Origin of the sequence: Oceanobacter antarcticus (assembly GCF_044962685.1) — a bacterium.
Classification (GTDB): Bacteria; Pseudomonadota; Gammaproteobacteria; order Pseudomonadales; family Oceanobacteraceae; genus Oceanobacter; species Oceanobacter antarcticus.
The window spans coordinates 1-57,671 of sequence record NZ_JBBKTX010000024.1 but is presented as its reverse complement, the minus strand read 5'-3'; the positions used below and the strand labels follow the sequence as shown (position 1 = coordinate 57,671).

Annotated in this window: 41 protein-coding genes and 1 pseudogene (1 of these 42 running past the window's edge); 25 read left to right on the top strand and 17 right to left on the bottom strand. The window is 53.4% G+C overall.

The window, feature by feature from the left end; all coding sequences use genetic code 11:
- On the top strand, positions 1 to 2,089 hold the 3' portion of the coding sequence (gene flgK / locus WG929_RS17075; protein WP_416207065.1) for a flagellar hook-associated protein FlgK. The gene continues 890 nt to the left of window position 1, outside the view; the window shows 2,089 of its 2,979 coding nt (coding positions 891–2,979); its start codon lies off the left edge, out of view; the stop codon is at positions 2,087 to 2,089.
- Positions 2,090 to 2,135: 46 nt separating this feature from the next.
- On the top strand, positions 2,136 to 3,374 hold the full coding sequence (flgL, locus tag WG929_RS17070; RefSeq protein WP_416207064.1) for a flagellar hook-associated protein FlgL: 1,239 nt from the start codon (positions 2,136 to 2,138) through the stop codon (positions 3,372 to 3,374).
- A 196-nt stretch (positions 3,375 to 3,570) separates the two neighbouring features.
- Here the strand turns inward: flgL and WG929_RS17065 are convergent, their stop codons facing one another.
- Complete coding sequence (locus WG929_RS17065; RefSeq protein WP_369854690.1) at positions 3,571 to 3,717, bottom strand: hypothetical protein; 147 nt, start codon at positions 3,715 to 3,717, stop codon at positions 3,571 to 3,573.
- Positions 3,718 to 3,927: 210 nt separating this feature from the next.
- Here WG929_RS17065 and WG929_RS17060 point away from each other — a divergent pair, with 210 nt between their 5' ends.
- Together WG929_RS17060 and WG929_RS17055 are read left to right on the top strand one after the other, a co-directional pair.
- On the top strand, positions 3,928 to 5,052 hold the full coding sequence (locus WG929_RS17060; RefSeq protein ID WP_416207063.1) for a mechanosensitive ion channel family protein: 1,125 nt from the start codon (positions 3,928 to 3,930) through the stop codon (positions 5,050 to 5,052).
- A gap of 120 nt (positions 5,053 to 5,172) precedes the next feature.
- The gene (locus tag WG929_RS17055; RefSeq protein ID WP_416207062.1) at positions 5,173 to 5,553 is read left to right on the top strand and encodes a DUF805 domain-containing protein; all 381 of its coding nucleotides are present in this window, start codon (positions 5,173 to 5,175) and stop codon (positions 5,551 to 5,553) included.
- A gap of 65 nt (positions 5,554 to 5,618) precedes the next feature.
- On the opposite strand, the gene WG929_RS17050 is transcribed toward WG929_RS17055, so the two are convergent.
- Both WG929_RS17050 and WG929_RS17045 read right to left on the bottom strand, forming a co-directional pair.
- Positions 5,619 to 5,840: a hypothetical protein gene (locus tag WG929_RS17050; protein ID WP_416207061.1), complete on the bottom strand. Its 222-nt coding sequence runs from the start codon at positions 5,838 to 5,840 to the stop codon at positions 5,619 to 5,621.
- A 13-nt stretch (positions 5,841 to 5,853) separates the two neighbouring features.
- Entirely contained in the window at positions 5,854 to 7,035 is a 1,182-nt protein-coding gene (locus tag WG929_RS17045; protein ID WP_416207060.1) for a Na/Pi symporter, read from the bottom strand.
- A gap of 383 nt (positions 7,036 to 7,418) precedes the next feature.
- Here WG929_RS17045 and WG929_RS17040 point away from each other — a divergent pair, with 383 nt between their 5' ends.
- Positions 7,419 to 8,291, top strand: a complete 873-nt coding sequence (locus WG929_RS17040; RefSeq protein ID WP_416207059.1) for an AAA family ATPase — start codon at positions 7,419 to 7,421, stop codon at positions 8,289 to 8,291.
- 2 nt (positions 8,292 to 8,293) lie between these two features.
- A complete protein-coding gene (locus tag WG929_RS17035) occupies positions 8,294 to 9,472 on the top strand; it encodes a vWA domain-containing protein (RefSeq protein ID WP_416207058.1) in 1,179 nt (392 codons plus the stop codon).
- A 66-nt stretch (positions 9,473 to 9,538) separates the two neighbouring features.
- Here the strand turns inward: WG929_RS17035 and trhO are convergent, their stop codons facing one another.
- Positions 9,539 to 10,555: an oxygen-dependent tRNA uridine(34) hydroxylase TrhO gene (trhO, locus tag WG929_RS17030; protein WP_416207057.1), complete on the bottom strand. Its 1,017-nt coding sequence runs from the start codon at positions 10,553 to 10,555 to the stop codon at positions 9,539 to 9,541.
- A gap of 235 nt (positions 10,556 to 10,790) precedes the next feature.
- Here trhO and WG929_RS17025 point away from each other — a divergent pair, with 235 nt between their 5' ends.
- Positions 10,791 to 11,312 carry a YehS family protein gene (locus tag WG929_RS17025; protein ID WP_416207056.1) on the top strand — a complete coding sequence of 174 codons (522 nt, stop codon included), beginning with the start codon at positions 10,791 to 10,793 and terminating at the stop codon, positions 11,310 to 11,312.
- A gap of 138 nt (positions 11,313 to 11,450) precedes the next feature.
- On the opposite strand, the gene WG929_RS17020 is transcribed toward WG929_RS17025, so the two are convergent.
- The gene (locus tag WG929_RS17020) at positions 11,451 to 11,876 is read right to left on the bottom strand and encodes an acyl-CoA thioesterase (protein WP_369857710.1); all 426 of its coding nucleotides are present in this window, start codon (positions 11,874 to 11,876) and stop codon (positions 11,451 to 11,453) included.
- A gap of 336 nt (positions 11,877 to 12,212) precedes the next feature.
- Positions 12,213 to 12,899 carry a hypothetical protein gene (locus tag WG929_RS17015; RefSeq protein ID WP_416207055.1) on the bottom strand — a complete coding sequence of 229 codons (687 nt, stop codon included), beginning with the start codon at positions 12,897 to 12,899 and terminating at the stop codon, positions 12,213 to 12,215.
- A gap of 186 nt (positions 12,900 to 13,085) precedes the next feature.
- On the opposite strand from WG929_RS17015, the gene recC reads away from it, so the two are divergent.
- The 6 genes from recC to WG929_RS16985 all read left to right on the top strand — a co-directional run bounded on the left by recC (position 13,086) and on the right by WG929_RS16985 (position 27,192).
- Positions 13,086 to 16,814: an exodeoxyribonuclease V subunit gamma gene (gene recC / locus WG929_RS17010; protein WP_416207054.1), complete on the top strand. Its 3,729-nt coding sequence runs from the start codon at positions 13,086 to 13,088 to the stop codon at positions 16,812 to 16,814.
- On the top strand, positions 16,811 to 20,761 hold the full coding sequence (recB, locus tag WG929_RS17005; protein ID WP_416207053.1) for an exodeoxyribonuclease V subunit beta: 3,951 nt from the start codon (positions 16,811 to 16,813) through the stop codon (positions 20,759 to 20,761). The genes recC and recB overlap by 4 nt, the downstream gene beginning before the upstream one ends.
- A complete protein-coding gene (gene recD / locus WG929_RS17000) occupies positions 20,758 to 22,731 on the top strand; it encodes an exodeoxyribonuclease V subunit alpha (protein ID WP_416207052.1) in 1,974 nt (657 codons plus the stop codon). The genes recB and recD overlap by 4 nt, the downstream gene beginning before the upstream one ends.
- Before the next feature lie 106 nt (positions 22,732 to 22,837).
- Positions 22,838 to 25,834, top strand: a complete 2,997-nt coding sequence (locus WG929_RS16995; protein WP_416207051.1) for a DUF748 domain-containing protein — start codon at positions 22,838 to 22,840, stop codon at positions 25,832 to 25,834.
- Between the two features lie 248 nt (positions 25,835 to 26,082).
- Complete coding sequence (locus WG929_RS16990; RefSeq protein ID WP_416207050.1) at positions 26,083 to 26,511, top strand: roadblock/LC7 domain-containing protein; 429 nt, start codon at positions 26,083 to 26,085, stop codon at positions 26,509 to 26,511.
- Between the two features lie 24 nt (positions 26,512 to 26,535).
- Positions 26,536 to 27,192, top strand: a complete 657-nt coding sequence (locus WG929_RS16985) for a hypothetical protein (RefSeq protein ID WP_416207049.1) — start codon at positions 26,536 to 26,538, stop codon at positions 27,190 to 27,192.
- A 197-nt stretch (positions 27,193 to 27,389) separates the two neighbouring features.
- Here WG929_RS16985 and WG929_RS16980 read toward each other — a convergent pair whose 3' ends face one another.
- The 6 genes from WG929_RS16980 to WG929_RS16955 all read right to left on the bottom strand — a co-directional run bounded on the left by WG929_RS16980 (position 27,390) and on the right by WG929_RS16955 (position 38,445).
- Complete coding sequence (locus WG929_RS16980; RefSeq protein ID WP_416207048.1) at positions 27,390 to 32,279, bottom strand: ATP-binding protein; 4,890 nt, start codon at positions 32,277 to 32,279, stop codon at positions 27,390 to 27,392.
- 167 nt (positions 32,280 to 32,446) lie between these two features.
- Complete coding sequence (gene fabB, locus WG929_RS16975) at positions 32,447 to 33,658, bottom strand: beta-ketoacyl-ACP synthase I (RefSeq protein ID WP_416207047.1); 1,212 nt, start codon at positions 33,656 to 33,658, stop codon at positions 32,447 to 32,449.
- A 246-nt stretch (positions 33,659 to 33,904) separates the two neighbouring features.
- Complete coding sequence (locus WG929_RS16970; RefSeq protein ID WP_416207046.1) at positions 33,905 to 34,708, bottom strand: phosphatase PAP2 family protein; 804 nt, start codon at positions 34,706 to 34,708, stop codon at positions 33,905 to 33,907.
- A complete protein-coding gene (locus WG929_RS16965; protein ID WP_416207045.1) occupies positions 34,701 to 36,317 on the bottom strand; it encodes an ArnT family glycosyltransferase in 1,617 nt (538 codons plus the stop codon). The genes WG929_RS16970 and WG929_RS16965 overlap by 8 nt, the downstream gene beginning before the upstream one ends.
- A 7-nt stretch (positions 36,318 to 36,324) precedes the next feature.
- Complete coding sequence (locus WG929_RS16960; protein ID WP_416207044.1) at positions 36,325 to 37,401, bottom strand: glycosyltransferase family 2 protein; 1,077 nt, start codon at positions 37,399 to 37,401, stop codon at positions 36,325 to 36,327.
- Positions 37,402 to 37,488: 87 nt separating this feature from the next.
- A complete protein-coding gene (locus WG929_RS16955) occupies positions 37,489 to 38,445 on the bottom strand; it encodes a lysylphosphatidylglycerol synthase transmembrane domain-containing protein (protein ID WP_416207043.1) in 957 nt (318 codons plus the stop codon).
- A 163-nt stretch (positions 38,446 to 38,608) separates the two neighbouring features.
- Between WG929_RS16955 and waaC the strand changes: the two genes are divergently transcribed.
- Entirely contained in the window at positions 38,609 to 39,628 is a 1,020-nt protein-coding gene (gene waaC, locus WG929_RS16950; protein ID WP_416207042.1) for a lipopolysaccharide heptosyltransferase I, read from the top strand.
- A 4-nt stretch (positions 39,629 to 39,632) separates the two neighbouring features.
- Here waaC and WG929_RS16945 read toward each other — a convergent pair whose 3' ends face one another.
- A complete protein-coding gene (locus tag WG929_RS16945) occupies positions 39,633 to 40,862 on the bottom strand; it encodes an EAL and HDOD domain-containing protein (RefSeq protein WP_416207041.1) in 1,230 nt (409 codons plus the stop codon).
- A gap of 127 nt (positions 40,863 to 40,989) precedes the next feature.
- Here WG929_RS16945 and WG929_RS16940 point away from each other — a divergent pair, with 127 nt between their 5' ends.
- Both WG929_RS16940 and WG929_RS16935 read left to right on the top strand, forming a co-directional pair.
- On the top strand, positions 40,990 to 41,934 hold the full coding sequence (locus WG929_RS16940; RefSeq protein WP_416207040.1) for a chemotaxis protein CheV: 945 nt from the start codon (positions 40,990 to 40,992) through the stop codon (positions 41,932 to 41,934).
- A 70-nt stretch (positions 41,935 to 42,004) separates the two neighbouring features.
- Positions 42,005 to 42,823 (top strand): MOSC domain-containing protein, encoded by an 819-nt coding sequence (locus WG929_RS16935; protein WP_416207039.1) that lies wholly within the window; start codon positions 42,005 to 42,007, stop codon positions 42,821 to 42,823.
- Positions 42,824 to 42,844: 21 nt separating this feature from the next.
- On the opposite strand, the gene WG929_RS16930 is transcribed toward WG929_RS16935, so the two are convergent.
- The 3 genes from WG929_RS16930 to gltA form a co-directional block, all read right to left on the bottom strand.
- Entirely contained in the window at positions 42,845 to 43,450 is a 606-nt protein-coding gene (locus WG929_RS16930; protein ID WP_416207038.1) for a hypothetical protein, read from the bottom strand.
- 149 nt (positions 43,451 to 43,599) lie between these two features.
- Positions 43,600 to 44,481: an NAD(P)-dependent oxidoreductase gene (locus tag WG929_RS16925; RefSeq protein ID WP_416207037.1), complete on the bottom strand. Its 882-nt coding sequence runs from the start codon at positions 44,479 to 44,481 to the stop codon at positions 43,600 to 43,602.
- A 147-nt stretch (positions 44,482 to 44,628) separates the two neighbouring features.
- On the bottom strand, positions 44,629 to 45,906 hold the full coding sequence (gene gltA / locus WG929_RS16920) for a citrate synthase (RefSeq protein WP_416207036.1): 1,278 nt from the start codon (positions 45,904 to 45,906) through the stop codon (positions 44,629 to 44,631).
- A gap of 360 nt (positions 45,907 to 46,266) precedes the next feature.
- Between gltA and sdhC the strand changes: the two genes are divergently transcribed.
- The 9 genes from sdhC (at position 46,267) to sucD (ending at position 57,478) form a co-directional block, all read left to right on the top strand.
- Positions 46,267 to 46,641, top strand: a complete 375-nt coding sequence (gene sdhC / locus WG929_RS16915) for a succinate dehydrogenase, cytochrome b556 subunit (protein WP_416207035.1) — start codon at positions 46,267 to 46,269, stop codon at positions 46,639 to 46,641.
- Positions 46,635 to 46,982, top strand: coding sequence for a succinate dehydrogenase, hydrophobic membrane anchor protein (sdhD, locus tag WG929_RS16910; RefSeq protein ID WP_369857732.1), 348 nt, complete (start codon positions 46,635 to 46,637; stop codon positions 46,980 to 46,982). Before sdhC ends, sdhD begins: the two co-directional genes overlap by 7 nt.
- 3 nt (positions 46,983 to 46,985) lie before the next feature.
- Positions 46,986 to 48,758 (top strand): succinate dehydrogenase flavoprotein subunit, encoded by a 1,773-nt coding sequence (sdhA, locus tag WG929_RS16905; RefSeq protein WP_416207034.1) that lies wholly within the window; start codon positions 46,986 to 46,988, stop codon positions 48,756 to 48,758.
- Positions 48,759 to 48,771: 13 nt separating this feature from the next.
- A complete protein-coding gene (locus WG929_RS16900; RefSeq protein WP_369857734.1) occupies positions 48,772 to 49,482 on the top strand; it encodes a succinate dehydrogenase iron-sulfur subunit in 711 nt (236 codons plus the stop codon).
- 280 nt (positions 49,483 to 49,762) lie between these two features.
- The gene (locus WG929_RS16895; RefSeq protein WP_416207033.1) at positions 49,763 to 52,600 is read left to right on the top strand and encodes a 2-oxoglutarate dehydrogenase E1 component; all 2,838 of its coding nucleotides are present in this window, start codon (positions 49,763 to 49,765) and stop codon (positions 52,598 to 52,600) included.
- 26 nt (positions 52,601 to 52,626) lie between these two features.
- Positions 52,627 to 53,823, top strand: coding sequence for a 2-oxoglutarate dehydrogenase complex dihydrolipoyllysine-residue succinyltransferase (odhB, locus tag WG929_RS16890; protein ID WP_416207032.1), 1,197 nt, complete (start codon positions 52,627 to 52,629; stop codon positions 53,821 to 53,823).
- 21 nt (positions 53,824 to 53,844) lie between these two features.
- Positions 53,845 to 55,284 (top strand): dihydrolipoyl dehydrogenase, encoded by a 1,440-nt coding sequence (gene lpdA, locus WG929_RS16885; RefSeq protein ID WP_416207031.1) that lies wholly within the window; start codon positions 53,845 to 53,847, stop codon positions 55,282 to 55,284.
- A gap of 145 nt (positions 55,285 to 55,429) precedes the next feature.
- On the top strand, positions 55,430 to 56,596 hold the full coding sequence (gene sucC / locus WG929_RS16880; protein ID WP_416207030.1) for an ADP-forming succinate--CoA ligase subunit beta: 1,167 nt from the start codon (positions 55,430 to 55,432) through the stop codon (positions 56,594 to 56,596).
- Positions 56,597 to 56,605: 9 nt separating this feature from the next.
- Positions 56,606 to 57,478 carry a succinate--CoA ligase subunit alpha gene (sucD, locus tag WG929_RS16875; RefSeq protein WP_369857739.1) on the top strand — a complete coding sequence of 291 codons (873 nt, stop codon included), beginning with the start codon at positions 56,606 to 56,608 and terminating at the stop codon, positions 57,476 to 57,478.
- A gap of 47 nt (positions 57,479 to 57,525) precedes the next feature.
- Here the strand turns inward: sucD and WG929_RS16870 are convergent.
- A pseudogene (locus tag WG929_RS16870) lies at positions 57,526 to 57,671 on the bottom strand (IS4 family transposase); the annotation flags it as partial.

Sequence of the window (57,671 nt, the reverse complement as noted above, 5' to 3'; positions counted from 1 at the left end):
CAAGGTGGCGTTGGTGATTGCTGAAACCATAAATGCGCAGCACAAGTTGGGGCTGGATTACGAAGGTTTGGTCGGTGAAGACTTCTTCCAGGATATCAATGAACCGGCGCTGACTTATCGCCGTGCACTGGGAGATGATGGCAATGCCAACCCGGATGATCGGTTGGTATCCGTGCATATCACCGATGCGGGCAGTGTCAGTAGCAGTGATTATCAGTTGGAATTTATCGGCCCGGACAATTTTAACTACCGTATCCGCCAGATCGACAGTAACGAGATTGTGCAGAAGGGGGCGATCTCCGGTGCATTTCCAGACGTGCTGGCAGTGGATGGTTTTGAGATTCACCTTGAAAGTGGCAGTTTTCAGGCCGGGGATGAGTTTCGCATCATGCCTACCCGTAACGAAGCCAGCAATATGGAACTGGTGATTACCCGCGCAGAACAAATCGCTCTGGCCTCACCAATTATGACGGATGCCGCGATTGGCAATCAGGGCAGCGCAGCCATTAGTGCTGGCAGTGTGACCAGCCTGGATACTGCCGCCTTTGATGAACTCGGCCAAATGACACCGCCGTTGCTGGTGAGGTTTACCTCGGCTTACCGCTACGACGTGCTGGACAACAGTGATCCGGGCGAACCCGTGCCGCTGTTTCCGCCGATCAGTAATCAGACCTATATTCCCGGTATTACCAACAGCATTAATCTGGGCGAGCAGGGCCAGCTGGCGATGACCAGTTTCAGTGGTCAGTTGCCGGTGCGTGCCACTTATCAGCCACCAGAGCCAGCGGCAACGGTCAGTGCTGGTAACGGCCTGGCGGCTCAACGGTTTTCAATTTCTTATAACGATCCGACCAGTGGCCAGGCTGAATCCTTGCCGGGGCTGAATACGGCTGCCAATAGTTCGGCTCGAGCCATTGCCGAGCAGCTGAGCGAATACGATGGCATCGAGGCATCTGCCCGTACTACGGTGCAGTTGAGTCATTTTAGCGAAGACGACAACGGTTTTCTGGATCTGGGTGTCACGCTGAATGGTGTGGTGCTGACAGAAGCGCTGGGGCCAAGCCAACGCAAGTACGACGATAGCTGGCCGCCGACGGTACCGGATCCGGTTACCCCGGATTTTCTCGCCGGGCGCATTAATGCCAACTACGCTTTTCAGGAATTGGGTATTGTTGCCAGCAGCGATGGCGAGACATTGACCATCACGGCACTCAACGGCGATGACCTCAGTCTCGATATCAGCGGTGATCATGGCGATGGCTTCGACGTCAGCAATGGCCAGGCGATTGGCCTGACCCAGGTGGGAGAATCCCCCTACGATATTCTTAATGAATACGAAGGTTACGACTTCAGCCAGGGCGGGCCATATCGCTATGCTTTCGAGATTGAAAACCAGGGCAGCTTTGAGATTGAACTGAGCGCCAATTACGGCTCTGGCGAAGCATTGTTGAGCGGTGTTCGTCAGGCATTGGAAACCGCCGGATTTGCCTTTAACGGCGATCTGGATGTGGCGATTGATGAACGTGGCAATCTCTCGTTTCAGCCCCGCATGGCCCTGAATGGCACTGGCGTTTATGGCTCCAGCAAGCTGACCATGGGCGGACAGCTTAAGGTGGTGCTGGATGAAGGCATGACGCTGGCCACCAATACGCCGGGGAATAACCTGTTTGCCGCCGAGCCGGTGTTTGAATCCACCTATCGGGGGATAGACGTCAGCATTGCTGGGGCTGTGGTGGCGGGCGATGAATTTACCGTCGGCTTCAATGAAAACGGTATTTCCGACAGCCGTAATGGCGTGGCTCTGGCGGGTTTGCAAAACAGCGATACCGTTAATGGTTCCAGTACCTATTCCGAAGCCTATGCCATCGTGGTCGAGCGGGTTGGGGCAACCACCAGCCGAGCACAGACCAGCCGCGATTCCAGTGACGTACTGCTGACCACGTCGCAAGCAGCCTACAGCAGCGCTTCTGGCGTCAACCTTGATGAAGAGGCCGCTGCGTTGATGAAATACGAACTGGCTTACAACGCCAATGCCCAGGTGATTCAGGTGGCACGCGATATGTTTGACACTCTGATTTCAACCTTTTGATAACACACAGTGAGTCCCCGGCGGGGCCAATGGCGAGGTATCTGGTATGAGAATAACCACACTGCAAATGCATAAAACCGGCCTGGCCAATATGCTGGATAACCAGCAACAGTTGAATAAAACCCAGCAGCAGGTGGCCAGTGGCCGCCGGGTATTGACGCCATCGGATGACCCGGTTGCGGCTACCAGAATTCTGCAACTGGAGCAGGATCTGGCGCTGCGTGAGCAGTTTGAAACCAATATGACGGCCGCAGGCAATCGCCTGCAATTGGAAGAAGTAACGCTGGGCAGTATCAGCGACAGCTACGCGCGGCTGAAAGAGCTGACGGTAGAAGCCGGTGGCGGTACGCTGACCAAAAGCGATCGGCAGGCCATTGCCGCTGAAGTTGAGCAAATACAGCAAAGTCTGGTCGGGTTGTTTAATAGCCGCGATGCCAATGGTGAATACATGTTTGCCGGTTTTCAGGGGGGGGAAGCGCCGTTTCAACAGGTGCCGAACGGTCGTTATGAATATCAGGGCGATGGAGGCCAGCGGTTCCTTGCGATTGGCACCACCACCACCGTTGCAACAGGGGATTCTGGTAAAGACCTGTTTGTTGATGTAACGGCGGTCAAGAACAGCTTTACCACGGCAGTGAACCCGCTGAATCAGGGCACTACCCAGATCAATCCCGGTTTTGTGATCGACGAGGAGGCCTATGGTGATTTTTATCCCGACGACCTGGTGATTACTTTTAATCCAGAGTCGGCGCTGTTGCCGGAACAGGCAAACTTTACCGTGCGTCGAGCTTCCGACGGAAGGCCAGTGGAGGGATTGATCAACCAGCCTTATGCTCAAGGCCGGGAGCTGGAGGTGGCGGGCATGGCGTTGACGCTGAGCGGGTCGCCGGAATCCGGTGATCAGGTGATGGTACGTTCGACCCCGAAACAAAGTGTCACAGATACACTTTACCGGCTCGCCTATGGCCTCAATAACCTCGAAGACACACCCGACGACGCCAACACCTTGACCACGTTGATTGCCGATAGCCTGACCAATCTCGACTACGCACTGGCCACTGTTTCCCGAACCCAAAGCCAGATTGGTGCGCGCCTGAATGTGGTGGATAACACCCGCTCGCTGTCGGCGGATATTACGCTGGTGAATCAGCAAGTATTGTCGGAATTACAGGATGTAGACTTGGCCGAAGCGGTCAGTCGTATGTCGATGCAAACCACCTTGCTGGAAGCCGCACAAAAAAGTTACACCACCATCAGCCAGTTGAGCCTGTTTAACAGCATGTGAATACGGGATATGGGCACAGAGGTATGGGCACAGAACAGGCACAGCAGTGTATCGGTGGGGCCGGTTTGCTGCTTGTGGGGTGGCGGCCGATTTTCTTGTCCTGACTGCTTTTTCTTTTTGTTGATGTTTTCCATGAATACTTTCGGGGACATCTATTTAATCCGGTGCTCACTCTGGGCCACCGGATGGTTTCGAATCACGAAGCCGACTTGCAGGCCTGACGGGTCAAGTCAAAAGTCGGCGACACCGAGTCGAGATCATCCGGCAGCCCCCGAAGGGCGCGGGTTGCCGCCGTCCAGTGCGGTGTTGACGAATTTGAAAAGGACTCGTCATTTCGCTGCATTCGTCGCCTTGCCCTGAACAACGGCAACACTCGCGCAGAGCCGTGCAGGATTAAATAGATGTCCCCTTTCCGTTAATGTTTTCCGTCACTTCTGCTTGTCTCTGCTTTTAATCATCGTGAACATTGCGGTAGTGTCAGTTTTCTGCCGCTATTGGTAGATTGGTCGCCTGACGGTTATCAATGATTGACTGCTGAATGATTGGAGAAAACATGAACCACCTGGATCAGCTGGCCAACTACCTGGCTGAATTTAATTTGCCAGCCTGGAGTATCGCCCTGGGTATCACGCTGGCATCTCTGTTGTTGATGCTGGCGCTGAAGGGAATTGTTATTTCGCGGTTGCGGCGGGTAACGCAGCGTACCCCCTGGTTTTTCGATACCTTGCTGCTCAAGGCACTCAGTGCACCGATCACGATTGTGTTGGTGGGGTTTCATCTGCTGATTCTAGAACGGCTGTTCGAACACTTCGATATTAGTAGTCCGACTTTTACCACGGTGACCGGTGACTCGGCCCGTGTGTTTCTGATTGTGGCGTTGATTGTGTTTTTTGATCGTATCTCACGCGGCACCCTGGAGCATTACGCGAGCAGCTCGTCGTTGTTGTACAACAGTCAGGGTATCGCCCGTGGACTGCTGCGCGGGCTGGTCTTTGGCTTGGGGTTGCTGGTGTTGCTGGGCACTCTGGGGGTGTCGGTTACGCCGATTATTGCTTCACTGGGGATTACCTCTCTGGCGGTGGCGCTGGCCTTGCAGCCGACATTGGAGAACTTTTTTTCCGGTGTGCAGTTGCTGGTCGACAAGCCGTTTCAGGTGGGTGACTTTATTGAACTGGATTCTGGTGAGCAGGGCTACGTTCAGAAAATCGGCTGGCGCTCAACCTGGATCAAGATGCTGCAAAACAATACGGTGATCTTGCCTAACAGCCAGATTTCCCAGTCTCGTATCGTCAATTACGATTACCCGGTCAAGGAATTGTCGGTGCTGGTCGAAGTCGGGGTGCACTACAGTTCCGACTTGGAACAGGTTGAAGTGATCACCAAGGAGGTCGCCAAAGAAGTCTTGCAGCGGGTAGAAGGAGCCGAACCCTCTTTCACTCCTCGGGTGATGTTTCATTCCTTTGCCGATTCCAGCATTAACTTTACCGTGGTACTAAGAGCGCGGGAGTATGTCGATAATTTTGCCGTAAAATCCGCTTTTATCAAGGCACTGCACAAACGCTATGGTGAAGAAGGCATTACGATTCCGTATCCGATTCGGGCGATTAATACCGAGCAAGAGGGGGCCGTCTTTACATTGACGCAGCCGCCGGAGACAGCGTCAGCAGCAAAAGTTTGACCTTGGTCTCATCCTGCTACGCTAGTCAGGGTATGTCGTACCCAACGCAGTAGAATAAAGATCGTTCAGGTGTATCCCCGGCGCCTGGCCGACATGGAAACGGGGCAAAGGAGCGCAACTATGGAAAGTGTTATCACTGCATTCAAGCGGTCACTGGATTTTCAGGGACGTTCAGGCCGGAAGGAATACTGGCTGTTCTATCTGTTTACCCTGGTTATTTACGTCGTCTTGGCCGTACTGGCTGCGGCGACAGAAGCCATGCTGGTCGGCGTGTTGTTGGGTTTTTACGGCGTGGCAATTATTGTTCCCTCGCTGGCTGTCAGTATTCGCCGTATGCACGACTGTAATCGCAGTGGCTGGTGGATACTGATTAACCTGGTACCGCTGGTGGGTGTTTTTATCTATCTCTACTTTGCGGTCAGCAAAGGTACAGAAGGAGAAAACCGTTTTGGTGCCGATCCATTACAACCCGGTCAGGATCAGGATGTTGTAATGGCGTAATAAAGCGGGTTTGCCGACCAATAAAAAAGAGCGCCTGGCGCTCTTTTTTATTGGTTTTATCGTGCTCAGTGGCGATCAAACAGACTGCGTAATTCTTTTACCACAACCGGCCAGAAAGCACGCAGATCATCGTACTCATGATCCACTTCCTGTAGATACTGATCGAGATGATCAATGGCTTCATGTTGCTCGTCGGACTCAATACTGGCAAGACGGGTCTTCAGCTCCGCCAGACGAGCTTCCAGGCTTTCGATCTTGCGCTGTAATTCTTGCTTGTTTTCGCTCATGTCACAATCTCCCTTAAATACCCAGTAATTGGCTTCCACCAATCAGTACCAATGGGGCGACAAAAAATACACCCAGAATATACGCGCCCGCATACAATTTATTGGTCACTGCTGCATTGGCGAGTTTCTCTGCTGCCCACAGCGGAATGTTACGCAAGACCGGGATGCTGTAGATCAGTATCACGCCCATCATGTTGTAAATCAGGTGAATCAGTGCAATCTGCAAGGCAAATACTGCATTGGGGCCGGTAATGGCCGTTGCTGCCAGCAGCGCGGTCACGCAGGTGCCGATATTGGCACCGAGTGTAAACGGATATATCTGGCGCAAGCTGAAGACACCGCTACCGGCCAGCGGTACGATCAGGCTAGTGGTGGTTGAGCTGGACTGAACCAGCACGGTAATCAGGGTGCCGGAAGCAATACCGGATACCGGGCCACGGCCAACAGCGGCGTGGAGAATGTTTTTGGCCTTGCCGACCAGCAAGGACTTCAACAGTTTGCCGATCAGGGTGATGACGGCAAAAATGGTTGCGATACCCAGAATCACCATAATGATGCCAGCGGCCGTGTCTGGTGCCAGGCTTTCCAACTGATGCTGGATAAATTTTACCGGCGGCTTGATCAGCGGCTTGATGAAATTGACGCCATTCATCGACAGCGAATCGGCACCGACGAGAAAGGAAGCCAGGTGGCTACCGACCTTCTGCAACATGCCAAACATGATTTCCAGCGGCAGGAAGATCACCACGCACACCAGATTAAAAAAATCGTGTACGGTCGCGGCGGCAAAGGCCCGGCGAAACTCTTCACCCTGGCGAACGTGGCCAAGGCTGACGATGGTGTTGGTGATAGTGGTACCAATGTTGGCACCCATCACCATCGGAATGGCAATCTCAACAGGCAAGCCACCGGCGACCAAACCAACAATAATAGACGTGACCGTGCTGGATGACTGGATCAGGGCGGTGGCGACTGTACCCACAATCAATCCTGTCAGCGGGTTACTGGCAAAGTCGAACAGCTCTTTGGCATGTTCTCCGGCAGATAATTTGAAGCCACTGCCAATAATGGATACAGCGACTAGCAAAAAGTAAACGAGGCCGGCAATTTTCAGCCAGTTCAGCCAATGGGCATTGGGGGAGAGCTGGCTGTTGCTCTGCTCAGTTGATGGAGCGTTTGCAGTGGTATCGTTCATACAGGGCGATGGCTCATCCGGTTGGTTTTATCCTGGTTCAGGAAAATCGGGCATGGTCTCCGATAAATGTGACATTTACATGACAAAGTGGATCTTCGACATTCGACACCGTCCCCGAGGCGGGTTGGGCTGGCGTTTGTCACATATAAATGAGTAGCCGCTGGGTACGACGTTTTTAAATCGTAAAGATGTCCGCTGTCCTGATGGACGTCAGCGTGGCGTTGGCTGGCACGGAGGGTGGTATACAGGGGCGTTTTGGCTGACCCCCAAAAGCGTGATGACAGAATGGTGTTTATTGGATGTTTTCCATTTGGTTGATAGACCCTTTCCAACAGCAGCCGGTATTTTTATACTGCGGAGTCTGAAAACCCCGGAGAGTTTGCATGACTGATCCCCGCTCTAGTTCTACGCGTACCCGTTTTGAGGGTACAAGCGACTACATCGCCACCCCGCAACTGCAAATGGCGGTCAATGCGGCGATTACCCTGCAAAAACCCCTGCTGTTAAAAGGCGAGCCGGGCACCGGTAAAACCATGCTGGCGGAACAATTGGCCGATGCACTGGGCACTGAGCTGATTCAATGGCACATCAAAAGTACCACTCGGGCGCATCAGGGCTTGTATGAGTACGACGCCGTATCGCGGCTACGCGATTCACAGCTGGGTTCCGACCAGGTACAGGACATTCGTAATTACATTGTGAAGGGCAAACTCTGGGAAGCCTTTGACGCTGATAAACCTGTGGTGTTGCTGATTGATGAAATCGACAAGGCCGACATTGAATTCCCCAACGACCTGTTGCTCGAACTCGATAAAATGGAGTTTTTTGTCTACGAGACTCAGGAAAAGGTGGTGGCCAGGCATCGGCCCATTATTCTGATCACCAGCAATAACGAAAAAGAACTGCCCGATGCCTTCCTGCGGCGTTGCTTTTTCCACTACATCGACTTCCCTGATCGCGACACCATGCAACGCATTGTTGATGTGCACTTCGACAACATCAAGCAAGCGTTGGTCAGCACGGCACTGGATGTGTTCTTTGACCTGCGTAAGGTGCCAGGTCTGAAGAAAAAACCGTCCACCTCGGAAATGATCGACTGGCTCAAATTGCTGCTGGCCGACGACATTGGCCTCGATGCCCTGCAAAACAAGCAAGGTACCCAGGCGATTCCGCCATTACACGGTGCGCTGGTGAAAAACGAGCAAGACGTACAGCTGTTAGAAAAACTTGCCTTTATGAGCCGCCGCCGGAGCTGATTGTGCTGATTGATTTCTTCCAGGTGGTCAGGGCCTCCGGTGTTCCGGCGTCAGTACGAGAATACCTCGATCTGCTGCGGGCGTTGCAACACGGCCTGGTGTTCGCCGACGCCGATGAGTTCTACGCGCTGGCACGGCTCTGTCTGGTGAAAGACGAAAAGTACTACGATCGTTTTGACCGCGCCTTTGCCACCTACTTCAGTGGACTGGAGTCCTTTTCGGGTGCTCTCGACGAATTGAACCTGCCCGAAGACTGGTTGCGCAAGGAAATGGAACGGGTGATGACCGAAGCCCAGAAAGCCGAAGTGCAAGGGCTGGGCAGCCTCGATAAAATACTCGAAGCCTTGCGGGAGCGACTGGAAAACCAGACCAAGCGTCATCAGGGTGGCAGCAAGAACATCGGCACTGGCGGTACTTCAGCCTTTGGCGCGTTTGGCTACAATCCTGAAGGCATACGTATAGAACAGGGCGAAAGCCGCCATCGCAAAGCCGTTAAAGTGTGGGAAGAACGCAACTACCGCAACCTCGACGACAGCATCGAGTTGGGCATTCGTAACGTCAAGGTGGCGCTGCGCCGACTGCGTAAATTCGCCCGCCAGGGTGCGGCTGACCAGCTCGACCTTGACGACACCATCCGCGCTACCGCCCAGAACGCTGGTTACCTTGATCTCAAGCTGGTGCCCGAACGCCATAACGCCATCAAAGTCCTGCTCTTCTTTGACGTCGGCGGCTCCATGGATGAACATATCCGCGCTTGTGAAGAACTCTTTTCCGCCGCCCGTGCCGAGTTCAAACACATGGAAAGCTTCTACTTCCATAACTGTCTGTATGAATCGGTGTGGCGCAACAATAACCGCCGCCACCAGGAACGTATCAGCACCTGGGACGTCTTGCACAAATACGGCAACGACTACAAAATCATTTTCGTCGGCGACGCCAGCATGGCCCCCTATGAAGTGACTCATGTGGGTGGCAGCGTTGAACATTACAATGACGAAGCCGGAGCGGTCTGGCTACAACGCATTACCCGGCAGTTCCCTCACGTCGCCTGGCTTAACCCCACACCGCAACAATGGTGGGGGCCTTATGGCTCGCTCGGTATGATTCAGCAGCTGATGGAAAACCGTATGTATCCACTCAGTGTAGAAGGCATCACCGCAGCGATTAAAGAGCTGACTTGAAAGGAGCCGGGTGTTTTCGCGTGTGTGGTACTGTCAAATCTCTGGCCCATGCTCTCGGCGCACGTCTTAATCTTGTTGCCGCTGCTGTTCCTTGAAAGCCAGTTTTTCCTGACGGCGCCGTTCGATGATGTCTTGCAGGTCGTTCCCCAGGTGTTCTTCGCCGCGTTGTTTGGCCAGTTGCATCTGATGTTCGCGCTGGCGGAAACGGTCGCGTTGCTGGTCTGAATATTCATCAATACAGAAGTGGCAACTAACGCCCTGCAGGTAATGTTCCGACTGTTTGTCGGCTTCGGTGATTGGGCGGCGACAGGCATGACACTGGTCGAATTCGCCTTTTTCCAGTTTATGGTTAACCGTCACGCGATTGTCGAAGACAAAGCATTCGCCTTCCCACAGGGTGTCTTCTTCAGGCACTTCTTCCAAGTATTTCAGAATACCGCCTTCGAGGTGGTAGACCTCGTCAAAACCCTGTTCTTTCAGGTAGGCGGTGGACTTTTCACAGCGTATGCCGCCGGTGCAGAACATGGCGATTTTCTTGTGTTTTTCCGGGTCGAGGTTTTCCTTCACATATTGGGGGAATTCGCGGAAGGTTTTGGTGTTTGGGTCTAATGCGCCCTTGAAGGTACCGATGCCGACTTCGTAGTCGTTGCGGGTATCAACCAGCAAGACTTCCGGGTCGGCAATCAGCGCGTTCCATTCTTGCGGTTTGACGTAGGTGCCGACGACACGTTTGGGGTCGATGCCTTCGACACCCATCGTCACAATCTCTTTTTTGAGTTTGACCTTGGTACGGTAGAAGGGTTGTTCATCGTCGTAGGATTCTTTGCAGCCAATATTGGTCAGGCGTTGATCCTGACGCAGATAAGCCAGCAGGCCGTCGATGGCTTCACGGCTACCCGCCACGGTGCCGTTGATGCCTTCGTTAGCCAGCAGCAGTGTGCCTTTGACGTTCAGCTTGAGCATGGCGTCGAGTAGCGGCTGACGCAGTGCTTCGACGTTGTCGAGGGTTACAAACTTGTACATGGCGCAGACTACAAAGGGGCCGTTTGCCGGAGTCTCACTGGAGACAGGGGAAAGTGTCATGGTGTCCTCGCTGCCCGGAACGTAAAACCGGAGCGTGATGATTTTCGGGGCGCGGAGTATACAAAAAAATCAGCGCTATTTCAGTCGCGTTGGTACGAGCTGTCACTAAAAACCGGTGGCTTAAAAATCACCTGTGGCCGTGTTAATGCGTCCTGTGGTTGGCTGATTCTGCTAGAATTGTACAATTCCGGCAGGCTGTAATGACTCCGCCGCTTCTGACACAACAGGATTTACTTTGACCAATAACGATGTCTTTCGCCGTATTCGATATACTTTCGACCTTAAAGATTCTCTGATGGTGGACATATTTGCCGCTGCAGATTACACCGTTACCAAAGAGCAGGTCTCTGGCTGGTTAAAAAAGGAAGGTGATGAATCCTATAGGGAAGCCACGGATACCGATCTGGCAGCTTTTTTAAACGGTTTTATCAATACCCGACGCGGTAAGCTGGATGGCATTCAGCCTGAGCTGGATGTGCGTTTGAATAATAATATGATCTTGCGAAAATTACGTATTGCGCTGGATATGAAGGCAGAAGATATTCTCGAAACCTTGCAGGTGGTTGGTTTTCGTTTAAGCAAGCCTGAGTTGAGTGCTTTTTTCCGCAAACCGGGTCATAGGCATTACCGCGAATGCAAGGATCAGATATTACGCAACTTCCTGATGGGCATGCAGCGTCAGTTACGGCCTGGTGATACCAGTGAGTATCAGCAGGATACCGATGAAAATACCGATACCGCCAGCGACAATATCTGAATAGCCAATGTTGCTGTTTTTTGAGAATCTCAGTGATATTAGCGTGATGTTATCAGGCGTGGGCCAAGCGCAAGAATAATAATCTGTTTGTAGCGGCACAGGCACCATAGTGTGCTGCTACAAACAAGACGCAAAAAATCAGAATTCGCAGTTGCCGTTTTCCAATACGTATTTGGGCAGGTCTTTTTCATCCGGAATAGGCGTTGGTGCGCCGTCGTCGTCAATAGAGACAAATTTGAACGTCGCTTCGGTGACTTTTTCTCGTTGTCCTATGCGCCCACGGCGTACCCAGGCTTCGACGTGTATTTTCATGGAAGTACGGCCGCTGTGGGCCACTTCGGTGTAGACGCCGAGTATATCGCCGACCTTGACGGGACGAATAAAACTCATGCTGTCAACGGCGACGGTCACCACGCGCCCTTGTGCGCGCTGACCGGCACAAATACCGGCTGCGATGTCCATTTGGGAGAGTACCCAGCCTCCGAAGATATCTCCGGCAGGATTGGTGTCGCTTGGCATGGCGATGGTGCGAGTGGTCAGCCGACCACGGGTAACCTCTGTCATGGTGTTATATTTCCCCGTTCTGAATGGTTCTGGGCACATCTATAAATGATTGCGCTCGACATGACGGCGTTAAACATCGACTCAAAATACTCATGCATCACTCATACACTCGGCTTTGGCTTCCTGCGTCGCTCTAACGCAAGCGTGCGCTTTTTCGTCGATTTTTGCCTTGTCCTTTTATCGCGCGCTATATTTTCAGATGCACCCTTCTGTTGTCACCCTGTGATTGGGTGAGGGTGACTGCGGTCATGCTGTTCACAGCTTGAGAGCGAATATACACCGTATGTCGCATTGAATTATCAGATTTTTTGCATGGCACTGATAGCCTGATGAGTATCAGCAAGACCAGTCTTCACGGCGAAAAAAACGAAACCCTCGGGCATCACAGTGAAAACGCACCAGTTCAACACCGCAGGGTGAAACGGGCGTCCAGGGTAGGGGTGGCAAACCCCGAATGGTTGCCCGAATACTATCAGCCGATTGTTGTTCGGCGAGAAAACGGGAGACGGTAATATGGCTGCCCCAGGGCATGCTCAGTGCGATATCAGCCCGATTGGCGCTGTCGACCAGTTGCTCGGCCAGTTGCCAGAATCCGGCATTGGCTTTGCTGGCGGCAATCAGGGTGTTGCTGTTGAAAAGCCAGTCGGTGAAGGTGATGGAGATGCTGTCGAGTCTGGTTTGTGTCAGCGGCAGGGCGTGGTTCATAAACCAGTTATTGACCTGAATCTCCAAGGCATTGGCTTCGTTTTCCGTGCTTTGGGTCAGTTTGCTGCCGGTTGCCAGGGTGGTATGCAGGTTGTCGGCGGCATAGGGAATGGCAGGAATCACATTGCCGATGGTGCTGCTGGCCTGGGCCAGTAACCGGGTCAGGGCGTCGGGGTAGCGTAATATCAGCAACAGGCCGCTGTCTGCTGGTGGATTGGCCCCGGTTAGTTGTAGTTCAGGTTGTGCCATTGGCTGGCGGAAGGCGTTGTAATAGATCCCACGCTGTTTTTCGGTATAGGCATCCATTCTGCTCGGCATGGCGTATCCCTGAAGAGAGGTTGGTTATTAAAGTGCGACAGCGAAGATAATGGCCAATCAGGTTGCTGTCGAGTCGTCCAACAAACTGACCGCACCGTCCGTCAGGTAGCAGGCAATTTGCCCGACGGTGAATCTGGCTGTCCCTGTTAGAATGACATTTTTGTTGGTCATCAGGTAACGGATTGCATGCTCAAACTCTACCACTCCAATGATCTCGATGTTCTGAAAGGTATTTTGCTGTCGTTGATGCAGCAAAACCCGCCGTCGCCCTTCGAGCGGGAGGCGATTCTGGTGCAAAGTCAGGGGATGGCACATTGGCTCAAATTGAACATCGCCGCAGGTCTGGGGGTGTCAGCGCAGCTGGAGTTTCCGTTGCCGTTCAGTTTTATCTGGCAAGTGTTTAATCGGCTGCGGCCGGATCTGCCGGAACGTTCCCATTTTGACAAGCAATTGATGGTCTGGAAACTGATGCGCTTGCTGCCGGGCCTGGTTGCTGGCGCAGATGATGACCATCCGTGCAAGGCGATTGCCCATTATCTCGATAACGATGAGCAGGGCATCAAGTGTTATCAGCTGGCGCAGACGATTGCTGATGTGTTTGACCAGTATCTGGTCTATCGGCCGGATTGGTTATTGGCTTGGGAGGCCGGTGAGAATCAGATCGAAGGTGCCGATGTCAGCCGTCATCCGTGGCAACCGGTGGTTTGGCGGGCACTGGTGGCCGACAGTGAGCAGCAGGGTCACAGTCTGGCTCACCGGGCGCGGTTGATGGAGCAGTTGGCTGAGCTGGTCCGTCGTTATCCCGAACGGCTGGCCGATTTGCCAAAACGGTTGTTCGTATTTGGTATTGCGGCGTTGCCAGGCAGTTACTGGCAGGTGCTGGATGCTATTTCCAGTGTGGTGGAAGTGCACTTTTTTCTGCTCAATCCGTGCCGTAACTTCTGGGGCGATATTGTTGATGATCGACGTCGCTTACGAATTTTACAGCGCCAACCGGAAGCAGCGGCTTATCTCGATCGGGGCAATCCGCTACTGGCCAGTTGGGGGCAGTTGGGACGAGACTTTCTGACACTGGTGCACGATACCGAGCTGGCATTGGATGTCGAAGCCTGGGTTGATACTGATCAGTCGTTAGATAAAATGAATCTGCTGCAATCCGTACAGCACGATATTCTCGAATTGCAGGATCGCCAACAGGCAGCATTTACGGCTGAGGCATTGCAACACAGTCGTTTCAAACAGATCGTACTGCCGGATGACGACAGCCTCAAGCTGGTGTCGGCCCACAGCCCGCTGCGTGAAGTGCAGCGATTACACGATCAGTTATTGAACTGGTTTAGCCGCCATCCAGAGTTGAACCCCCGTGATGTGGTGGTGATGGTGCCGGATATCGATGCGTATGCCCCTTATATCGATGCCGTGTTTGCCAGTGTCGATCAGTCCGTTGGTGGCAACAGTTTGCGGATCCCCTGGGCCATTGCCGACCAGTCGATATTGATGGAAAACCCGTTAATCGAAACCTTCTTGTCGTTACTGGGGTTGGCAGAAAGTCGCCTGACCATTACTGAAGTACAAGACTGGCTGGATGTGGCAGCCATTCGTGGCCGTTTTGGTATTGCCCAGAATGAGCTGGATACCATTAAGGACTGGCTGGCGCGGGCGAATATTCGCTGGGGTCTGGATGGCGCGCAGCGTGGCCGTCTTGGCTTGCCGGTGTTTGAGCAAAACAGCTGGCGCAAGGGATTACGCCAGTTATTGCTGGGCTTGATGATTCCAGAAATATTGCCCGGTAGTCAGTACACACCGGGTTGGCAAGGTGACTGGCCGATTGCGGCGGTCGAAGGCACCGGTGCAGAATTACTTGGTAAATTGCTGGGTTTTGTCGATGTTCTGGAATACTGGCAGCATACCCTTGGCCAGTTAACAGATCCGGCCGATTGGTTAACCCACTTGCCAGCGCTGCTGGATGAGTTTTTTTGTACCGATTTCAGCCGCGCCGATGGCATCAGTTTGGCGGAGCAACAGCAGCAGGCCGGTGCGCTGCAGCGGGTGCGCGATGCGCTGATGTTGTGGCGGCAGGAGCTGGAACAAAGCGCGGTGGTGGCGGGTTCGTCAACCGATACGGGTACAACTGCATCACCGTCAACCCCGCCGTCAGCTGCGGACGGTGGTACAGATGGTGGTGCCAGTGCCATCACCCTGTCCGGACGAGTGGTGCGGGCCTGGTTTAATGAACAATTAGGGCAGCAAGGTGGCTGGCAGCGCTTTCTGGCCGGGCCGGTGAATTTCTGTACGCTGATGCCGATGCGCTCGATTCCGTTCAAAGTCGTGTGCTTACTGGGGATGAACGACGTTGATTATCCCCGGCGGGTACCTCCGGTCGGTTTTGATTTGCTGGCTTCTGGCCAACGCCGTCTCGGTGACCGCTCGCGTCGCGACGATGACCGTTATCTGTTTCTGGAAGCAGTGACTTCAGCGCAGCAACACTTGTACATCAGCTTTCGTGGCCATGGCGTGCGGGAGAACAACGAGCAACAGCCTTCGGTACTGGTCAGTGAACTGGTGGACTATATTTGCGACAGCTTTTGCCTGTCGCAGCAGCAGTCATTACCGCATCAGCAGAGTCGCAGCGCCATGCGTCAGTGGCTGATTGAAGAAATACCGCTGCAACCTTTTGGCGCTGGCGTATATTTGCCGCTGGATGCCCATACCACCAATTCTGACTCCGCTGCCAATGTCAGCAAGTCGATGAGTGCCAATCGGATTACTGGCTACCATCCGCTGTGGGCCAAGGTGGCTGGCAGTCATCAATCGCTGTCACCATCAACCGCCGAAAGCGACTTTCTGTCCAGCATCTTGCCGCTACCCGAAGAATTGCTGCCGCTGCATGAAGGTGAGCGAGTGGCGATTGAGCTGACGGATATAGTCAGTGCGTTGAATAACAACGCGGATTTTTTTCTCAAGCGCCGCTTGCGCGCCAATCTGACGCCTTACTGGCAAGATCACCCGGCAGAAGAACCCTTTGGACTGGATCAGCTGGAGCGCTACCTTTATCGCAATGATGAGCTGGACAGCCAGTTGGGGGAGCAGACAATCATGGCGCATGAACCGGAGTCAGAACCAGAGCCGCAAGCCCAAAACAGCCGCCTTGAGCGTCTGCAGGCGTTAGGCCAGTTACCGGTGAACGCGTTGGGGCAACTGACGGCGCAAAAATTACAGGCTTCGGTGCTGCCTTTGACCGAGGCGGTACGGCTTGCCCGAGAGACCGCAGCAGAGGCTGGTGTAGATACAACGGCTATTGCCAGTCGAGCACTGGTAACACCGGTTGAACTGGCTGCTGATGAGCTGGTCGGTTTGTTTGCAGCTGGTCGGCTTCCCGCCAGTTCTCCCCTGTGCTGGCAAATCGAAGGTGAGCTGGGCCATTGTGTCGGGTCGACGTTGATCCGTTACCGGCCCGGTGGTATTCGCGGCAGACAGCTATTGGCGGCCTGGCTGGAGCTGGTATTGGCGCGACGGGTTCATGGCGACGCCATTACCCATACGCTGGTGTTGGGTCTGGACAGTAAAAAGAAGGTCGAGAGACACCAATTGACGGCGCCGTCACAACAACAGGCCGGGGAAATTTTGGCGGCCTGCGTGGCATTTTATTTACGTAGCTGGTGCCAGCCTCAGCCCTTGTTGCCGGATTTGCTCTGGCAATTGGTTCAGGCTGAAGAGGATGAGCAAGCGGATGTGGTAGCTAAAGCCGCCGAACAGGCATTTGGTGAATTGGCGTCGGTGGCCATGCTGCGGTGTTTCCCGCCGCTGGCTGATCAGCTGGAACAGCCAGTGCAACGAGCTGAGTGGCTGGCACGATTTGACTGGCTGGTGAAACCGCTGGTCGCGCATTACCGTCGGCTGGAGGATGAGCAATGACCAATACGCCCGCCAACGCCGTAGCCACCGTCAGCCCGGATACGGCCACGGTGAATCCGCTGGATATATCCACCTTTCCATTACTGGGCCAGTCGTTGATCGAAGCCAGTGCTGGCACCGGTAAAACCTACACTATCGCCAGTCTTTACAGTCGCTTGCTGATTGGGCATCACACGGGTCTGGCGCAATTGAGCTGTGACCAGGTGTTGGTGGTGACCTTTACCAATGCCGCCACCGAAGAGTTGCGTGGCCGTATTCGTGAGCGTATCCGTCATAATTTTGAAGATGTCGTGCGCATGCGTGGTGGCCAGCCCGTTGATGATGATTTATTTGGCCAGTGGGTTGCGCAGCTGGGGCTGGATGATGCCGGCTTGCAAACGCTGGCGACCTGGTTGCAGGCCAATCTGGCACGCATGGACGATGCCAGTATTTTTACCATTCATGGTTTTTGCCAGCGCATGCTGAAGCAGTTTGCCTTTGATACCGGGGTGATGTTCAGTGCCGAGCTGGTGCTGGATGCTGATCAGTATTTGCGCCAGGCCTGCGAGGATGTCTGGCGTAATGGCTTGTATCACCAGCAGGTATTGGCAACGGAATGGCTGTCTGCGGTGTTTCCGACGCCGGCCGAACTGATGTTGACTGTGCGCAACTGGTTTGCCCGGCCAGACGCCTGTTTTATTCCTTCACCCGCGCCGGGCCAGGTGTTATTGCCGCAGCACTGGCACGATGCAGAACGCTGTTTTGAGCAGGTGGGCACGCTTTGGCAGCAATTGGGTGAGCAGCAGATTCTGGAGCTGCTGCAGGCTGGGGATCTTAATGGCAACTCCTATCGCAAGGCTTCGGTGCCAGGCTGGATACGGGAAATCGGTTTGTACTTCAGCGCTCCCTTTTCGTTTAATGTGCCAGACAAGCTCGGCCATTTTGGTAGCGAGATGTTGCGTGAGAAAACCAAAAAGAACGGCGTAACGCCGCAACACGCGCTGTTCGAGCAGATACAAGCACTGGTAGAAACGCTGCAACCCTACCTTGCCCAGCTGCAACAGCTGCGCTCGATGTTACCCGTTGTCTGGTTTGGTGAGGTTCGGGAGCGTTATATCGCGTTGCTGGAGCAGGCTGGCGCGATGTCTCCGGATGACTTGTTGCGGTTACTGGATACGGCGCTGAGTGGGCCGATGGGGCAACCGTTGGCGGAGCAGATTCGCAGCCTGTATCCCGTTGCCCTGATTGATGAATTTCAAGATACTGACCCGCTGCAATACCGGATTTTTGCCACTATTTATCCTGCTCATTATCCCGCTGATGCGTCCACTTTGAAGGCTGATCCGACTGCCACTCAGGGCCACGTTGACGAAGATCAGGGCGGCAACAATAAGCATGCCTCGGCTGCGCTGCCTGCCTGGGGTCTGACCGCCATTGGCGACCCGAAGCAGGCCATTTATGCCTTTCGGGGAGCGGATATTTTTACCTATATCGCAGCCCGCCGGGCGATGAAACCGGAACGTATCTTTACGCTGGATACCAACTGGCGCAGTCATAGCGATCTGGTTGCTGGAGTTAACGATCTGTTTGCCGAGCATCCGGCGCCATTTGTCTTCGACGACGATATTCCGTTTCATCGAGTCAAGGCCGCAGGTAAGGAAGATCAGCAGCCGTTGCGGCTGACTTTGGCCGCGGACACAGTGCCAGCGCCACCATTGCAACTCTGGTTTGATGAGGTGGAAGAAAACCGCGATCAGGGTGTCTGGCGTTGTGCGCAGCAATGTGCCAGCAGTATTCGGGCATTATTGACCGGTACCGGCCAGCTGGGCGATCAGCCGGTACTGGCGCGGGATATGGCGGTGCTGGTACGCAGTCACAAACAGGCCCAGGTCATGAAAAAGGCCCTGTCGCGAGCCGGTGTCGGAGCGGTGTTCCTGTCGCGGCATTCGGTCTTTCGCAGCCTGGAGGCGGCGGAGCTGCTGAGCTGGCTGGCCGCGATCGCCGAACCGGCGAACGAGCGGGCGGTGCGTAATGCGCTGGCGACGTCGCTGCAAGGCTACAGCAGCGAACAATTGCACCAGTTGTTAGTAGAGGAAGCCGCCTGGGAACAACAACTGACCCAGGTTCAGGGTTACCACGATTGCTGGTTACGCAATGGCATTATGGCCAGCCTGATGCGCTGGCTTAACGATAATGACCGGGCGGTGCGGTTACGTCAGCTCGTTGATGGTGAACGCATACTGACCAATCTGTTGCATCTTGGTGAACTGTTGCAGCAGGCCAGTCGCCGTTTGCGTGGGCATCAGGCGTTACTGCGCTGGTTTACCGAGCAAGTGCTGGACGAAGCCAGCAGTGGTGATGAAGCCCAGTTGCGGCTGGAAACCGACGCCAATCTGGTGTCGATTGTCACCATTCACAAATCCAAGGGGCTGGAATATCCGCTGGTTTTTCTGCCTTTTCTCTGGAGCGACAGTTACGCTCTGAATACCAGATCCCGGTCGGTGCAGTACTTCGACGAGCAACAGGGCGTGGTGGTGAATCTGGACCCGGATAAAAACGCCAGAGAGATGGCCACCCGCGACAGCAAGGCAGAAATGATGCGGCTGTTATACGTGGCGTTGACCCGACCGGTGCAGGGCTGTTTTATCTGGTTGTCGGCGGCGATGAGCAAGAAAACCCGGTGGCTGGATATTTCGGCACTGGGAGAACTGCTGCAAACGACCGGGACGGCGAATCAGCAACTGGGTCAGCATCTTGGTGACAGGGTTCAGATGAGCCAGTGGCCGGGCTGGCCTGACGGTGACCGGCCACTGTTGCCTGCCGCGACTCGTGTGCCGCAGGCGCTGGACTTTTCCCGCCGACTGAAGCAGTGGTGGCGCGTCAGCAGTTTTACGGCACTGAGTTATCACGCCGCCGGGCCGAGTGATATTGGCTATTCCAGTGCTGCCGAGGCAGACGCTGGCAACCCGGTGGGGTTTGCGGAAGCTGATAATCTGCGCCTCGATGAAGCCAACCGCAATCCGTCCAGCAGCGCTACTAACGTTAATCCGTCGTCAGCACCGGTCTTGTTTGATACGGCTTTTGCCGAATCGGTGGCGATCACCTTCCCTCGTGGTGCCCAGGCCGGTACATGTTTGCACAGCGTGCTGGAGCAATGGGATTTTCATGCCCGTGAGGCGCTGACCGATACCATTTTACCCGCTGAGCTGAATCGTTTTGGCTTGTTACCAGACGCCACCGATGGTCAGAACCAGAACCAGCAACCCTTGTCTGGCCGCCTGGCCGACTGGCTGATTGGCGTAGTGAATACACCATTAGATGCCGTGTCGGGATTGTCGCTGGCAGCACTGGAGTCACAGCAACGGCTGGACGAAATGGAATTCTGCTTGCCGATTGGCGAGTTGCGGTCGGAGCAGCTCAACAGCCTGTTAATTGAATCCGACCGCGACGTTGAAGGCATCCGGCGTCCACGGCTAGAGTTCAGCCCGGTGACGGGCTATCTGAAAGGCTTTATCGACCTGATGTTCTGTTTCCAGGGGCGTTATTACCTGGTGGATTACAAATCGAATTATCTTGGCGACCAGCCCCAACACTACACTGGAGCCGCGCTGCAGCAGAGCATGGTGGAGCATCATTATGATTTGCAGGCCTGGATTTATACCCTGGCACTGGATCAGTTTTTGCGGCAGCGGCTACCGGACTATGCGCCACAGCGTCACCTCGGTGGCGTGTATTACCTGTTTTTGCGGGGCATGGGTCCTAAGACGGTTGCTGGTGCTGGTCATCCATCTGACCCGTGTCCCGGCGTTTATTTTCGCGCCATCGATCCGCAAGCACTGCAACGCTGGCAGCAGCGGCTGCTGCGTCAGACCGGGGTGGCAGAGGTTCAGGAGCGGGCAGAGGTTCAGGAGCGCCAGCTGTCGACACCACTTCCGCAACAACAGATTCAGGGAGAACTGGATTTATGATCACTGTTATCCATGAGTCTGCGTCTGGGCGTCGGCTGGTGCCGGTACTGGCAGCATTAACAGCGCGGACATCCTTGTCACCACTACTGGCGCGGTTAAGGGATTCCGGGCGACTGCGGGAGATTGATCAGCAACTCAGTCGGCAACTGCTGGAGTATGAAGGACAGTGCCCGCCGGAGCAGGCGCAGGCCTTGTATCTGGCTGCAGCGTTGGTGTCGGTGGTACTGGGCCGGGGACAAGTGTGTTTGCCACTGGATCACGCGCCGCTGCCGGAACTGGCGGCCAGCTGGCCAGTTATTGAACATTGGCGCGACTGGCTACGTTCTTGTCAGGGTTGCTGGTGGTGTCCGTGTGACGACGAGACGTTGGTGGCCGATGCTTATCAGGGTCAGCCTCTGGTGCTGGAGCAGCGACAGGCGGCGGGTAAACCGGTATTACGTGTCTACCTGGCGCGGTATTTTTTCTATCAAAGTGGCTTGGAGCAGCAAATCAAGGGGCGTCTGGATCTGTCAGCGGAGCAGAGTGTGCAGCAGCCTGATTTACGGCAAGCATTGACGACGCTGTTCCCGCGTCAGCTTGATGGCCAGCACGACTGGCAGGCAATGGCGGCGACAACCGCCTGCTTGCAACATTTCAGTGTGATCACCGGCGGCCCGGGTACTGGCAAAACGACCACGGTTACGCGTTTGCTGAGTGCCTTGCTGACGCTGCAGCCATCATTACGCATTGCATTGGCCGCACCTACCGGTAAGGCCGCAGCGCGTATGACCGAGTCCATTCGGGCGGCCAAATTACGGGGTGGTATTGCCATGGCAGAACGGATTCCGGACGTCAGCTTTACCTTGCATCGGTTACTGGGCTGGCACCCCGGTGGCTTCCGTTTTGGCCCACAACGGCATTTGCCGTATGACTGTGTGGTGGTGGATGAATCGTCGATGATCGATCTGGCGATGATGTATCAACTGCTGAGTGCGCTGGCTCCGACGGCACGGCTGGTGTTACTGGGCGACAAAGATCAGCTGGCGTCGGTGGAAGCGGGCAGTGTGCTGGCCGATCTGTGTGATGCCGGTGCTGTCCACTGGCCAGATACCGACTTTGGCCAGCAGGTTGAATCCCTGTGTGGTTATAACCCGGCGCTTGGTCGGCCCGATTCCGTGGCAGATGACACTCACCACCCAATGGTTAACGCCGTGGTGCAACTGCAGATATCCCATCGTTTTGATGCCAACAGCGGCATTGGTCAGTTAGCGGCGGCGACCAACTGCGGTGATGTCGCAGCGGCGTTGAATATGTTTCCCCGCTACGACGACATCGAGTTGCTGCTGCACCCGCTCGATGCCAGCGAACCGGTTAGCGGCAGCCAGCCATGGCAGGATGTGCTGATTGAGGGTTATCGCCACTATTGTGAAGCGGTCGCGGCAGCGGACAGCCAGCGTATGCTGGCGGCGTTTAATGATTTTCAGGTGTTGGTGGCGACTCGGCAGGGGCCGTTTGGTGTTGAGCTAATCAATGCCCGCATCGAAGAATTGCTGACCCGTGCCGGTCTGCTCAAGCGTACGTTCGATAGCCTGTGGTACCCTGGCAGGCCGGTGCTGGTTACCCGTAATGATTATGATCTCGGTCTGTTTAACGGCGATGTCGGCGTGACGGTGGCAGATGCCAGCGGCGCTCTGCGGGTGGTGTTTCAGACCGCTGATGGTGGTGTCCGGCAGCTGTTGCCCAGTCGTTTGCCCAGTCATGAAACTTCTTTCGCCATGACAGTCCATAAAAGCCAGGGTTCAGAGTTTCGTGCCGTGCAACTGCTGTTACCTCCGGTCTGGCAAGCGGTGATCACGCGGGAACTGGTCTACACCGCCATTACCCGTGCACGTGAGCACTTTGTCTTGCTGACCAGTCAGAGTTGTTGGCAGCAGGGACTGGCCAGTCGGGTCGAAAGGGCCAGTGGTTTACGCGATGCTTTATGGGGATAGTGACTGGCCAAGTGGTCAGCGGCTGTGCACCAACATAACAATGTATGCAACTTAGTATGCAACGTATTTTTGTATGCAACGTATTTTTGCACTATCAGGAGACAGCATGGCTGCCAGCAAGTCACCCACTAACCGGCCTTCAGCCCCATCCTCTGCAACCTCTGTGTCGCGGGGATGGCTGTTCTGGCTGGGACGTTCTTTACTGCTGTTATTGGTGTTACTGATTTTATCAATCCCGCTGATCCGTTTTGCCGGTCCGCCACTGGCGCTTTCCTGGTTGCAACAATGGTATGCCGACCAGGGTGAGGATTATCAACTGACGTTGACCGACTGGCAGTTGGCGGTGATCAGTGGTGAACTGACCCTGACCGGGGTGACCTTGCAACATCCGGGAGTGGGTGCCGGAGCAACCCGTATCAGACAGCTCACGCTGGATATTGATACTGGCCAGATTCAACACCAACTGATTGATATTACCCGGCTGCGACTGGATGGGGTGCGACTTGCCGCTGTCCGTCAGGGGGATCAGTTACTGGTGGCCGGGCTCTCTTTGCCGCTGGCAGCGAACGGCGCTGAGACGGCAACTGAAAACAGCCAGACAACCGCCGCATCAACGCCATGGGCTGTTCGACTGGGCAATCTCAGCCTGACAGACTGGTTACTGGGCTGGCAGCAAGATGGCCTGGAGACTCAGCTGAGTGTGCCTTCCGTCGATATCAGTGGTTTTGACAGCCGCACGGATGACGATATTGAACTGGCAGCAACCCTGTCGCTGGATCGGCTGTCCGGCAACCAGCAATTATTGCAGAGTCTGGCACCAGATCTGGATTTGAACACTCTGATACCCGGCTTGCCTGCGGGTACACCACAAACACTGACGCTGGATCAGCCGATGCTGCTGAAGTGGCAAGGCCGCCTGACGCACTGGCATACAGATCCGGGGGTTAGCGGTGATCTTGCTATCGGCCCATTAGCATTGACGTTGCTGGATACGACTCAGGCCGGGTTTGGCAGTTTGAAGCTGCAGGGGCTGGTTGCCGACGCAGAACAACAGAGTTTGAGCCAGTTACAACTCGACGGCGCCAGTATTAAAAGTCGCGTCGATGCCAGTGTCACCCCAACAGCAGAACCGGTGACCTTGTTTGCCTTGAATCGATATCAGGCTAATACACTGGCGTTTGATGGGATCACACTGTCTGTCGGGCAACAGACCATTGTCGGTGTGTCGCTGGATGGTCGTTACTATGACGGCAACATTGCCGGATTACCGTTGCAATTACCCACCAGCGCCGCAGCTGCGGACGAGACTGCAGCGCCAGCAAGTGCTGATTCTCATGCCACGACGACCAATACCAGTAGCAGTGCTAACGCCGTTAGTCGCCAGTTTGAGGTGTTGTTGCAGGGCATCGTCGTCAATGATGTTGACCTGCGTTGGCAGCAAGCCGGTATACAGGCTCGTATCACTGCCAATGAAATGACCGTTGGCCTGGTAAACAGCGCTGAAAATTTACCCATTGATCTGCAAGGCTCTCTGCAAGTGGCGGAGTTGCATATCAGTCAGTCGCAGCCAGTCGATTTAAAGCAGCCACTGATCTTTAGCTGGCAGGGGGCGCTCAACGACTGGCGACGTGATCCGGAATTGACCGGTGATGTCACCTTCAAACACTTCGATGCTGTGGTGGGTAACCAGCCGCCGGTGTCGCTGGAAGAACTGAATCTGAACGGGATTCGTGCTGATCGCAGTGTTCAGACGCTGGAGCAGCTGGTGGTGAATGGTTTGACGTTACAGCTGCCCGACAGTGCTAATGCAATTGCCAGGAAGCAGGGGATATTGTTCAGTCTTGGGCGTTATGAAGTACCGTCGATTGTCTTCGATGGCCAGACCCTGAGTACCGGGATACATCAATTCTCCGGCTTGCAAGCCCATCTGACCCGGCTGGAAAATGGTTTGATCGCCGGGTTGCCATCACCATCGACGGTAACTGTTGCGGCTAATACAAGCAGTATTGATACGGGCATCATGGCTAATAACAAGGATGTTATGGATGCGTCGGCCAGTGATGAGGCTGGCTTGGTGATCCATATCGCTGGTGTAACTATGATGGAAGCAACGGCGCAAGCGCCATCGGCGAGCCGCATCTACTGGTACGATTTGGCGGTATCGCCACCTCATAAAAGTACACTGACGCTGAAAGCAGTCAGTATCGGTGAACTGGATTCCGCTGCCTTGCTGAACGAAACTGGCAAACCGGTACCTGTGTCGGTGAGCGCTGGACTGGACGATTACAACAGCATTGAATTTACGGCGAATGCCGGGTTGCGGCAGGGGTTACCAGAAGGCAAGTTCAAGTTGGTCGTGCGTCAACTGAACTTGCCTCCTTTCAGCCCCTATGTAGTTGAGGCAATGGGCTACAAGGTTCAGAAAGGCATGCTGAAACTGGATAGCAACCTCGATATTGTTAACGGACAAATGAAGGGCAAGGCACTGTTGGTACTGCAAAACAGTCGTTTCGAGCCGGAAGACCAGGACACCATTGATCGTGTCAGCAAGCAGATCTCGATGCCGCTAGAAACGGCGCTATCGGTGCTGAAAGACGATAACAACAATTTGAGAATCGACGTCCCGCTTACGGGGGCAGTGAATGATCCCGATATCGGTATTCAGGATGTATTGCAGCAGGTGACCAAAAAGGCGGTGAGAACCGCCACATTGTTTTATTTGAAGCAGGCCTTTCAACCCTATGGCACCTTGATCAGTATTGCTTCCCTTGCCAGTGATCAGCTGTTTGCCATACGGCTTAATCCGCTGACGTTTGCCGAGCGGGACAGCACACTCAGTCCGGAACATCAGTCCTACCTCGACAAGGTTGCCACGACCATGGCCAGCAAAACAGAATTGGAGTTACAGGTATGCCCGCTGGTCAGCCGTGGCGAAGCCAACACCCTGGGAGAAGGCTGGCAAGCCTTGGCGATTGCGAGGGGACAATCCGTCAAGGCCTACCTGGCGCAGCGGCAAGATGAGAAAAAACATTCTCTCGGGGATCGTGTCTCCGTTTGTAATCCGGCTATAGCTGAGACTCCTCAGGTTGCGCTCGGATTTTAGCGTAGCGCAAGCCGTGATTAAGGAGTTGACGCCCTTGATTCAGGTGAAAAAGTGGCCGCAGTGTGAGGCAGTTCGCGTTTGAGGTATCGATATCATCACAAAGCGAAGATTAAGTTTTTGCTGTTGTCAATATTGAGATCAAAATCAGATTGTGGCATTTCAGGCAGTGGTATGCTGGCATTTCGTTCAAGGTGCCGTAAAGAGTGAAAAGTTATTGCGCTTATTAGTGGAACCAAGAGAGGTTGTCGATGTCCCCTATAATTGATCCCCATTATTCTGAAGCCAATTCTATTGCAGGTACGCTGAAGCAGTTTGTTAACCAATCTGCATCGCGTGGGTCTGTCAAGGCGGCAGCCGTCATGACCCGAGAAGGAAGAATGCTTGGTGCCGCCCTTGATAACGATACCAATGAGGACATCTTTGCTGCGATGAATGCATCGTTATTGATGCTGGCCCAGAAGGCGACAGATGAAATGTGTATCGGAGAATTTCGCCAAATGGTGGTGCTGGGTGCTGCTGGTATTATGCATCTGACTGAATTGGGCGATGGGATTGTACTGGCCGTAGCAACTGGCGCTAGCGCTAACCTGGGTCGAGTGATGCTGGACACACGGCAGATCTCTGTGCGCTTGCGGCGTTGCCTGGACAGTCCAGGTTCGATTCAACATGCATCCTGATAGCAGTAAAGGCGGAGATCATTTATGAATGTATTGGTGGAGCAACAGACGCGATCAACCGATCTGGACGACAGTGTCTATCGGCTGGTCAAAAAAGCAGTGCAGTTCGGTAAGAACATTCAGGTGCTTTTCCATACTGATGACTACCTGTGTTCAACCGATCGGTATCTGGTTGTGTTGGGGGGATCCGGCAGGTTTCTGATTAACAATATCGACTTTGATGAAATACTTTCCGCTGCACCAAATGCCTATAGGGCGCGCGGCTTGAAGTCGTCGCCACTGATTTCTCAAGTAGAAGAATGCGGTCGTGATATTCGTGAATTTTATTGGCAAGCGGCGTTTCAATCGTCTGGAGGACGGCTGCTGGAAGGTTGTCGCGAAGATGATGTTATCCAGTTAAAGCAATGGCCCAACTTTACACGTTTATATACCAGTCCCAATATTTATCGTATTTCATCCTTGCTCAGCGCGAGACCAACGACACTGGATGTGGCGGCTCGGTTACTGTCTGTACCCAAGGAAGAGTTGTACCAGTTTTACAGTGCTGCTTTATACAGCGGTTATGCTGAAGTGCTGAATCGCTCTGTGGTTGCTGAAATCGAGCTCAAGCCCCACCCTTACGTGCGGATTGTAAAAATGTTGTTGGGTCGATTTGGCGGTGGCCAGCCAGCCTTGTCTTGAAAGCGTTGAATAGGTTGAATAGAAATGCACTTGGTGGGAAAAACATTAAACAGGGAAGGATTCACTGAGTAAACAGTAAGACCCGCCAATAAAAAAACCGGTTCTGGTGACAGAACCGGTTTTTTTATTGGGTTTATTGATACCGTTGCCATTATGCCCCCCGCTGCCAGACCGGGTTTGGCAGCGGGGGGCATGTATTACCCGATAATCGGTTTAACGACATATAGCAAGTCGCCCTGGTTCACCTGTTGGCCATCGGAGTTCATGATGCGGGTGACCTTGAACTTTTGATCAGCCGGATACAGTTCGGCGTCGGCCCGGTTAAACTGCTTCAGGCTCAGCGGTGTGAACATTTTCATGGCTTCCATCAGGCAGAGGGTATGTTCCACGTCAATGATGTCCCCTTCTTTGACAAACGCTGGTTCGCTAGGAGAGGAAGATCCGTAGAAAATGCTGGTGGTTGGCGACAGCACTTTCAGTTCGTCAGAGCCTTCGATTGTCAGGGCGGATGCATCGACGGCAGTGGCAGACAAATCGGCTTCTTGCTCTACATCGGCAATCAGTTCATCCAGATTGATACGATCGAGGAATTTCGGCAGATAACCGGTATCGTAAACGCCGTTACGAAACACTTCATCATCCAGCACGCGTTTGGCGGTTGGGATATTGGTGCACACACCGGTGATTTTGACGCGATCCAGATATTCACGCAGTTTGGCAATCGTGTCTTCACGATCTTCGCCATAACAGATGATCTGCACGATCATGCTGTCGTAGAACGGCGAGACCTGTTTGCCAGCTGCCGCCATGGAGATCAGGTCGATATAATCTTCTTGCGGCAGTACACACTGACGGATCGTCCCTGGTGTCGGCACGAATTGCAGTTCATCACCCTTGACCACCGGTTTCTCGGCGTTGATACGGACTTCAATAGCGTATCCCTTGGAGACTGGTTTCAGATCAGCAATAGATTCACCTTCGGCGATTTTGAACTGGGTCGAGACAATATCGATTCCGGAAACCCACTCGGTTACCGGGTGCTCAACCTGCAAACGAGTATTCATTTCCATGAAATAGATGGTGTCGGCATCGAGATCGAAGATGAACTCAACGGTACCGGCACCGACATAATCGACTGCATTCGCCAGCTTGGAAGCGAAGTCGTAAGCAGACTGCTCTAATTCGCGCGGCAACATGGTGGAACCGGATTCTTCGAAGATTTTCTGGTTGTTACGCTGTACCGAACAGTCACGCAGTCCCAGAATTTTGGTATTGCCGTGCATATCGCGCAGCACCTGGATCTCGATGTGGCGCAGGGAGGTGACAAACTTCTCCAGATACACGTCGCCGTTACCAAAGGCTGCCTTGGCTTCGGTGGAAATCTGGTGAAACAAAGTGTGCATCTTGTCAGCAGAGTGAACCACCTGGATGCCCTTGCCACCGCCACCATGTACCGCTTTCAGCAGTACCGGATAACCAATGTCATCCGCTACCGCTGCCGCGTTGGCCGAGCTGGTCAGAATGCCATGAGATCCGGGTACTACCGGCACTTGCACGCGCATGGCGGTGTTGATGGCGTTTGACTTGTTACCCATGGTTTCCATGGAAGAAACCGCCGGGCCAACGAAGTTGATATTGTGATTGCCACACAAGGCCGCAAACTGGCTGCTTTCGGACAAAAAGCCGATACCAGGGTGTAATGCCGTGACATTTTCGTGATGAGCCACACGCAGTACCGATTTGGCGTTCAGGTAGGATTCATCCGGGGTGTTGCCACCGATACAGACCACGCGGTCTTCAGGCCCCAGCATATCGACCGGAACGGAGTCCATGTCCGGGTCTGACTGTACCAGTACCACTTTTATGTCGTTTTCCTGGGCCTTGCGGATCAGCTTCACCGCCGTACAGCCACGAGCGTGGATCAGGATCTTGTCAATCTTGCCGAACTTCTTGGCAGCGGTGGAGCCTTTGCCAGTATCCGGCGTCAGACGTTCGGCGCTGACGTAGCCTTGCAGCACGCGCTCCAGGACGTCGTCAACGGAGTGACGGGCCACGGGCATATCCGGGTCAATGGCACGCAGCTGGTCGTCAAGGTTGTCAAAAAACGGGTGGCGAACCAGGCCATCCATCGACTTCGGTGATACCGACAGATAGTTGGACAGGGTGCAGGTGCTAGGCAGATAGGACGGCACTACGATCTGGCCAGCAAATGGCATGTTGGTACCAGAGAAGTAGTAAGTCTGCGCCAGCGGGTGCGTCACAAAGCTTGCCTGGGCACCACCGGTACAGTCACCAAAACCGAAAACAACCAGTGGTAATTCGTTATCGCGCACGAAGCGGGTGATGCGGTCGTTGGTCACGGCCATGGAAAATAGCGCAGCAGCGCCTTCTTTGGTCTGCATGCCACCCGATGAAACAAAGCAGACGATTGGCAAATGCAGCTTGGCGCATTCAACCATCAGTTTGCAGAATTTCTCCGCCGAAGCCATATCGAAGGCGCCAGCCTGAAAGTCCAGGTTGGATACCAGAGCACCGACTTGCTGTTCGCGTTCACCGATACGGATGGTGCCGATACCGGTAATGACACCACAGGGGTTGATGTCTTTTTTCAGTGCGCTTTCAATCGAGCTGCGAAAGCCAGGGAAGGACACCGGATCGGCAGACATCAAGCTGCTGTTGAGTTCCTGGAAATCGCTGAAGAAGCGTTCAATCAAGGCCCCGGCGGAGGTTTTCTTCTGTCGCTTGGTGTCGTCCAGCACTTGCTGGATCAGCAAGTCGTGGTAGGCCATGGTCAGACGGTTCCAGAAGTCCTTGCGGCGACCAATCGACACCGGATTGATGCGGCCACTGTAGGCTTTGCCTTCCTGGTCAGCGGCATGGTACTCGGGCATCAGTTTTTCAAAGATAAAGGTAATGACCACAAACAGGGTGTCGGACAGACGCGGAAAGGCCAGTTTTTTCCATTCTTCGACCGATTTCAGGAACGCGCCACGCTGACTACTCTTGATGAAGTAGCTCAGCCAATGGGTGAAGGATTCCCGCTCCTGTGCGGTATAACTGTCGCCATTGGTGGCTTCAGCCAGAGATTTTTCCAGCAATGCCTTGAGCGATTCCAGCGATAACGCACGGGCTTCGTTGGCTTCTTTGGCGACGTTTACCAGATTGTTGATGAAGTTGTCGTACAGTTGGCCAAACACCAGCATGTTGCGACAGACCTGAGTGAACTCGAAACGCAGTTCATCGTGCAGAATAGCATCAAGAATGGTGATGTCTGGGTGCTGCGGGTTCTGGATGTTTTCCTGACGGAACTGGATATAGGGTGCCAGGGACTCTTCCAGAATGCGGCGATTGGCTTCTACCTTGGCACTGGTCATGCTGTTGGCCAGGGTATCGGTACGACTGGACAGCTTCAGTTGAGTTCTGACGTTTTCGGGAATCAAGGCACCTTTGAGGATGATGTTCAGTGCCGAAGCGATGGATTGCTTCAAGGCACCCTTGGATTTTTCCTTTTCCAGACCCTCGGTCAGTTCCTGATGCACGTTGTGCGGTAACTGTTCGCGAATGTAGGCTGCTAGCGGGTGGGCGTTGTTCTCGATGAAACGGGCGACGGCCTGGGTGTCAAGTACATCATTGGCACGCAGCAGGAAACGGCTTTGCTTATAGTTTTCAAGATAGTCGAGCAGGCCCTGGAAATTGACCGGAGCATCGGATTTCCAGCGGTTAAACAGGTACAGGCCAAGATTGAAACAGAGTTCCTGTTTGGATTTCAGATAGTTGTTTTTGGGCTCGCCGAGGAACAGACGGGCAATGGTTGAGCGGTTCTCGTCACGATCCTCGTACTTGCTCCAGAAAGATTTCCAGCTTTTATGCAGGGCGTCGTCGTAGACGATTTTTTCCGGGGCTTGTAGCCAGTTCTGGAATTTACGTTTGGCTTCGGCGGTTTGCCGCTGCTGCAGTTGACCTTCTGGAATCTCTTTCTCTGCCAGGCGGCCGTAGTTTTCAACCGTGCTGGAGTGGATCCGGCGCCGCAGTGTCAGGTAGCGGGTATAGCGATAAGTCAGACCAAAAACGTTGATATGTTCAGTTGGTGTTTCTGCGAGGAAAAAATTGGAGTCTTTCTGCAGGTTTTGCAGCTTTTCCGATGGTTTCAGGAAGCGGTCCACGGACTGCTTGTAGTGATCCATCATATAGGGGTGGTTTTTAGCGAATTCTGCCGCATTAGTCTCAATCGACTGGATACCCGTGACAATAGCCTGATGCAGGTTAAAACGTTTTTCGTCTGCATCGGATGGGGCGTAGTCAATAATTCCGTCGATAATACCGGCTTTGCGCAGTTCGTAGCCGGATACGCCGACGTACTTGGCGCATTCTTGCCAGGACAGGTTGTACTTGCGAGCGATGCTGGCCAGCCCCTGAGGCTGGATAGTATTGAAAATACCATCACGGGCACTGAGCAGAATATTGGTGGTTGCCAATGGAATGGCGCCACCGGAATAACCGGCACCCCAGATAATCCCCAGTGTTGGCACATCATTGTTGGCCATTTCGGTGATCAGGTGGGAGATGCTGTGGGCCTGGTTGCCGGCATTGGCGGCTTCACCGGCATCGGCTCCCGGGGTGTCGATAAAGGTAACAATCGGCATCGCACGGCGGGCGTAGGAACGTGCCAGCTGAGCGGCTCGGTTGTGATGTTGTGGGCCCCAGGCGCCGTTACTGTACTCACGATTCTGGCAGATAAAACCGACACGGCGAATTTTGCCGTTAAAATCCATATCGGCTTCTGTTGCATACAGCGGGCCGTCATCAACTTCAGTGATGGCGCGCAGAATCAGGTGGCCAACAATTGCTTTGGCACCAGGGCGCTGGCTACTTTCGCTAGGAGCAACGACCTGTTCGATGTATTCATCGATGTTCAGCGTGCTCAGGCGGGACAGCTCGGTCTTGCAGTGTTCCGGTTTGACCAGTCCCTTGACACTTTGGTCAACGGCATTGTCTTCGTATTCCGGAAACAGGGAAGAATCTGCCGAAAGTTGTTCGGCGATTTGAAACAGTTGGTCTATTTGTTTGGGTGCAGTTTGTTCAGACATGGTTGATCAATTCCGTAATATGCCGATCATCGGACTAGGCTGGCAGGCAAGGTACCAGACCAACCAAGCCCGAAACTACGGTCGGACATAGTTCGAGCGCAGAGACGGGCTGTTAAATGCAAACACGGGAGCCGTCGCTATAACGCGTTGCTCCCGCAGGCAGACTCTCACAGAGCCTTGAATATCAGGGCCGCGTTGGTGCCACCAAAGCCAAAACTGTTGGACATCACAGTTTTTAAGTCGGCGTCACGGTTGTCGCGAACAATCGGATAACCTTCGGCACCTTCATCCAGTTCAGAGATGTTGGCGCTGCCAGTAATAAATCCGTGTTTCATCATTAGCATGGTGTAAATAGCTTCCTGCACGCCAGCAGCACCAAGCGAGTGGCCCGTCAGGGACTTGGTAGAGCTGATCGGTGGAACCTGATCACCAAAAGCTTCGCCAACGGCTTTTAATTCGGTGACATCACCGGCTGGAGTACTGGTGCCATGGGTGTTGAGGTAGTCGATGGTCGGGTTACCAGCCATCTGCAGGGCATCTTTCATACAGCGAACAGCACCTTCTCCGGACGGTGCAACCATATCGGCACCATCGGAGGTGGCGGAGTAGCCAATCAGTTCGGCGTAGATGGTGGCACCGCGAGCTATGGCATGTTCGTACTCTTCCAGTACGACCATGGCACCACCGCCAGCAATAACAAAGCCGTCACGGCTGCTGTCGTAAGCGCGGGAAGCGCTTGCTGGGGTGTCGTTGTATTTGCTCGACAGTGCACCCATAGCATCGAATTGCATGGAGAGCGACCAGTGTTCCTCTTCACCACCACCAGCAAAAACGATGTCCTGTTTGCCCCACTGGATCAATTCCATACCATGGCCAATACAATGTGAGCTGGTGGCACAGGCCGATGTCATGGAGTAGTTGACCCCCTTGATGCTAAACGGCGTGGCCAGGTTGGCCGATACGGTAGAACCCATGGTGCGGGTAACACGATACGGGCCGACCTTGCGGATACCTTTTTCACGCAGGATATCGACGGATTCAACAATGTCACTGGTCGATGCGCCACCAGAACCAGCCACCAGGCCGGTACGCGGATTGCTGACCATGTCGTCACTCAGGCCAGCGTCTGCTATGGCTTCTTTTAATGAAAGATAAGAGTAAGCGGCAGAATCACCCATAAAGCGGAAAATTTTGCGATCGATGTGTTCTGCCAGATTGATCTGGGGGCGGCCGGCAACGTGGCTGCGCATCCCCAGCTCTGCATATTCCGGAATAAAACGGATACCAGAACGCTGTTCACGCAATGAAGTCAGCACCTCGTCCTTGTTGTTTCCGAGGCAACCAACAATGCCAATACCTGTAACTACCACTCGACGCATAACCAGATCTCTGAACAGTTTATTGTTTGTGCTTTGACGTGCCAGTGTACGACAAACACGTTGAATTATTGTTTCAAAAAGAAGTAATGAACCGTCTAAAGGCCCAATTTCCATGAAATTGGCAGCCACTATATAGCAGACGGCAAAAATGGATAAAGAAAAATATTCTTAACTGAGAATCGGTAATCAAATGTCGATTCTCTTGTGAGGGTGATTAACATGCCCGGTGATTGCCTGTCTCTGTCTTTAAACAGAAGACGAATTTGCCTTTTGGTGTCGTTTTGACAGCGCCGGCCACCAGAACCGACAAATGGCTGTTAGCAGTGCGACCAGTGCCACCAGGTTTGCCAGTATTTGTGTGTCCGGATAGCGGCTGTCAAAAAATGGCATATAGAGCGCGGCGAGCGTTAATAATGAGGCTGAGGTGAATGTCGCTGCTGGATGGTGTAACCAGCCGAACTTGAGTGCCAGCCAGGCTGACAGGCAGGCACCGAGAATACCACAGGCGGCACCAACCAGTACGTCAAGGGGCCAGTGCGCGCCGACAGCGATACGGCTGGCTGCCGCCAGCAGTGCAAAGATTAACAGTGGCATCAGCCAGCGGGGCGACAATGCCAGTATTACCAGAGTCCAGGTGCCCAGCGCAGTAAAGGCATGACCAGAAGGAAAGCTGTGGTGGCGCAGCACGGGGCCGACAATATGAAAGCTGTCTGGTATCAGTACGGCGGCTGGCCGTGCAGCATCAAACAGTGCCTTGCTGCCGTGAACAAACAGGGTTCCTAATAACAGTAGTACCAGCGCGGGGGCAAACAATGAAGGACGTACGCTGGCTAGCAGTAACAGCAAGGACATGGCGAATACGGTATCGGCGGTGAAGGTCAGGTTTGCCCACAACGCATTGGGGAGCAGGCTGGCATCCTGGTTCAGCATCAGAAACAGGGCTGCATTGGTATCCATGATGGCGACCACAAGGGCGAACAGCAGCAGCAGCCCGGCAGCGGCTAGCAGCGGAGTCAGATGGCGACGTCGCAGCGACAGATGATCAGTCATTGTTTTCATCCGTTGTTGGGGAGGTTTCTGTGTGACTGCTCGGTGTGTTGTGATCCGGCCGCCGGATAATGACGATCGGGCCAGACTGGAACAGCAGCTGATAGCGGTCAAGGTCGGGGATTCTGTCGACTCGTCCAAAACCGATTTCCCCAGGCTCAAGTGCCCGTCGTGGTGTGACCCGATCCAGATAGACGTTAAAGCTGGGGGTATCGATCGATTGGGTGACAACATCAACCCCCAGCTGGCGCACAAACTGCGCGGCATCATGGATGGGGCGTTGTTGCGCCTCACTGAACGCTGGTGCAAATACGTACCAGACGAACAAGGCTTGCAGTACGCCGGTTAAAAACAGCCCGTGCCAGATTGCCAGGCGTTTCCAGAGAATTGCCAGCAGTGACAGCAGGCCGAAGACTACGGCAATCATCGCGAAGTCCTGATTGACATATTGGGCGGCCCGCTCGGCGGTCTCTATCTCGATCGGGTTGGTCAGTCCGGCCTTGATGGTAGGAATCAATAGCGGGAAGGCAACCATCAGGGCAAAAAACAGTAGCGGCAGAACGGCTGCCAGCCAACGGCGGCGTAACTGGAAGCGGTAGCGGGCCATCAGCAACACCAACGGGGTGCAGCCATATAAAATGTAATGCGGCAGCTTGGTGCTGGCGAGACTGAACAGTGCCAGCACAAACAAAAACCAGATCCATAAAAAGCGGTTCAGCGGTTCGCGGCTGACGGTGTTGATGCTGGGTAACATACGCAACAGCAGCGGGCCAAAGGGTGCCAGGACAAAGGGCAATACCAAGGGGTAAAACAGCAGGCCACCGTCGTGGCCTTCCATGGCGTTGTTGAAGCGATTGACGTTGTGTTTGAAGAAAAAGCCGTCAATAAAGGCCTGCCCCTGGGCCAGATATTCGGCCATGTACCAGGGTGCGGCGATGAGCAGAAACAGCAGCCAGCCCGGTATAAAAAACAGTGCCTTGAGCAAGGCCTCGCGCTGGCCGCTCCAGAGGTAAAAGATCACACTGACGATCAGAGGAATTGCCACCGCCACCGGCCCCTTGGTCAGTACTCCCAGTGCCATCAGAGTGTAAATAGCATAGAGAACCCGGCGAGAGGGAACAGCAGTGTCCGGTGATAGACTGAGCTGACTATGGTGATACATCAGTAACAGAGTCGCTGTCAGGATCAGATTCAGCAGCGCGTCTGCGGTGGCCACATGAGCGATCATATTGATCCCTAACGCGCTGGCACAGATCATCGCGGCGGCAACACCGGTATCGCGGCTGATATAGTGACGGGCAAAGGTGAAAACGGACAATGACCAGCCGATTCCAGCCAGGACGGAAGGCAGTCTGAAGGCCCAGACTTCGGTGCCAAACAGGGCGATAGACACGCCCTGTAGCCAGTAAATCAGGATAGGTTTGTCAAAACGTACCCGGTCATTTAACCAGGTGGTAATAAAATCACCCCGTTCAAACATGCCGCGAGTGGCTTCGCTAAAGGCACCTTCATCGTGGTCAAATAGCAGGTAGCCGCCCAGGTTGAGCGACAATAGCCCGATCAGTAGCGGCAGCAGCCACAGTGGCATGCCTGCCGGGAGAGGTATTTTCATAAGACCATCAGCCTTGGCTGCTGGCATCGTCGGTGGCTTTGCCGGTTGAATCTGCCGCTTCAACGATTACTTGGCCTGGGGCGGCCCAACAGGCTTCCTGGTCATCCGAAGCGTCACCACGGTTGTAGATCACATACTGATGCTGCTGACGTTGTGAGGATTCAAAATAGGTTCGTGAAATCAGTTCCGACATCACACCGGTGGTGAGGAATTGTAGCGCCGCGATGACACAGACCACGGCGATCAGAAACAGCGGTCGGCCGCCAATATCTTCACCCAGAGCAAATTTGATCACCGCCAGGTACATCAGTAACAGCGTGCCGATCGATCCCATACTCAGGCCAATCATGCCAAAAAAGTGGCCCGGGCGAGCGCGGTAACGCATAAAGAAGTAGACCGACAACAGGTCGAGAATCACCCGAAAGGTGCGGGAAATCCCATATTTGGAGGTGCCTGCGGTGCGGGCATGGTGCGTTACGACGATTTCTCCGATACGGCTGGGGGGAACGACCGCCGCAACCCAGGCAGGAATAAAGCGATGCATCTCACCGTACAGACGAACCTGCTTGATGATAGCGGCGCGATAGACTTTCAACGAGCAGCCATAGTCATTAATGCGCACCCCGGTGATTTTGCCAATCAGACGGTTGGCGATACGGGACGGAATCTTGCGCATCACCAGGTCATCCTTGCGGTTCTTGCGCCAGCCGGTGAGCAGATCGAGGTCTTTTTCGATCAGGTGGTCGATCATACGGGGAATATCAGCCGGGTCATTTTGCAAGTCGCCGTCCAGCGTGGCGATCAGTTCACCCCGTGCTTCGTCGATACCGGCTTGCATGGCGGCGGTCTGGCCGAAGTTACGCCGTAATTCAACCACCCGTACATGAGGGCCATAAAGATCGGACTCGCGATGCAATGCCTGGGGCGTGCCATCAGTACTGCCGTCATCCACCACCAATAGTTCCCAGTGACCCTGATAGCTGGTCAGGGCTTCGTGCACCCTGGCAACCATGGGGCCGACATTGTCAATCTCGTTGTACATGGGGATAACGATGGACAAGGACGGCTTGCTACAATCTATCACGGGGTTACCACTCTGCAGACTTTAATGTGCGCGGATGATACCCAAAAGCGCCGGGTGATAAAACGTGACTCCGTTGCATCGCTGCAATTAATCTTTCAGCACTCCTGTGTCCAGCTGTTTGTGACCCAATCGCCCGGTGGCTATCGTGATCACTGCGGTGAGCAGCAGGGTACAGCCGAGCACAAACAGATGCAGATTGACCGCTGCCGCGAGTGCCTCTGCCGTATTCAGCTGCCAGGGCAATAATCCGGCAACAATTCCGGCTTCGTAGGTGCCTGCGCCTGCGACACCATGAATGGGCAGGATACTGCTCAGTTCACCAGTACTGGCTCCGACCCAGGACTGGCCAAAGCTGATCGCAATAAATTGCTGCAGCACCCAAGCATAAATGGCCAGTTTCAGCACCCAGTTAATCAGCGTCCAGAACAAGGCTCGAATAAAAGGCCAGGGGGATGAGGGTAATACCTGCATCAGGTCGGCTATCTTGTTGGCCATGGCACCAGGGTGATTGCTTAATACCTTGCGGATACGATTTTGCACCGGCAAAACCAGTAGCGGCAGTGCCAGCAAGCCAGCTTGCAACAGCCAGATGTCTGCGGAGCCAGCCGCGATGATATGGTCGGGAATATCGCTCAGCGTCCAGACTGCCAATGCCAGCAGGACGTAAAGATCCAGCAGGCGCAGCCATAACAAGGCGGGCAGGCTATGGCGCACCGGACAACTGAAGTGGTTTTTCATCAACATGGGAAACGCAGCTTCGCCGCTGCGCATGGGCAACAGATTGTTAAAAAAGTTGTGTAATACCGTGATACGCGTCAGGCGCCACCACTGGCCGTGACAGTATTGGTGGAAAAAATCGTAGAACCGCAGTGCCCGCAACAGATAGCTGATCAGCATCAGGGTGACGGCGATAGTCAGTTCACCGGTGGAGATGCGTTGCCAGCTGGCCAATACCGCCAACCAGCCATAACTGCGTTCAACCACAATAATAAAGGCCAGCAGGATGGCAAGGCTGATCCAGAATTTCCACGATCTGAGCATCATGCGGTGACGGTTCCTATGAATAAGGCGAGTGATCTTTTCCGGGGCAGCGATACTTGCGCTGCCATTGGGTCTTGTCAAGGGAGGCTGGTTAAGTGCGGAGGAGAATTTGCATCCTGAGCGAGCAGACGGTACTTTCCGCCCAACTGTGTATCAGGATGCTGTTGTGAAAATTCTGCTGATTAAAACCTCGTCCCTGGGGGATGTTTTTCATACCTTGCCTGCGCTGGAGGATGCTCGTCGGGCGCTGCCCGGCTTGTCGGTTGATTGGGTGGTTGAAGAGGCGTTTGCTGATATTCCCGCTTGGCACCCCTCCGTTGACAAGGTCATTCCTGTTGCCTGGCGTCGTTGGCGCAAACAGCCGCTGGTAGCGGGTAATCGGTCGGAAATGCGCGCTTTTTACCAAGCAGTCAACGCAACGGAATACGACCTGGTGATAGATGCTCAGGGGTTGATTAAAAGTGCGCTGATCACGCGTCTTGCCCGTGGCCGCAAGGTGGGGCTGGATCGTCACAGTGCACGGGAATCTCTGGCGGCGAGGGCATACGATCAAGCCATTGCCGTGCCGCGAGGTGAGCATGCCATTCACCGTGTGCGACGATTGTTTGCGGTTGCACTGGGATATGAACTGGATATGTCCCGTTTCAGTTATGGTCTGGATCGCAGCCGCTGGCAAGCACCCGTGGACGTTTCCCATTACTGGCTGTTTTTACACGGAACCACTTGGGTAACCAAATTGTGGCCGGAGAGCTACTGGCGTCAGCTGGCTGCCGATGTGGTGGCGACGGGCCGTTTGGTCGTATTGCCTTGGGGCAATAACGAGGAACAGCAGCGGGCGTTACGTATTGCTGCCGGGCTGGCCGGTGTTGAAGTACTGCCTCGTATGGGACTGGATCAACTGACCGGCTATCTGGCTTATGCTGAAGCGATTGTTGGCGTCGATACCGGGTTGTGTCATGTGGCGGCAGCGCTCGAAGTGCCCGCTGTGGCTATCTATGGCGCTACCGATGCCTCACTGACAGGGGCGTTAGGGCCTGCAATGACGGTGTTGAAGAGTCCGTACCACTGCGCGCCGTGCTTGTCGAAAAGCTGTCTTTACCCGGGCAAGGGCGAGCTGCAGCCGCCCTGCTATGAAGCGATAACTCCGGCACGGGTCATGCAGGTTTTACTTCCCGGCGTACAATAAGTCGTCAAGCCAGGGCTTCGACCAGTTCTTTGGCATCGTTTAATGCATCAACAGACGCACTGGAGATAACGTCGGCTTGCAGTCCGAGCTGTTCCAGCGCGTACCAGTCAAGATCATCCCACTCGGCCTGCTCCAGTTTCTGTACCAATGTCAGCAGTTGGCCTAGCCCTCCTGTTCTGCGCATCAGGGCATTTTTCAGGCTGTCTGACAGATTCAGCTTTTCACACAGGTGTTTTAGAGGAATATCGACAAAGGCATCCAGTAACGAAAATAACCCCAGCGTAAAGGCGGTTTCCTGATCAATGCCGGGCCAGTGGCTCGCCAGACGACGCGCCAGACAAGCGCGAATCACGGCCTGTTCTTGCAGTGCATTCGGTTTGTCATTGAGACGGCCCAGTGCCAGTAAATTGGACCAGGCGCGGATACGGTCAAAGCCCAGGATGACGATGGCGCGGTTGATGGACGTTACTTCTGTGGTACAGCCGAGGTAGGCCGAGTTGACCATTTGCAGCATTTTAAAGCTCAGTTGCGGATCCGCCTGTAATACCCGGTGAATGTCGTCGACTTCGACTTCGGGGTTGTTCAGTACCTTGAGTAATTTCAACACGGACAGCTTGTTATCCGGAATGCGACGACCATACATGATGACTGGCTTGCTGAAAAAATAGCCCTGAAACAACTCACAACCGGCTTCCAGGCAGGCATCAAACATTTCACGGGTTTCTACTTTTTCGGCCAGCCAGCGCAGACCGGGTCGGTGGTACCGTTGAATCAGAGTTTTCAGATTGGTATCGACGGGCAGATCCAGAACATCGATCTTGATGATATGCAGGTAGTCCAGCAACTCTAACGGTATAGGCGTGCCTCGATAATCATCCAATGCCACTTGGTATTTGAGCCGGTGGAGCTGTTTGACGTGGTGTATCAGTGCTTCGTCAAGATCCAGGTGCTCGAGTAATTCAGCAACGACGGTTCCAGGAGACAGTGAAGGCGGGTTTTCCAGCCAGTAACGGGTGAAGTTGATAAAGGCAGGTAATCCCCCGGTTACCCGGTCAATGCCAATCTCATTGTAGGCACCCATGATGACCTCACTGGTCGCCTGATCGCCATAGGCATCTTGCCAGGCAGTAGTAGCATTTGGGATAGGTCGACTGAGTAATTCGTAGCCAACAATATTCTGTTGTTGGTCGAGAATCGGTTGTCGGGCGAGTAATGGGACGGTGACTTCACTCATTCATGGGTTCTCGTCAGCAAGCGAAAGCAAGGGCCATTGTTGGCATCTGAATTATCAGTCTAGCTTAACCATGCGTTTTGCCCGGTCTTGTCTACACTTTGTTGAGAATATGTGACTGGAGCTGAATATGAGCGGTGTCTTGAGCAGCGTCGATGCCCGAACCAAACTGGTTGGGCAGAACCGCCTGGAACTCCTGTTATTTCATCTGGGTGGCAGCCAGTTTTTTGCCATCAATGTATTTAAAGTTCAGGAAGTGATGCGACTGCCGCGACTAACCCGTATTCCGGATTGCCACCCGGTTGTGCGAGGGGTGACGCATTTACGCGGTCAAACAGTACCGGTCGTGGATTTACGTCAGGCGATTCAGATGGGGCCACTGAACATGGACGCCGTCGATGCCACGATTATTGTGACTGAATATAACAAGACGGTGCAGGCATTCCTGGTTGGGGGCGTCGATCGCATTGTGAATATGAACTGGAATGAAATTTTGCCGCCACCGAGTGGTGCTGGACGACAGCACTATCTGACGGCCATCAGCCGGATGGATGGCCGTATTGTCGAAATTATTGATGTTGAGAAAGTATTAGCAGAAATATCACCCTACAACACACAGTTGTCGGATGATGTATACGACCGCGGAGTGCTGAAACAAGTGCAGGGCAAGAAGATTCTGATCGTGGATGATTCCATGGTGGCAATTGAGCAAATGCGGCAGGTGCTAGTGCCCATGGGGCTGACGATTGTTGAAGCGCGTAATGGTCTGGATGCCTATCAATTATTGATGCACTGGAAAGAACAGGGCATGGACATTAACGACGAACTGCTAATGATCATTACGGATGCAGAAATGCCGGAGATGGATGGTTATATGTTGACGACGGAAATTCGTCGTGATCCGGTGCTCAAGGATACAATTGTAGTACTGCATACGTCGCTGTCTGGCAATTTTAATAAGGCCATGGTGGAAAAAGTGGGTTGTGACGGATTTTTGTCAAAATTTGCGCCCTTCGAGATGGCCGCCGAAGTGCAGCGGCATATTCGTACCAAGCTGGAAAACCGCTTGGGTTAACGCCGGTTAAGTGTTCTCTATTTTCCATGCAGTCGTTATTCTTTGCGGTATTTTCCAGGTAGAGGATGCCATGACTACGCCAACCGTTGAAATAACCGGTCTGTATCTGTATCCGGTCAAGTCCTGCGCCGGGTATCGGGTCGACAGGCTGACATTTGATCACCAGGGGCCGGAAGGTGATCGTCGTTATATGATTGTGGATCCGGACGGACGTTTTCTGACCCAGCGCCAGTTGCCAGTGATGGCTGGGATTCAGACGCAACTTCAGCAAGGGGTACTGACGTTGGGATTCGCAGGCATGGCGGATCTGGTGGTGAATACGCCGGTCGATCAGGATGTGACGGTATCCATCTGGTCGGATACGGCTCAGGCCCTGGATTGTGGTGAACCTGCGTCGAGGTGGCTGAGTAGCGTTCTTGGCAGGCCAGCAAGGTTGGTGTTTATGCCAGCGGATAGTCATCGCCAGATTGATCCTGATTTTGCCAGAACAGGGCAGTGGGTCGGTTTTGCCGATGGCTTTCCGCTGTTGGTGACCAGCGAAGAGTCACTGGCGGTATTGAGCCAGTCGGCTGGGGTCGAAATTGATATGTTGCGTTTTCGGCCCAATGTGGTGGTTCGGGGTGGGGAGGCATTTGCTGAGCAGCAATGGCAGCGTTTGGATCATCCTGATGGGCAGTTGCTGTTAGTCAAACCCTGTGAGCGTTGTGTGATTCCGACGCGAGATCTGCTGACCCAGCAGCGTCAGCCAGAGGTGGTTGCGGCCTTAAAGCAGCATTGTCTGGTTAATCAGCGGCTGGTCTTCGGGCAAAACGCAACCGTTGATCACATCGCACAGTTACGTGTCGGGGAGTCGCTGGAGATTGTGACTGTTGCTCCCTGGGTGCTTTGATGAGCGGGATCTTTCAACCTGTCAGAACAGCTCGATTTCGTCAGTGGTGTCGAACGTATCGTTAGCACTTTGACGGAAATGATGGTGGTAGATCTTCAGAGCTTCAGCAACGCTTTTGCCGGCCATTATCTGTTCGAACATGATGCGTTCGGCTTCCATGGTGTAATAGCCCTTGATCTCTTGTTGCAGTCCTTGCCAGGCATTCGGTTGGTAGCGGGAGCCGCCGTCGGCCATCAAATGGCCCATGTGCTCCAGACTGCGGCTGACATGATCCAGACGCTGGGTCAGGCGATCATAGAACTGGAAAGCAATAATGGCTTCCTGAATTTCCTGATTAACCTCTGTGGCGATCTGGTGAATTTCACTGCGTAAGCGGCTGGCTGTTGGTTCCTCGGCCTGCAGCGGCTCATCCCTGGTAATCTGCAGGATTCGCAAGGTGTTGTTGGCCATACCGGTAAAATTGGTCGACAACTTGTCCACCGATTGACCCCCCTCCGTTAACGACGTTTCAATCTGGGCAACTGCCAAGGCGAGCATGGCCAGTGTTTCGCCTATCTGGCTCCAGTCCATTTCCTTGTCTTCTGGTCGGGCTTGTCCGGAAATGGAATGACGATCATGGGTGGTCATAGTGTTCTGCTCCCGTTTATTGGTTAATACTAGACCAGATCTCAAGGTTTGCCCGGCTATGACGGGATCCTGTTTACCGTGGACAGATTACCCGGTTCCGGTGGTCGACAATGACGGTGGTGTCAGGGCAAGTCACCTTGGGCAGCGCCTTATTTTTGTTGCTGCAGGCGCTTGAGTAGTACGGATGTATCACTGCGACCTTCGCCCATCAATTGCAGCTCGGCATAAAACTGGTCGACCAGTTCTGTGACTGGCAGGGCGACACCACTGCGCTTGGCCTGATCCAGGCAAATACCAAGATCCTTACGCATCCAGTCGATAGCAAAGCCATGGTCGTAGTCATTATCGAGCATGGTTTGGTAGCGATTGTTCATTTGCCAGCTACCTGCTGCACCTTGGGAAATAACCTGAATTACCTTCTCAATATTGAGGTTATTGTGTTGGGCAAAATGAATGGCTTCTGCCAATCCCTGAAGTAATCCGGCGATGCAGATCTGGTTGACCATTTTGGTCTTTTGGCCGAAGCCAGCAGTACCCAGCCGAGCAATGGCGCGGGTGTAGGGGGCTGTGGTGGTGATTACCTTGTCCAGCAGCTGTTCATCACAGCCCACCATGATACTGAGTTGGCCATTGATGGCTCCTTGCTGCCCTCCGGAAACCGGAGCATCGACAAAGTGGCAGCCCATCTGCTGGGCGGTGACACTCATTCGCTCTGCAAGAACAGAAGAGGTGGTTGTGTGGTCAATAATAATGTGTCCAATTTGTCCACTTTGTCTTATTCCATCAAGAATCCCGTCATGACCTGTCATCAGTGTCTCAACGTCGCTGTCGCGGCCTGCGCACAGCAAGATAACCTCGGCTCCTTTAGCTGCAGCTGCCGGGGTCATTGCTTTTTTACCACTATATTGTTGTAACCATTGGTCGGCTTTGCTCTCCGTGCGGTTATATACGGTAACGTTAAATCCGGCATTGGACAGATGGCCGGCCATTGGAAAACCCATTGTTCCAAGACCTATAAATGCAATATTCATAATTAGATATCCTGATTAATCCAGAAGAAACGTTTATTGATGGGTAGGGTTGTATTTGATGGTAGCGGAGTTGATAACGACATTAATGCTGCGGTTGCATAAAAAAAGCCGCTTTAATAAGCGGCCTTTTTTATGATTTTATCGGACTCAGGCCGGATAATCCCGACGTTTGTGGCCGGTATACAACTGACGTGGACGACCAATGCGGTAATCGCTGCTGATCATTTCGTTCCAGTGGGCAATCCAGCCAGGGGTGCGGCCGGTGGCGAAGATAACGGTGAACAGCTCCGTCGGGATGCCAATTGCCTTGAGGATGATGCCGGAATAGAAGTCGACGTTTGGATACAGACCGCGCTTGATGAAGTACTCGTCTTCTGTAGCGATTTTTTCCAGTTTCATGGCGATCTTCAGCATAGGATCGTCTTCCATGCCCAGTTCAGCCAGAACTTCGTCGCAGGTCTGCTTCATCACCTTGGCGCGTGGGTCGAAGTTCTTGTAAACGCGGTGGCCGAAGCCCATCAGGCGGAACGGATCGTCCTTGTCCTTGGCACGTTCAACAAACTTGTCGATGTTGGATTCGTCACCAATTTCAGCCAGCATGCGTAATACCGCTTCGTTGGCGCCACCGTGGGCAGGCCCCCACAGGGCTGCGATGCCTGCTGCAATACAGGCAAACGGGTTGGCACCGGTAGATCCTGCCAGGCGTACAGTCGAGGTAGAGGCGTTCTGCTCGTGGTCGGCATGCAGCAGGAAGATACGATCCATGGCCTTGGACAGGATCGGGCTGACTTCACGGTCTTCACAAGGTGTATTAAACATCATATGAAGGAAGTTTTCGGAATAGCCCAGGTCATTACGCGGGTACATAAATGGCTGGCCAATGGAGTATTTGTAAACCATGGCTGCCAATGTGGGCATTTTAGCGATCAGTCGATGGGCAGAAATGACGCGGTGATTGTCGTCATGAATGTCGAGCGAATCGTGATAAAAAGCGGACAGGGCACCAACAACGCCACACATAATGGCCATCGGATGCGCGTCACGACGGAAGCCGTTAAAAAAGTGGCTCAATTGCTCATGAACCATGGTGTGGTTCTTGATTGTACTGACAAAGGTTTCCTTTTCTGCAGCAGATGGCAGCTCGCCGTGCAATAACAAATAGCAGGTTTCCAGATAGTCGGACTTTTCTGCCAGTTGTTCAATCGGATAGCCACGATGCAGTAAAACACCAGCATCACCATCGATATAGGTGATTTGGGATTCAGTGGCTGCGGTAGAAACGAAGCCGGGGTCGTAAGTAAACAGGCCTTTGCCAGTCAGGCTACGAACATCAACAACATCCGGCCCAAGGGTTCCTTCATATACAGGTAATTCCAGGGATTCTTTAATGCCATCGACCGTTAGTATTGCTTTTTTGTCAGCCATGGATAGGCCTCCTGCTGTTCAAATTAAGCCCAGTAATTAAGGCGTTACCTCTAATTAAGGGGGTTCACTATAGGTTGTGAACTCGTTTTGTCAATTACCATGGGGTCGAGCATATCTTTCTATTCAAGCGGAGTATATTGCACCGCTCAGATGCATTGTGTCTGTACGTCGTGTAAACACTACATACCATAGTAGTAAACTCGCGGCGCTAAGTGTTTGTAAAAGAGAAGGTGCATGACTATAATTTGTCGCGGCCTTAAAACTTGTGCAAAACTTGTACAAGCTGAGGGGTCGTCTTCTTGAGCCCGCGCTCGCTTCCCGTTTTGCGGGCAGTGAGCCCATAAGAGAGTGTAAAGAGCCGTGAATAGCAATAGACCTACAAACTTGGATATTTCTACTATTGAGCTCCCTCTTCCCGCCAAAGCATCCATTATCCATCGTGTATCCGGTTTCATTCTGTTCTTCGCCGTCGCTTTTATGCTGACGGCGCTGGCGGAATCGCTGGAATCTGCGGAAAGCTTCGCCAATCTGACGAATGCATTTGATAACGGGATAGTCAAGTTCATCGCCTGGGGCATTTTGTCTGCATTGGGTTACCACTTTGTGGCGGGTGTAAAGCATCTGTTGATGGACATGGGAATTGGTGAAACCAAAGAAGGCGGACACACCGGTGCCATTATTACTCTGGTGCTAGGCGCGATCGTAATTCTTCTGGCAGGAGTTTGGGTATGGTAGCAAGTGTTACAAATCTTGGCCGTAGTGGCCTTTATGACTGGGTAGTACAGCGTCTTAGTGCTGTTGTGCTGGCCCTCTATACACTGTTTCTTGTGGGCTTTCTGGTGGCTTCACCAGATTTGCAGTTCGCTCAGTGGCAGGGATTGTTTGCTCATACCTGGATGAAAGTGTTCAGTATGGCCGCCCTGGTTTCGATTTGTGCCCATGCCTGGGTTGGCATGTGGACCATCTCGACCGATTACCTCAAAAATGCTGGCGTACGTACTTTGTTCCAACTGGTGTGCGTCGGGTTTTTGTTTGTTTACCTCGTTTGGGGTATCGATATCCTCTGGAGCGTGTAAGTTATGTCATCAATCAGAACTCTTTCGTTTGATGCCATCGTGATCGGTGGTGGTGGTGCTGGCATGCGTGCCGCACTGCAGCTGACCGAGGCGGGTATCAAGACCGCGTGTGTGACCAAGGTTTTTCCAACTCGTTCTCACACGGTATCAGCACAAGGTGGTATCACCTGTGCGATCGCTTCCGATGATCCCAACGACGACTGGCGTTGGCACATGTACGATACCGTCAAAGGCTCCGATTACATCGGTGACCAGGACGCTATCGAGTACATGTGTTCTGTCGGCCCTCAGGCCGTATTCGAACTGGAGCATATGGGATTACCTTTCTCCCGTACGGCAGAAGGTCGAATCTATCAGCGTCCGTTCGGTGGGCAGTCCAAGGATTTTGGTAAGGGCGGCCAGGCTGCTCGTACCTGTGCTGCAGCGGACCGCACCGGTCATGCTTTACTGCATGCTCTGTATCAGGGCAATCTGAAAGGCGGCACGACCTTCCTGAATGAATGGTATGCCGTGGATCTGGTGAAAAATTCCAAGGGCCAGGTCGCCGGTGTGATCGCTATTGATATCGAATCCGGTGAAAATGTCTATGTCAAGGCCAAGGCAACGGTTCTGGCAACTGGCGGTGCGGGTCGTATCTATCAGTCCACCACCAATGCCCTGATCAACACGGGCGATGGCGTTGGCATGGCTATCCGTGCCGGCGTGCCAATGCAAGACATGGAAATGTGGCAGTTCCACCCCACCGGCATTGCTGGCGCGGGTGTGCTGGTTACAGAAGGTTGTCGCGGTGAAGGTGGCTACCTGATCAACAAGGATGGCGAACGTTTCATGGAGCGCTATGCTCCAAACGCCAAGGATCTTGCCGGTCGTGACGTTGTGGCACGTTCCATGGTATTGGAAATTCTGGAAGGCCGTGGTTGTGGTGAAGATGGCGATCATGTGTTCCTGAAGCTGGATCATCTGGGTGAAGAGACCCTGAATGCCAAGCTGCCAGGTATTCTGGAATTATCTCGCACGTTCGCACACGCTGACCCGGTGAAAGAACCGATCCCGGTGGTTCCTACCTGTCACTATATGATGGGGGGTATTCCTACCAATATCGGTGGTCAGGCACTGACTCTGGACGAGAGCGGCAATGATGTTGTTGTTGAGGGTTTGTACGCCGCCGGTGAGATAGCTTGCGTTTCTGTACACGGTGCCAACCGTCTGGGTGGTAACTCGCTGCTGGATCTGGTGGTGTTTGGCCGTGCCGTTGGCTTGCAGGTTGAACAAAGCTTCCGTGACGGATTTGAGTCTGCAGAAGCTTCCGAAGCCGATGTTGAAGCTGCCATGGCGCGTCTGAACCGACTGAATAACTCCAGCGGTGGGGAGAGTGTTGCCGACGTTCGTGCGGATCTGCAAAAAACCATGCAACTGTACTTTGGCGTATTCCGCGAAGGTCCAAGCATGGAAAAAGGTCTGGCGATGCTGGATGAACTCGGTGTGCGTCTTAAAAACACCGTTCTGGATGATAAGAGCGGTGCGTTTAACACGGCCCGTATCGAGGCTCTGGAGCTGGATAACCTGTTCGAAACTGCCTATGCAACAGCGGTTGCGGCGATTGAACGTAAGGAATCCCGTGGTGCACATGCCCGTAACGACTTCACTGAGCGTGATGACGAAAACTGGTTGTGTCACTCTGTATACTTCCCGCAAACCAAGACCATTGGCAAGCGCGCAGTGAACTTCGCTCCCAAGACTATGGAAGCGTTCCCACCGAAAATCCGTACCTATTAATGGGAGGTATGCAATGCTGGTAAGTATCTATCGCTACAACCCAGAAAAGGATTCTGCGCCCTACATGCAGGATTACGACATTACTGTCCCTGGTGGCAAGGATGTCATGGTTCTGGACGTTCTGGCTCTGGTGAAAGAGCAGGACTCGAGCATGGCTTATCGCCGCTCTTGTCGCGAAGGTGTTTGTGGCTCTGATGGCATGAACATTAACGGCAAGAATGGTCTGGCCTGTATTACGCCGATTTCTGAAGCGACCAAAGGCAAGATGGATAAGTTGGTATTACGCCCACTGCCCGGTATGCCGGTCATTCGTGATCTTGTTATTGATATGACAATGTTCTACACCCAGTATGAGCGCATCAAGCCGTTCTTGCTGAACAACAAGCCTGCGCCTGCAATCGAGCGGCTGCAGTCTCCGGAAGAGCGCGAGAAGCTGGATGGTTTGTACGAGTGTATTTTGTGTGCCTGCTGTTCAACGGCTTGTCCGTCGTTCTGGTGGAATCCTGATAAATTCGTTGGCCCGTCTGGTCTGTTGCAGGCATACCGCTTTTTGGCGGATAGCCGTGATACCGCAACAACAGAGCGTCTGAATGATCTTTCTGATCCATTCAGTGTGTTCCGTTGTCGCGGTATTATGAATTGTGTCAACGTATGTCCAAAAGGTCTTAACCCGACCCGCGCAATTGGTCATATTCGCAACATGCTGTTGAGCCAGCAGGTTTAAACGGCAACTGGCCGGCATTCCGTAATCTGTGGAATGCCGGTTAGACGTAAGTGGGCTGGACACACAGCCCGTTTTCGTGAAAAATTTTTGAAAATCACGCCCACAAAGCGCGGTTTTACGAAACTAATAATGTAATTGAGGGACCAGGGTATTCCTGCTTCACCTCAGAGGCCTTGCGACATATCAGTCGGCCCTCTAACTCGCCTGGCAGTGCTAGAGTTGGTGCAAAATACTCTGTTGGTGATCGTCCTCAATGTTTACAGGAACAGGGTGATCGTACATGCACGAGCAAACAATGGAGCAGCTATGGAGCACCTCCCAGTTAGCGGGTGGTAACGTTGCTTACATAGAAGAGCTCTATGAAGCCTATCTTAAGGATCCTGGTGAGGTACCTGAAGAGTGGCGTAATTATTTTGATCAACTCCCAAGAGCCGACGAAAGCGTCACCGTCGACACACCCCACAAACCGGTTCGTGAGCAGTTTTTGCTCATTTCGAAAAATCAGCATCGCAACCGCCCGGTATCACAGGGCAGTGTCAGTACCGAGCACGAGCGCAAGCAGGTTCAGGTGCTGCAGCTGATTAACGCCTACCGTGGACGTGGCCATCAGCATGCTGCTCTGGATCCCCTGGGCCTGATGGAGCGTCAGAGCGTTCCTGACCTGGACTTACACTTCCATGGCTTGTCGAAGGCTGATCTGGATACCCGCTTCCAGTCTGGTTCCCTGTTTATTGGCCAGGACGAAGCAACGCTGAAAGAAATTGTTGATGCGCTTGAGGCTACTTATTGTGGCACCGTCGGTTCCGAATTCATGCACATCGTCAATACCGCAGAGCAACGCTGGTTTCAGCAACGTCTGGAAAGCGCACGCTCGCATCCCAAATACAGTAAAGAAGTCAAACTGCATTTGCTGGAGCGACTGACTGCGGCTGAAGGTCTGGAAAAATATCTGGGTTCTCGTTATCCCGGTGTTAAACGTTTTGGTCTTGAAGGTGGAGAGTCACTGATTCCCTTGATGGATGAACTGATTCAGCGCTTTGGCTCTTATGGTGCCAAGGAAATTGTTATCGGCATGGCGCACCGTGGTCGTCTGAATACCCTGATCAACACCTTGGGTAAAAAGACGTCCGACCTGTTCAACGAATTTGAAGGCAAGTCTGAATACCAGTCCCATGGCGACGTCAAATACCACCAGGGTTTCTCTTCCAACGTGATGACCTCTGGCGGTGAAGTACACCTGGCACTGGCGTTTAACCCATCTCACCTGGAAATTGTATCCCCAGTAGTCGAGGGATCGGTACGTGCTCGCCAGGATCGTCGTGGAGACACGGTGGGTGAACTGGTTGTTCCTATATCAATGCATGGTGATGCCGCATTTGCGGGTCAGGGTGTTGTTATGGAAACCTTCCAGTTGTCCCAGACTCGGGCCTACAAGACTGGCGGTACCATTCATATCGTCATCAACAACCAGGTGGGCTTTACGACCTCCAAGCGTGAGGATGTGCGTTCTACGGAATATTGCACCGACGTTGCCAAGGTGATTGAAGCACCGATTCTGCATGTGAATGGTGATGATCCGGAAGCGGTCTTGTTTGCCGCCCAAATTGCTGCAGATTATCGCCGGGAATTCAAGAAAGACGTGGTTATTGACCTGGTTTGTTATCGTCGCCGTGGTCATAACGAAGCGGATGAGCCTTCCGGTACCCAGCCGATCATGTACGCACAGATCAAGAAGCAGAAAACCACCCGCGAACTGTATGCGGCGAAGTTGATTGCTGATGCAGTGATTAGCGCTGAAGGTGTGAAAGATCTGGAAGAGGAATACCGCAAGGCGCTTGATGAAGGGCGCCACGTGGTCAAAAGTCTCGTCAAGGAGCCAAACAAGGAGCTGTTCGTCGACTGGACGCCATATCTGGGTCATGAGTGGACTGCCGATGCCGACACCAGCTTTGATCTCCAGGCATTGCAGGAGCTTTCCAATAAGTTGCTGGAAGTACCGGAAGGCTTTGCGGTTCAGCGTCAGGTTGGCAAGATACTGGAAGACCGTGGCCGTATGGGAGCTGGTGCATCCCCGATTAACTGGGGTTACGCTGAAACTATGGCGTATGCAACCCTGTTGAAAGAAGGTTACCCGGTTCGTATCACCGGCCAGGATGTGGGTCGAGGCACGTTCTCCCACCGTCATGCTGTGTTGCATAACCAGAAAGACGCCAGCCGTTACGTTCCTCTATGTCATGTCAGTGAGAATCAGCCAGCATTCGATCTCTATGATTCGTTGTTGTCTGAAGAAGCTGTACTGGCCTTTGAATACGGTTATTCAACTACGACCCCTGGCGGTCTGGTCGTTTGGGAAGCTCAGTTTGGTGATTTCGCCAACGGCGCTCAGGTGGTATTTGACCAGTTTATTTCCAGTGGCGAACACAAGTGGGGCCGCCTGTGTGGTCTGACCATGCTGTTGCCACATGGCTACGAAGGACAAGGCCCTGAGCACTCGTCAGCGCGGCTGGAACGTTACCTGCAATTGTGTGCCGAGCATAACGTCCAGATCTGTGTACCTTCCACGCCAGCACAGGTTTACCACATGCTGCGTCGTCAGGTAATTCGTCCGGTGCGTAAACCGCTGGTGGTGATGTCTCCGAAGAGTCTGCTGCGCCATAAACTGGCAACCAGTACGTTGGAAGAACTGGCCGAAGGTCGTTTCCAAACGGTGATCAATGAGATTGACGAGTTGGAAACACAGGCTGTACGTCGTGTGCTGCTGTGTTCAGGCAAGGTCTACTACGATTTGCTGGAACGTCGTCGTGCTGAAGAAATCAACGATATTGCGATCGTCCGTATTGAACAGCTGTATCCGTTCCCTCATGACGATCTGGAAGAAGTTCTGGCTCCGTATACCAATATGGAAGAGATCTTCTGGGTCCAGGAAGAACCTAAAAACATGGGTGCCTGGTACAACAGCCAGCATTACATGCAACGTGCCATTAATAACCTGAAGCCGGGAATGACACTGAACTACGCGGGACGTGCTGCATCTGCTTCACCAGCCGCTGGCTATATGGCGCTGCACCTTGCGCAGCTTGAACAATACATTAGTGAAGCTCTGGATCTTCAGGGCTAATCGCAGGAATCCTTAAGGAAAAAATAATGAGCATCGAAATCAAGGCACCCACTTTTCCTGAATCAGTTGCCGATGGCACGGTAGCAACCTGGCATAAACAGCCAGGCGAGGCTGTTGAGCGTGATGAGCTGCTGGTTGATATCGAGACCGATAAAGTGGTTCTGGAAGTCGTCGCTCCAGCGAATGGCACACTCAAGGAAGTCTTCAAGGGTGAAGGCGAAGTGGTACTGAGCGATGAAGTTCTGGCCATTTTTGTTGAAGGTGATGTTGCAGCAACGGCTCCTGCGGCAGCCGCGCCAGCGGAGACTGCAGCTGCAGCCGCGGCTGGTGATCTGATCATGAGCCCGGCGGCTCGCAAGATTGCAGAAGAAAACGGCGTGGCTGGTGCGGATATCAAGGCGACGGGCAAAGATGGCCGTGTCACCAAGGAAGACGTTGTTAATCACCTGAAAACCGGTACTGCCAAGCCAGCGGCAGCTGCTCCGGTTGCTGCAGCACCTGTTGCAGCACCTGTTGCGGGTGAGCGTATTGAAAAACGCGTTCCAATGACCCGTTTGCGTGCGACTATCGCCAAGCGTCTGGTTGAAGCGCAGCAAAATGCAGCCATGCTGACGACGTACAACGAAGTCAACATGAAGCCGGTGATGGAACTGCGCAAGATGTATAAAGACCAGTTCGAGAAAGTACACGGCCAGAAGCTTGGCTTTATGTCTTTCTTCGTCAAGGCGGCTACAGAAGCGCTGAAACGCTTCCCTGCTGTTAATGCGTCTCTTGATGGCAATGATATGGTTTATCACGGCTATCAGGATATCGGCGTAGCCGTATCAACAGAACGGGGCCTGGTTGTGCCGGTACTGCGTGATACTGACAGCATGGGTCTGGCAGAAATTGAGGGCACTATCGGTGACTTCGCCAAGCGTGGCCGTGACGGCAAACTGGGTATGGATGACATGCAGGGTGGCACCTTCACCATCACCAACGGTGGTGTGTTTGGTTCCCTGATGTCCACTCCGATCCTGAACCCGCCGCAAACTGCGATTATGGGTATGCACAAGATTCAGGATCGCCCGATGGCGGTTAATGGCCAGGTTGAAATCCTGCCCATGATGTATCTGGCGCTGTCTTATGACCACCGCATGATTGATGGTAAGGAAGCGGTTCAGTTCCTGGTAACCATCAAGAACCTGCTGGAAGACCCTGCACGTATGCTGCTGGACGTATAATCGACAAATTAAGGATTTGTAATGAGCAAGAAATTTGATGTAGTCGTAGTTGGTGGTGGTCCTGGCGGTTATGTGGCTGCCATTCGTTGCGCTCAGCTGGGTCTGAAGACGGCTTGTATTGACAAGTGGTTGAGCAAAGACGGTAAAGGCGTATTTGGTGGTACCTGTCTGAACGTGGGTTGTATCCCATCGAAAGCGTTGCTGGACACGTCACATAAATATGAAGAAGCCAAACACGATTTTGATCTGCATGGTATCAGCACCGGTGAAGTGTCTATCGACATCGCCACCATGCTGGCGCGCAAGGATCAGATCGTTAAAAACCTGACCATGGGTGTTGCCGGATTGTTCAAGGCCAATGGTGTGACAGGTCTGGAAGGCACGGGCAAAGTGCTGGCTGGCAAAAAAGTGGAATTCACTCCTCATAGTGGTGAAGCCGAACTGATTGAAGCCGAACATATCATCATCGCCACCGGTTCTGTTCCTGTGAACATTCCGCCAACGCCATTGACCGACGATATTATTGTTGATTCAACCGGTGCGCTGGAATTCAAGAACGTTCCTGCGCGTCTGGGTGTGATCGGCGCTGGTGTTATTGGCCTGGAACTGGGTTCAGTATGGGGCCGTCTGGGCGCCAAGGTGACCGTTCTGGAAGCACAGGACAAGTTCTTGCACGTGGCTGACCAGGCCGTCGCCAAGGAAGCGCAGAAACTGTTCACCAAGCAGGGTATGGACATTCGTCTGGGTGCCCGTGTGACCGGTTCTGAGATAAAAGACGGTGCTGTTACCGTCACCTTCCAGGAAGGTGGCGAAGAAAAGACCGAAACTTTCGACAAGCTGATTGTTGCGGTTGGTCGCAAGCCATACACCGACGGTCTGCTGTCTGGTGACAGTGGTGTGAATCTGGATGAGCGCGGCTTTATTCACGTTGATGAAGCCTGTAAAACCGATGCTCCAGGAATCTGGGCCGTCGGTGACGTGGTGCGTGGCCCAATGCTGGCGCACAAGGCCTCTGAAGAAGGTGTTATGGTGGCCGAGCGTATCCATGGCCACAAAGCTCAGGTGAACTACGACGTGATACCTTCCGTTATCTATACCAGCCCAGAAATTGCCTGGGTTGGCAAGACGGAAGAACAGGTCAAGGCCGAAGGCGAACCGTACAACGTGGGCATGTTCCCGTTTGCTGCCAATGGTCGGGCCATGGCAGGGAATCAGACGGAAGGTTTCGTCAAAATGATCGCTCACGCTGAAACAGACCGTATTCTGGGTGCCAGCGTGATTGGCCCCAATGCCGGTGATCTGTGTCAGCAGGTGGTTGTGGCGATGGAATTCGGTTCCAGTGCTGAAGATATCGGCATGATGGTGTTTGCGCACCCAACCGTATCTGAAGCAGTTCATGAGGCTGCACTGGCTGTGAACAATGCTGCGATTCATAAAGCGAATCGTCGCCCGAAGAAGTAATTCCGATGTAAAACATTGGCCCGGTTATCCGGGCCTTTGCTTATATTGCTGAACACTCGGCACTCCGTGCGCCACACAATGGCTGTTCAGTTAACACAGGCTGTCGGGCAACCCCCGACAAAGTAAAAGAAACAGGACGAAAGCGATGAACCTTCACGAATATCAGGGTAAACAGCTTTTTGCTCAGTACGGTCTGCCAGTTTCAAAAGGTGTGGCAGCCAAAACAGCAGAAGAAGCAGCAGCTGCAGCTGACGAAATCGGTGGCGACCGTTGGGTAGTCAAAGCACAGGTCCATGCTGGTGGTCGCGGTAAGGCTGGTGGTGTGAAACTGGTTTCTTCCAAAGAAGAAATCAAAGCGTTTGCTGACCAGTGGCTGGGTAAAAACCTGGTGACTTACCAGACAGACGAAAATGGTCAGCCGGTTAGCTGCATTCTGGTTGAAACCTGTACCGATATTGCTCAGGAGCTGTATCTGGGAGCGGTTGTTGACCGTTCAACCCGCCGCATTGTTTTCATGGCATCGACCGAAGGTGGTGTGGAAATCGAGAAGGTTGCAGAAGAAACGCCAGAAAAGATCCTGAAAGCAACAATTGATCCTCTCGTTGGTGCACAGCCATACCAGGGTCGTGAGCTGGCGTTCAAATTGGGCCTGCAAGGCGACCAGATCAAGCAGTTCACCAAAATCTTCCTGGGTCTGGCGCAGCTGTTTGCTGACAAAGATCTGGCACTGCTGGAAGTGAACCCGCTGGTTATCACGTCTGAAGGCAATCTGCACTGTCTGGATGCCAAGCTGAACATCGACAGCAACGCAGTATACCGTCACAAGGATCTGCAAGAAATGCACGATCCATCCCAGGAAGATGAGCGCGAAGCGCACGCTGCCAAGTGGGAACTGAACTACGTCGCCCTGGATGGTGACATCGGTTGTATGGTTAACGGCGCTGGCCTGGCCATGGGTACCATGGACATCGTCAAACTGCACGGCGGCAACCCTGCCAACTTCCTGGACGTGGGCGGCGGTGCTACCAAGGAACGTGTTGTTGAAGCGTTCAAGATCATCTTGTCTGATGATTCCGTTAAAGCGGTATTCATCAACATCTTCGGCGGTATTGTGCGTTGTGACATGATTGCTGAAGGCGTTATCGGTGCAGTCAAGGAAGTCGGCGTGCAAGTACCTGTCGTTGTGCGTCTGCAAGGTAACAATGCAGAGCTGGGTACCAAGGTTCTGTCTGAAAGTGGCCTGAACATTATTGCTGACACCGATCTGACTGGCGCAGCACAGAAAGTTGTTGCCGCAGCAGCTGGCAAATAAGGGGTAATCATGAGCGTTTTAATCAACAAAGATACTAAAGTTATTTGTCAGGGTTTTACGGGTGCTCAAGGTACCTTTCACTCTGAACAGGCAATTGCATACGGCACCAAGATGGTCGGTGGTGTTACTCCAGGCAAGGGTGGTCAGACTCACCTGGGCCTGCCGGTATTCAACACGGTTGCTGAAGCGGTTGAAACGACGGGTGCAGAAGCCTCTGTTATCTACGTTCCAGCACCTTTTTGTAAGGATTCGATCCTGGAAGCCGCTAACGCTGGCATCAAGCTGATCGTATGTATCACCGAAGGCATTCCTACCCTGGACATGCTGGATGCCAAAGTTAAGTGTGACGAGCTGGGCGTTCGCCTGATCGGCCCTAACTGCCCAGGTGTGATTACTCCTGGAGAGTGCAAGATCGGCATCATGCCAGGTCACATCCACCTGCCAGGTAAAGTCGGCATCGTTTCTCGTTCAGGCACCCTGACGTACGAAGCGGTCAAGCAGACGACAGACTACGGTTTCGGCCAGTCTACCTGTGTTGGTATTGGTGGTGACCCAATTCCGGGTACCAACTTCATCGACGTACTGGAATTGTTCCAGAACGATCCACAAACTGAAGCCATCGTGATGATTGGTGAGATCGGTGGTACTGCTGAAGAAGAAGCCGCAGCCTACATCAAGGCTAACGTTACCAAGCCGGTAGTGTCCTACATCGCGGGTGTTACTGCTCCTGCAGGCAAGCGTATGGGTCACGCTGGTGCGATCATCTCTGGCGGTAAAGGTACTGCAGACGAGAAGTTCGCAGCGTTGCAAGACGCTGGTGTAACCACCGTTCGCAGCCTGGCTGATATCGGTAAAGCACTGAAGGAAAAGACTGGCTGGTAAGTTGTTACCTCCGGTTTCCTGAAAAACCCGCTTCGGCGTAATGCTGTTCACTTAAGTGGAGCAGCATTACGATCAACCGGATAGCGGGTTTTGCTCATCTTCACCGTTCGGGGACTTCCTGGCCTCGAACGGCGTTCCAAAAACAGTCCACCAATCCCCGATCTCAGTTCCGATAACCGCCTGCCAGCCCCTG

Excerpts from the sequence above, each read along its gene's own strand:
- sdhA (WP_416207034.1), top strand. The coding sequence starts at position 46,986 with ATGTCATCAATCAGAACTCTTTCGTTTGATGCCATCGTGATCGGTGGT.
- gltA (WP_416207036.1), bottom strand. The coding sequence starts at position 45,906 with ATGGCTGACAAAAAAGCAATACTAACGGTCGATGGCATTAAAGAATCC.
- WG929_RS16995 (WP_416207051.1), top strand. The coding sequence starts at position 22,838 with ATGGCTGCCAGCAAGTCACCCACTAACCGGCCTTCAGCCCCATCCTCT.
- WG929_RS16985 (WP_416207049.1), top strand. The coding sequence starts at position 26,536 with ATGAATGTATTGGTGGAGCAACAGACGCGATCAACCGATCTGGACGAC.
- WG929_RS16900 (WP_369857734.1), top strand. The coding sequence starts at position 48,772 with ATGCTGGTAAGTATCTATCGCTACAACCCAGAAAAGGATTCTGCGCCC.
- WG929_RS16970 (WP_416207046.1), bottom strand. The coding sequence starts at position 34,708 with ATGACTGATCATCTGTCGCTGCGACGTCGCCATCTGACTCCGCTGCTA.
- sucC (WP_416207030.1), top strand. The coding sequence starts at position 55,430 with ATGAACCTTCACGAATATCAGGGTAAACAGCTTTTTGCTCAGTACGGT.
- WG929_RS16940 (WP_416207040.1), top strand. The coding sequence starts at position 40,990 with ATGAGCGGTGTCTTGAGCAGCGTCGATGCCCGAACCAAACTGGTTGGG.
- fabB (WP_416207047.1), bottom strand. The coding sequence starts at position 33,658 with ATGCGTCGAGTGGTAGTTACAGGTATTGGCATTGTTGGTTGCCTCGGA.
- WG929_RS16945 (WP_416207041.1), bottom strand. The coding sequence starts at position 40,862 with ATGAGTGAAGTCACCGTCCCATTACTCGCCCGACAACCGATTCTCGAC.
- WG929_RS16965 (WP_416207045.1), bottom strand. The coding sequence starts at position 36,317 with ATGAAAATACCTCTCCCGGCAGGCATGCCACTGTGGCTGCTGCCGCTA.
- recB (WP_416207053.1), top strand. The coding sequence starts at position 16,811 with ATGACCAATACGCCCGCCAACGCCGTAGCCACCGTCAGCCCGGATACG.
- WG929_RS17060 (WP_416207063.1), top strand. The coding sequence starts at position 3,928 with ATGAACCACCTGGATCAGCTGGCCAACTACCTGGCTGAATTTAATTTG.
- WG929_RS16925 (WP_416207037.1), bottom strand. The coding sequence starts at position 44,481 with ATGAATATTGCATTTATAGGTCTTGGAACAATGGGTTTTCCAATGGCC.
- WG929_RS16935 (WP_416207039.1), top strand. The coding sequence starts at position 42,005 with ATGACTACGCCAACCGTTGAAATAACCGGTCTGTATCTGTATCCGGTC.
- lpdA (WP_416207031.1), top strand. The coding sequence starts at position 53,845 with ATGAGCAAGAAATTTGATGTAGTCGTAGTTGGTGGTGGTCCTGGCGGT.
- WG929_RS16895 (WP_416207033.1), top strand. The coding sequence starts at position 49,763 with ATGCACGAGCAAACAATGGAGCAGCTATGGAGCACCTCCCAGTTAGCG.
- WG929_RS17015 (WP_416207055.1), bottom strand. The coding sequence starts at position 12,899 with ATGCCGAGCAGAATGGATGCCTATACCGAAAAACAGCGTGGGATCTAT.
- sdhD (WP_369857732.1), top strand. The coding sequence starts at position 46,635 with ATGGTAGCAAGTGTTACAAATCTTGGCCGTAGTGGCCTTTATGACTGG.
- WG929_RS17040 (WP_416207059.1), top strand. The coding sequence starts at position 7,419 with ATGACTGATCCCCGCTCTAGTTCTACGCGTACCCGTTTTGAGGGTACA.
- WG929_RS17050 (WP_416207061.1), bottom strand. The coding sequence starts at position 5,840 with ATGAGCGAAAACAAGCAAGAATTACAGCGCAAGATCGAAAGCCTGGAA.
- odhB (WP_416207032.1), top strand. The coding sequence starts at position 52,627 with ATGAGCATCGAAATCAAGGCACCCACTTTTCCTGAATCAGTTGCCGAT.
- WG929_RS17045 (WP_416207060.1), bottom strand. The coding sequence starts at position 7,035 with ATGAACGATACCACTGCAAACGCTCCATCAACTGAGCAGAGCAACAGC.
- WG929_RS16990 (WP_416207050.1), top strand. The coding sequence starts at position 26,083 with ATGTCCCCTATAATTGATCCCCATTATTCTGAAGCCAATTCTATTGCA.
- WG929_RS16980 (WP_416207048.1), bottom strand. The coding sequence starts at position 32,279 with ATGTCTGAACAAACTGCACCCAAACAAATAGACCAACTGTTTCAAATC.
- WG929_RS16955 (WP_416207043.1), bottom strand. The coding sequence starts at position 38,445 with ATGATGCTCAGATCGTGGAAATTCTGGATCAGCCTTGCCATCCTGCTG.
- WG929_RS17020 (WP_369857710.1), bottom strand. The coding sequence starts at position 11,876 with ATGACAGAGGTTACCCGTGGTCGGCTGACCACTCGCACCATCGCCATG.
- trhO (WP_416207057.1), bottom strand. The coding sequence starts at position 10,555 with ATGACACTTTCCCCTGTCTCCAGTGAGACTCCGGCAAACGGCCCCTTT.
- WG929_RS17065 (WP_369854690.1), bottom strand. The coding sequence starts at position 3,717 with ATGCAGCGAAATGACGAGTCCTTTTCAAATTCGTCAACACCGCACTGG.
- WG929_RS16930 (WP_416207038.1), bottom strand. The coding sequence starts at position 43,450 with ATGACCACCCATGATCGTCATTCCATTTCCGGACAAGCCCGACCAGAA.
- flgL (WP_416207064.1), top strand. The coding sequence starts at position 2,136 with ATGAGAATAACCACACTGCAAATGCATAAAACCGGCCTGGCCAATATG.
- recC (WP_416207054.1), top strand. The coding sequence starts at position 13,086 with ATGCTCAAACTCTACCACTCCAATGATCTCGATGTTCTGAAAGGTATT.
- WG929_RS17055 (WP_416207062.1), top strand. The coding sequence starts at position 5,173 with ATGGAAAGTGTTATCACTGCATTCAAGCGGTCACTGGATTTTCAGGGA.
- recD (WP_416207052.1), top strand. The coding sequence starts at position 20,758 with ATGATCACTGTTATCCATGAGTCTGCGTCTGGGCGTCGGCTGGTGCCG.
- sucD (WP_369857739.1), top strand. The coding sequence starts at position 56,606 with ATGAGCGTTTTAATCAACAAAGATACTAAAGTTATTTGTCAGGGTTTT.